At 65.3% G+C, this 57,671-nt stretch carries 47 protein-coding genes and 1 pseudogene (1 of these 48 running past the window's edge); 24 read left to right on the forward strand and 24 right to left on the reverse strand.

Features of this window, described 5'->3' with window-relative positions; translation table 11 throughout:
* Nucleotides 1-49 precede the first annotated feature (49 nt).
* Nucleotides 50-1,300: a muropeptide transporter gene (locus ACE04A_RS28895; RefSeq protein WP_259252912.1), complete on the forward strand. Its 1,251-nt coding sequence runs from the start codon at nt 50-52 to the stop codon at nt 1,298-1,300.
* A 56-nt stretch (nt 1,301-1,356) separates the two neighbouring features.
* Here the strand turns inward: ACE04A_RS28895 and ACE04A_RS28900 are convergent, their stop codons facing one another.
* A complete protein-coding gene (locus ACE04A_RS28900) occupies nt 1,357-2,226 on the reverse strand; it encodes a universal stress protein (RefSeq protein WP_259252870.1) in 870 nt (289 codons plus the stop codon).
* Between the two features lie 291 nt (nt 2,227-2,517).
* Here ACE04A_RS28900 and ACE04A_RS28905 point away from each other — a divergent pair, with 291 nt between their 5' ends.
* Both ACE04A_RS28905 and ACE04A_RS28910 read left to right on the forward strand, forming a co-directional pair.
* Entirely contained in the window at nt 2,518-3,156 is a 639-nt protein-coding gene (locus ACE04A_RS28905) for a trimeric intracellular cation channel family protein (RefSeq protein ID WP_050449121.1), read from the forward strand.
* A gap of 141 nt (nt 3,157-3,297) precedes the next feature.
* Complete coding sequence (locus ACE04A_RS28910) at nt 3,298-4,011, forward strand: GntR family transcriptional regulator (protein ID WP_259252871.1); 714 nt, start codon at nt 3,298-3,300, stop codon at nt 4,009-4,011.
* A gap of 13 nt (nt 4,012-4,024) precedes the next feature.
* Here the strand turns inward: ACE04A_RS28910 and ACE04A_RS28915 are convergent, their stop codons facing one another.
* The 3 genes from ACE04A_RS28915 to ACE04A_RS28925 are packed head-to-tail and all read right to left on the reverse strand — an operon-like array spanning nt 4,025 to nt 6,209.
* A complete protein-coding gene (locus ACE04A_RS28915) occupies nt 4,025-5,023 on the reverse strand; it encodes a 5-oxoprolinase subunit C family protein (RefSeq protein WP_448716988.1) in 999 nt (332 codons plus the stop codon).
* A complete protein-coding gene (gene pxpB / locus ACE04A_RS28920; RefSeq protein ID WP_438860054.1) occupies nt 5,020-5,754 on the reverse strand; it encodes a 5-oxoprolinase subunit PxpB in 735 nt (244 codons plus the stop codon). The genes ACE04A_RS28915 and pxpB overlap by 4 nt, the downstream gene beginning before the upstream one ends.
* Before the next feature lie 23 nt (nt 5,755-5,777).
* Nucleotides 5,778-6,209: a VOC family protein gene (locus ACE04A_RS28925; RefSeq protein WP_100853321.1), complete on the reverse strand. Its 432-nt coding sequence runs from the start codon at nt 6,207-6,209 to the stop codon at nt 5,778-5,780.
* Nucleotides 6,210-6,355: 146 nt separating this feature from the next.
* Here ACE04A_RS28925 and ACE04A_RS28930 point away from each other — a divergent pair, with 146 nt between their 5' ends.
* On the forward strand, nt 6,356-7,219 hold the full coding sequence (locus tag ACE04A_RS28930) for a LysR family transcriptional regulator (protein WP_438860055.1): 864 nt from the start codon (nt 6,356-6,358) through the stop codon (nt 7,217-7,219).
* A 574-nt stretch (nt 7,220-7,793) separates the two neighbouring features.
* Here the strand turns inward: ACE04A_RS28930 and serA are convergent.
* The 8 genes from serA to phoB form a co-directional block, all read right to left on the reverse strand.
* Nucleotides 7,794-8,990 (reverse strand): phosphoglycerate dehydrogenase, encoded by a 1,197-nt coding sequence (serA, locus tag ACE04A_RS28935; RefSeq protein WP_259252874.1) that lies wholly within the window; start codon nt 8,988-8,990, stop codon nt 7,794-7,796.
* A gap of 96 nt (nt 8,991-9,086) precedes the next feature.
* Nucleotides 9,087-9,542, reverse strand: a complete 456-nt coding sequence (locus ACE04A_RS28940; protein WP_259252875.1) for a DUF411 domain-containing protein — start codon at nt 9,540-9,542, stop codon at nt 9,087-9,089.
* Between the two features lie 39 nt (nt 9,543-9,581).
* Nucleotides 9,582-10,556, reverse strand: a complete 975-nt coding sequence (locus tag ACE04A_RS28945) for a copper resistance protein B (protein WP_448716990.1) — start codon at nt 10,554-10,556, stop codon at nt 9,582-9,584.
* Nucleotides 10,557-10,583: 27 nt separating this feature from the next.
* Nucleotides 10,584-12,362, reverse strand: coding sequence for a copper resistance system multicopper oxidase (locus ACE04A_RS28950; RefSeq protein WP_485820768.1), 1,779 nt, complete (start codon nt 12,360-12,362; stop codon nt 10,584-10,586).
* 112 nt (nt 12,363-12,474) lie between these two features.
* Nucleotides 12,475-13,908, reverse strand: coding sequence for a heavy metal sensor histidine kinase (locus ACE04A_RS28955; RefSeq protein WP_448716993.1), 1,434 nt, complete (start codon nt 13,906-13,908; stop codon nt 12,475-12,477).
* 39 nt (nt 13,909-13,947) lie between these two features.
* Nucleotides 13,948-14,634, reverse strand: a complete 687-nt coding sequence (locus ACE04A_RS28960) for a heavy metal response regulator transcription factor (RefSeq protein WP_485820769.1) — start codon at nt 14,632-14,634, stop codon at nt 13,948-13,950.
* Nucleotides 14,635-14,718: 84 nt separating this feature from the next.
* Nucleotides 14,719-16,026, reverse strand: coding sequence for a phosphate regulon sensor histidine kinase PhoR (gene phoR, locus ACE04A_RS28965; protein WP_259252880.1), 1,308 nt, complete (start codon nt 16,024-16,026; stop codon nt 14,719-14,721).
* Between the two features lie 12 nt (nt 16,027-16,038).
* Entirely contained in the window at nt 16,039-16,737 is a 699-nt protein-coding gene (phoB, locus tag ACE04A_RS28970) for a phosphate regulon transcriptional regulator PhoB (protein ID WP_006227196.1), read from the reverse strand.
* Nucleotides 16,738-16,899: 162 nt separating this feature from the next.
* On the opposite strand from phoB, the gene ubiE reads away from it, so the two are divergent.
* The 6 genes from ubiE to rfaE2 all read left to right on the forward strand — a co-directional run bounded on the left by ubiE (nt 16,900) and on the right by rfaE2 (nt 22,959).
* Nucleotides 16,900-17,676 (forward strand): bifunctional demethylmenaquinone methyltransferase/2-methoxy-6-polyprenyl-1,4-benzoquinol methylase UbiE, encoded by a 777-nt coding sequence (gene ubiE, locus ACE04A_RS28975; protein WP_259252881.1) that lies wholly within the window; start codon nt 16,900-16,902, stop codon nt 17,674-17,676.
* A 176-nt stretch (nt 17,677-17,852) separates the two neighbouring features.
* Nucleotides 17,853-18,857 (forward strand): Tim44 domain-containing protein, encoded by a 1,005-nt coding sequence (locus tag ACE04A_RS28980; protein ID WP_279995120.1) that lies wholly within the window; start codon nt 17,853-17,855, stop codon nt 18,855-18,857.
* Nucleotides 18,858-19,045: 188 nt separating this feature from the next.
* Nucleotides 19,046-19,693, forward strand: coding sequence for a ubiquinone biosynthesis accessory factor UbiJ (locus ACE04A_RS28985; RefSeq protein WP_259252883.1), 648 nt, complete (start codon nt 19,046-19,048; stop codon nt 19,691-19,693).
* Between the two features lie 3 nt (nt 19,694-19,696).
* Nucleotides 19,697-21,250 (forward strand): ubiquinone biosynthesis regulatory protein kinase UbiB, encoded by a 1,554-nt coding sequence (gene ubiB, locus ACE04A_RS28990; RefSeq protein WP_279995118.1) that lies wholly within the window; start codon nt 19,697-19,699, stop codon nt 21,248-21,250.
* A 180-nt stretch (nt 21,251-21,430) separates the two neighbouring features.
* Nucleotides 21,431-22,309, forward strand: a complete 879-nt coding sequence (locus tag ACE04A_RS28995) for a ferritin-like domain-containing protein (protein WP_279995117.1) — start codon at nt 21,431-21,433, stop codon at nt 22,307-22,309.
* Nucleotides 22,310-22,470: 161 nt separating this feature from the next.
* Complete coding sequence (gene rfaE2 / locus ACE04A_RS29000) at nt 22,471-22,959, forward strand: D-glycero-beta-D-manno-heptose 1-phosphate adenylyltransferase (protein WP_447987847.1); 489 nt, start codon at nt 22,471-22,473, stop codon at nt 22,957-22,959.
* An 899-nt stretch (nt 22,960-23,858) separates the two neighbouring features.
* On the opposite strand, the gene ACE04A_RS29005 is transcribed toward rfaE2, so the two are convergent.
* The 6 genes from ACE04A_RS29005 to ACE04A_RS29030 form a co-directional block, all read right to left on the reverse strand.
* Nucleotides 23,859-25,190 (reverse strand): TolC family outer membrane protein, encoded by a 1,332-nt coding sequence (locus ACE04A_RS29005; protein WP_485820770.1) that lies wholly within the window; start codon nt 25,188-25,190, stop codon nt 23,859-23,861.
* Between the two features lie 79 nt (nt 25,191-25,269).
* Nucleotides 25,270-25,950, reverse strand: a complete 681-nt coding sequence (locus ACE04A_RS29010) for a protein-L-isoaspartate O-methyltransferase family protein (RefSeq protein WP_050449103.1) — start codon at nt 25,948-25,950, stop codon at nt 25,270-25,272.
* Nucleotides 25,951-26,135: 185 nt separating this feature from the next.
* Nucleotides 26,136-26,978, reverse strand: coding sequence for a bifunctional hydroxymethylpyrimidine kinase/phosphomethylpyrimidine kinase (gene thiD, locus ACE04A_RS29015; RefSeq protein ID WP_100853306.1), 843 nt, complete (start codon nt 26,976-26,978; stop codon nt 26,136-26,138).
* A complete protein-coding gene (locus ACE04A_RS29020; RefSeq protein WP_259252887.1) occupies nt 26,975-27,784 on the reverse strand; it encodes a thiazole synthase in 810 nt (269 codons plus the stop codon). Before ACE04A_RS29020 ends, thiD begins: the two co-directional genes overlap by 4 nt.
* Nucleotides 27,785-28,009: 225 nt before the next feature.
* The gene (locus tag ACE04A_RS29025; RefSeq protein WP_485820771.1) at nt 28,010-28,948 is read right to left on the reverse strand and encodes a cobalamin-binding protein; all 939 of its coding nucleotides are present in this window, start codon (nt 28,946-28,948) and stop codon (nt 28,010-28,012) included.
* 52 nt (nt 28,949-29,000) lie between these two features.
* On the reverse strand, nt 29,001-31,046 hold the full coding sequence (locus ACE04A_RS29030; protein WP_485820772.1) for a TonB-dependent receptor: 2,046 nt from the start codon (nt 31,044-31,046) through the stop codon (nt 29,001-29,003).
* A 454-nt stretch (nt 31,047-31,500) separates the two neighbouring features.
* On the opposite strand from ACE04A_RS29030, the gene metH reads away from it, so the two are divergent.
* Nucleotides 31,501-35,274 (forward strand): methionine synthase, encoded by a 3,774-nt coding sequence (gene metH / locus ACE04A_RS29035; protein ID WP_279995115.1) that lies wholly within the window; start codon nt 31,501-31,503, stop codon nt 35,272-35,274.
* Nucleotides 35,275-35,358: 84 nt separating this feature from the next.
* On the opposite strand, the gene iaaH is transcribed toward metH, so the two are convergent.
* The gene (gene iaaH, locus ACE04A_RS29040; RefSeq protein WP_448717007.1) at nt 35,359-36,837 is read right to left on the reverse strand and encodes an indoleacetamide hydrolase; all 1,479 of its coding nucleotides are present in this window, start codon (nt 36,835-36,837) and stop codon (nt 35,359-35,361) included.
* 183 nt (nt 36,838-37,020) lie between these two features.
* Between iaaH and ACE04A_RS29045 the strand changes: the two genes are divergently transcribed.
* The 4 genes and pseudogenes from ACE04A_RS29045 (at nt 37,021) to ACE04A_RS29060 (ending at nt 41,651) form a co-directional block, all read left to right on the forward strand.
* Nucleotides 37,021-37,749 (forward strand): FadR/GntR family transcriptional regulator, encoded by a 729-nt coding sequence (locus ACE04A_RS29045; protein WP_259252892.1) that lies wholly within the window; start codon nt 37,021-37,023, stop codon nt 37,747-37,749.
* 30 nt (nt 37,750-37,779) lie between these two features.
* Nucleotides 37,780-38,818 (forward strand): annotated as a pseudogene (locus ACE04A_RS29050) (L-idonate 5-dehydrogenase).
* 62 nt (nt 38,819-38,880) lie between these two features.
* On the forward strand, nt 38,881-40,092 hold the full coding sequence (gene manD, locus ACE04A_RS29055) for a D-mannonate dehydratase ManD (protein WP_448717011.1): 1,212 nt from the start codon (nt 38,881-38,883) through the stop codon (nt 40,090-40,092).
* The gene (locus ACE04A_RS29060) at nt 40,080-41,651 is read left to right on the forward strand and encodes a mannitol dehydrogenase family protein (RefSeq protein ID WP_485820773.1); all 1,572 of its coding nucleotides are present in this window, start codon (nt 40,080-40,082) and stop codon (nt 41,649-41,651) included. Before manD ends, ACE04A_RS29060 begins: the two co-directional genes overlap by 13 nt.
* Before the next feature lie 75 nt (nt 41,652-41,726).
* Here ACE04A_RS29060 and ACE04A_RS29065 read toward each other — a convergent pair whose 3' ends face one another.
* Nucleotides 41,727-42,497 carry a class I SAM-dependent methyltransferase gene (locus ACE04A_RS29065; RefSeq protein WP_485820774.1) on the reverse strand — a complete coding sequence of 257 codons (771 nt, stop codon included), beginning with the start codon at nt 42,495-42,497 and terminating at the stop codon, nt 41,727-41,729.
* A gap of 93 nt (nt 42,498-42,590) precedes the next feature.
* Between ACE04A_RS29065 and ACE04A_RS29070 the strand changes: the two genes are divergently transcribed.
* Complete coding sequence (locus ACE04A_RS29070; protein ID WP_259252897.1) at nt 42,591-43,421, forward strand: helix-turn-helix transcriptional regulator; 831 nt, start codon at nt 42,591-42,593, stop codon at nt 43,419-43,421.
* A 56-nt stretch (nt 43,422-43,477) separates the two neighbouring features.
* Here ACE04A_RS29070 and mutY read toward each other — a convergent pair whose 3' ends face one another.
* Nucleotides 43,478-44,557 (reverse strand): A/G-specific adenine glycosylase, encoded by a 1,080-nt coding sequence (gene mutY / locus ACE04A_RS29075; RefSeq protein WP_485820775.1) that lies wholly within the window; start codon nt 44,555-44,557, stop codon nt 43,478-43,480.
* A 172-nt stretch (nt 44,558-44,729) separates the two neighbouring features.
* On the opposite strand from mutY, the gene ACE04A_RS29080 reads away from it, so the two are divergent.
* Entirely contained in the window at nt 44,730-48,341 is a 3,612-nt protein-coding gene (locus ACE04A_RS29080) for an indolepyruvate ferredoxin oxidoreductase family protein (RefSeq protein WP_485820776.1), read from the forward strand.
* A gap of 917 nt (nt 48,342-49,258) precedes the next feature.
* On the opposite strand, the gene glpK is transcribed toward ACE04A_RS29080, so the two are convergent.
* Together glpK and ACE04A_RS29090 are read right to left on the reverse strand one after the other, a co-directional pair.
* Nucleotides 49,259-50,779, reverse strand: coding sequence for a glycerol kinase GlpK (glpK, locus tag ACE04A_RS29085; RefSeq protein WP_279995106.1), 1,521 nt, complete (start codon nt 50,777-50,779; stop codon nt 49,259-49,261).
* On the reverse strand, nt 50,766-52,220 hold the full coding sequence (locus ACE04A_RS29090) for a DHA2 family efflux MFS transporter permease subunit (RefSeq protein WP_279995105.1): 1,455 nt from the start codon (nt 52,218-52,220) through the stop codon (nt 50,766-50,768). The genes glpK and ACE04A_RS29090 overlap by 14 nt, the downstream gene beginning before the upstream one ends.
* A 98-nt stretch (nt 52,221-52,318) precedes the next feature.
* Here ACE04A_RS29090 and ACE04A_RS29095 point away from each other — a divergent pair, with 98 nt between their 5' ends.
* The 4 genes from ACE04A_RS29095 to ACE04A_RS29110 all read left to right on the forward strand — a co-directional run bounded on the left by ACE04A_RS29095 (nt 52,319) and on the right by ACE04A_RS29110 (nt 54,893).
* The gene (locus tag ACE04A_RS29095; protein ID WP_100853287.1) at nt 52,319-52,507 is read left to right on the forward strand and encodes a DUF3460 family protein; all 189 of its coding nucleotides are present in this window, start codon (nt 52,319-52,321) and stop codon (nt 52,505-52,507) included.
* Nucleotides 52,508-52,524: 17 nt separating this feature from the next.
* Complete coding sequence (locus ACE04A_RS29100; protein WP_050447028.1) at nt 52,525-53,415, forward strand: segregation and condensation protein A; 891 nt, start codon at nt 52,525-52,527, stop codon at nt 53,413-53,415.
* 36 nt (nt 53,416-53,451) lie between these two features.
* Entirely contained in the window at nt 53,452-54,306 is an 855-nt protein-coding gene (gene panC / locus ACE04A_RS29105; protein WP_448717016.1) for a pantoate--beta-alanine ligase, read from the forward strand.
* A 137-nt stretch (nt 54,307-54,443) separates the two neighbouring features.
* A complete protein-coding gene (locus tag ACE04A_RS29110) occupies nt 54,444-54,893 on the forward strand; it encodes a response regulator transcription factor (RefSeq protein ID WP_448717018.1) in 450 nt (149 codons plus the stop codon).
* 134 nt (nt 54,894-55,027) lie between these two features.
* Here ACE04A_RS29110 and ACE04A_RS29115 read toward each other — a convergent pair whose 3' ends face one another.
* On the reverse strand, nt 55,028-55,789 hold the full coding sequence (locus ACE04A_RS29115) for a copper resistance protein NlpE N-terminal domain-containing protein (protein ID WP_259252903.1): 762 nt from the start codon (nt 55,787-55,789) through the stop codon (nt 55,028-55,030).
* 193 nt (nt 55,790-55,982) lie between these two features.
* Between ACE04A_RS29115 and ACE04A_RS29120 the strand changes: the two genes are divergently transcribed.
* The 3 genes from ACE04A_RS29120 to zapD all read left to right on the forward strand — a co-directional run.
* Nucleotides 55,983-56,840, forward strand: coding sequence for a prepilin peptidase (locus ACE04A_RS29120; RefSeq protein ID WP_448717019.1), 858 nt, complete (start codon nt 55,983-55,985; stop codon nt 56,838-56,840).
* A gap of 40 nt (nt 56,841-56,880) precedes the next feature.
* Nucleotides 56,881-57,498: a dephospho-CoA kinase gene (gene coaE, locus ACE04A_RS29125; RefSeq protein WP_448717020.1), complete on the forward strand. Its 618-nt coding sequence runs from the start codon at nt 56,881-56,883 to the stop codon at nt 57,496-57,498.
* 68 nt (nt 57,499-57,566) lie between these two features.
* Nucleotides 57,567-57,671, forward strand: partial view of a cell division protein ZapD gene (gene zapD / locus ACE04A_RS29130; RefSeq protein WP_259252906.1) — the beginning only. The gene runs 648 nt beyond the window's last position; only the first 105 of its 753 coding nucleotides appear in the window; it begins with the start codon at nt 57,567-57,569; its stop codon lies off the right edge, out of view.

The following is a 57,671-nucleotide window of genomic DNA, read 5'->3' on the forward strand; positions in this document are numbered from 1 at the left end:
CCCCCCCCCCCCCCCCCCCCCCCCCCCCGCCGCGTTTCAGGAGACCGTCATTACCGCTGTATCCAACGTCTATACCAGCCCCCGCGTGGCCCCCTTGCTGGTCCTGGGCTTTGCCAGCGGACTGCCCTTGGCGCTAACCGGCGGTACCTTGCAGGCCTGGGCCACCGTCGAAGGGGTGCCGCTTCAGGAAATCGGGTTTCTTACGCTGGTGGGCACTGCCTACACCATCAAGTTTCTTTGGGCTCCCTTTGTTGACCGCTATGTGCCGCCCCTGTTGGGCCGGCGCCGGGGCTGGATGCTGCTGACGCAACTACTGCTGGCCGTGGCGATCATGGTGATGGGCGCGCTGTCGCCGTCCACCGCGCTGATGCCGCTGGCCATGCTGGCGGTGCTGGTCGCATTCCTGTCCGCCACGCAGGACATCGCGTTCGACGCCTATTGCACGGACGTGTTGCGCAAGGAGGAACGCGGCGCCGGCGCGGCGGTCAAGGTCATGGGCTACCGGCTGGCGATGATTGCGTCCGGCGGCTTGGCGCTGATCATGGCGGACCAGTGGATCGGCTGGGGCTATACCTATGTGCTGATGGGCGGCCTGATGCTGCTGTGCGCGATCGCCACGCTGCTGGCGCCCGAGCCCGAGCACGTCGCGCGCGCGCCGCGCAACCTGGGTGAGGCAATCGGCGAGCCGTTGCACGAATTCTTCACCCGTCGCGGCGCGCTGTCGATATTGGCGCTGATCGTGCTGTACAAGCTGGGCGACGCCTTCGCGGGCGCCTTGTCCACCACCTTCCTGATACGTGGCGCGGGCTTCTCGCCCACCGAGGTCGGTACCGTCAACAAGGTGCTTGGCCTGGCCGCCACCATCGTGGGCGCGCTGGCCGGCGGGTCCTTGATGTCGCGCTGGGGCTTGTACCGCTCGCTGATGGCCTTCGGCCTGTTGCAGGCGGTGTCGAACCTGGCATATTGGCTGATCGCCATCAGCCCGAAAACGCTGTGGCTGATGGCCACCGGCGTGGGTATTGAAAACCTGTGCGGCGGGCTGGGCACGGCGTCTTTCGTGGGCCTGTTGATGGCGCTGTGCCAACGGCGGTTTTCCGCGACACAGTTTGCGCTGCTGTCCGCGTTGTCGGCCGTGGGCCGCACCTATCTGGCCGGGCCGCTGACCCCGCCGCTGGTGGAGCATATGGGCTGGCCTGGCTTCTTCCTGTTGACGGTGGTGATCGCCTTGCCGGGGCTGGTGCTGTTGCAGGTCTTGCGCGGCACCATCGACACGATGGAAAAGCAGGGCGACCAGGCCTGACGCGACGGCGGGCAGGCTAAAAAAATGGCGGCGCTTTAAGCGCCGCCATTTTCAGACTAGCTTTCGTCTTGCAACCGGACGATCAGCACGTCGCTGGGCAGGGATTCCAGCAGGCGCTCGGCCACGCTGCCGATCGCGGTGCGCAGGATGCCGGTGCGGCCATGCGTGCCCGTCACCACCAGGTCTGAGCGATGGTGGAACGAATATTCCGACAGCACGGTCTCGGGCTGGCCGGGTTCCAGCACCACCTGGGGTGGCGTGCGGCCCGCCAATTCGGGCGTGTTGGCGGTGAATTCCCGCGCGCTCTGCTCCGCGCCCTTGTAGAAGCTGCGCGTGACGGCATCGTCGGGCGCGGCATTGCCCTTGAACGGCACGTCATAAGCGTGGAACAGCGTCAGGTTGGCGTTGGGCACCAGTTGCAGCGCGGCACGCAGGGCATGGCGCGATCCATCCGAAAAGTCGGTGGCGACCAGCACGTCGCGATACGGCTTGCGCGGACGGGTCTTCACCACCAGCACCGGCTGGCGCGCCTGGCGGGCGAGCTTTTCGACGGTGGTGCCCAGCAGCAGCCGGCCCAGGGTTTCGTCGCGCGCGGTCCCGGTAACGATCAGCGAGCAGCCATAGCTGTCGGCGGTTTCGATGATGCGCGTGAGGGGGTCGCCCGATACGACGACCACTTCGGTGGAGACGTCGGCTGCGGCCAGGTCTTCGGCCAGCTCGCGTTCGGCCAGCGCCTTGTGGTCGGTGGACAGCCGCCGCCAGACCGGGGTGGTCAGGCGCGCCGTTGTGGCGTGGCTTTCCATGACGTGCAGCACGATCAGCTGGGTGCCGAGTTCGCGGGCAAGCTGTAGCGCGCGGTCCAGGGCGCGGTCGCCGCGCGCGCTCAGGTCGGTCGCCAAAAGGATGGGGCCTGTTTGCTGTGTCATATCTTTATCTCCCGGTTGCAGCCAGGGTGACGAACCCCGCGTCCGCGCAGCCTGGCTTTCTGGCCCTTGAAGGGCATGTCCCGATTGTCTCGCCGCGATGCAAATCGGGAATTGATGGATATCAACGCACGGTCCAGCGTAGGGGATGACAGCACGGGTGGCAATCCCGCCTTGCGCCAGGTCAGTCTCAATACAATGGGGGCCAGCCTTGCCTTGCGGCTCAAGCTTTTGTCGCCGTTACTTGCCCGATTGCGGGCAGGGTCCGATCCCCGTCATTCCTGAATTTTCCCCATGCTCTCCGACATATCCCCCTTGTTGCTGCACACGCTGTACCTGGTCGCCATCGTGGCCGAAGCGATGACCGCGGCGCTGTCGGCCGGCCGGCGCGACATGGACTGGATGGGCGTGTGCATCATTGCTTGCGTGACCGCGCTGGGCGGCGGATCGCTGCGCGACGTGCTGCTGGGGCATTACCCGCTGACCTGGGTCATCCACCCCGAGTACCTGTGGATGACGGGGGGCGCGGCCATTCTGACGGCGTTGATCGCGCCGGTGATGCGGCGGCTGCGCAGCCTGTTCCTGCTGGCCGACGCGCTGGGCCTGGTGGCCTTTACCGTCATTGGCTGCCAGGTGGCGCAGATGATGCAGTTGCCCATTACCGTCGTGCTGATCAGCGGCATGATCACCGGCTGCGCGGGCGGGGTGCTGCGCGATGTGCTCTGCAACGAAGTGCCGCTGCTGTTTCGCAAGGAACTCTACGCCAGCGTGTCGGTGGTGACCGGGGCGCTGTACCTGGGCGGCCAATCGCTTGGCCTGTCGGCCAACGCGGCCGTGCCGCTTGCGCTGGTGGCGGGCCTGGCGCTGCGGCTGTTGGCGTTGCGTTTCAACTGGCAGATGCCGAAATTCGTGTATCGGGACGATTGGCACTGATCGGCGGTCACTGAGCGCCTGCCGGCGTCGCCTGTGGCCCGAATTCGGCTCTGCAACAATTTTCTTATTTGTGTTTCAATAGATTTCTAGTATCTTCTCGCTGTCTCATACCATGCCTCGCGCAGTACAAAGGGGAGCCGATTGGACGTCAAAGCGCCCGCCACGATTCCGTATTTTCTGCAGGAACAAATCCGCGCGTTGATCGTGGATGGCACGATCCGGCCAGGCCAGCCCTTGCGGGAGCAAGAACTGGAGCAGCGTTTCGGCACCAGCCGCAGCCCGATCCGGGAGGCGCTGCGCCTGCTGGAACTGAGTGGCCTGGTCACGCATATCCAACGCAAGGGCTTTCGGGCCACGCTCTATACCGAAGCGCAGATCCGCCACCTGTACATGCTGCGCGCCGAACTGGAGGCGTATTGCATGCGCCAGTTGGCCGACATGCAAGACTTGGCGCCGCTGGTGGTCGAACTGCGCAGCTACGATCAGGCGATCGCGTCCGCCATGGCCCAGCGCGACGCGCGGGCCTGCATCGCGGCGGCGCGCGAGTTCTATCTGGCCTGCGCCCGCTACACGGGCAACACCCCGCTGACCAGCATGCTGAGCAAGCTCTATGAACAGGTGGAGCCGCTGCGCTTTCTGCTGGCCAAGCGGTCGGTGCAAACGCATGTGATCCAGTCGTACACCAACAGCATCACGCTGGCGTTGACGGCACGCGACGTTGACCGCGCTGCTGAGTTGACGCGCACGTATGTGCTGGAAGTGCTGCCAAGCATCCTGGAGGCTTACCGCGAGGCCGCCGGGCAGACGGCGGTGCCGGACACGGCGGACACGCCCGCCCGCTACGCCCGGGGCTGATCCGCCCGGTTCGTCAAACTGGTGCCAGCACTGCGCGCAGTGGCGCCAAGGCGTCCTGCAATTGCACAAAAGCGCGTTCCCGGTCACTGTCTAGGCGCTGCGCGTCTTCCATCGTTATCTGCTGAAAACGCAAGGTTTGGCCGGGCGCGGCCTGCGCCAGCGCCGGCAGGTCCACCGTGGCGATCTGCGCAATCTTGGGATAACCGCCCGTGGTCTGCCGGTCGGCCATCAGGATGATGGCCTCGCCGCCCGCGGGCACCTGCACCGTACCGAAACAGGCGGCCTCAGACAGCATCTGGCGCGGCGCGTCCATGTTCAATGCCGGGCCGAGCAGGCGATAGCCCATGCGATCCGACTGCGGGCTGATGCGGAATTCGGCCGTGGTGAAGGCTAGTCGCGAGGCCTCCGAAAACGCTTCCCAGTGCATGCCGGGCAGAAAGCGGATGGACTCGCGCAGTTTATTGGCCACCATGCCGGGCAGATAGATGCGCAGATCCCACAGCGCCTGATGCAGGGCGTCCAGGTCGCGGCCCTCCGCCAGCGGTGTGCGCAGCGCAATCTGGTCGCCCTTGGCCAGCGCGCGTCCCTTGAAACCGCCGAAGCCGCTGCGCAAATATGTGCTTTCGCTACCCATCACCGACGGCAACGCAAAGCCGCCGTGTACCGCCAGGTAAGCGCGCACGCCTGTTGCGGCACGGGCGCCGAAGGCCAGCGTGTCGCCCGCACGGGCCACCAGCGGGCGATGCACGGGAATGTCCTGGCCATTCAGCGTGGCGCCCAGGTCGGCGCCAGCCAAGGCAAAACAGGCCGGCAAGTCAAAACGCAGGGTGGGGCCTGTCAGCGTGATTTCCAGCGTGGCGGGGTCGCCCGTGTTACCGGCCAGCGCATTGGCAAGCCGGTGCGCGCGCTCGTCCATCGCGCCCGCGGCGGGAATGCCCTGGTGCTGGTAGCCCTCGCGGCCCCGGTCCTGAAAGCTGGACAGCATGCCGGGTTTGATGACGGTCACGCTCATGGCTGGCCTTTGCGGATGCGGTCGAATTCCTCGGGCGCAATCGGCACGAAGCGGACGGAATCACCAGGTTGCAGCAGCGATGCGGGTTCGCGGGCAGGGTCGAACAGGGTCAGTGGGGTGGCGCCGATGATGTTCCAGCCGCCCGGCAGGCGGCTCGGGTAGATCACCGTCTGGCGGTTGGCGACCGCGACGGCGCCTGCGGGGACGGCGGTGCGCGGCGAGGCCCGGCGTGGAATGTTCAGCGGTTCATCATGCACGCCCAGATAGGCATGGCCCGGCGCGAATCCCAGCATGAAGACCATGCTGCGGCGCTGGCTGTGCAGGGCGATGATGGCGTCGGGCGACAGGCCCGCGGCCTGCGCCACGTCGGCCAGGTCGGGCCCATGTTCGCCGCCATAGCAAACGGGAATGTCGATGTCGCGTCCGCCCACGGCGTCGGCGGGTATGCCTTCGGCCAGTAAGGCGTTGATGCGGTCGGTCAGGTTGGCGCAGGTGGGGCCGTTGCCCAGGCCGTCGGGCCGGTAATGCACCGCGACGGCGGCAAACGACGGCACCACGTCGGTGACGCCCGCCCAGCGCGCGTCGCGCAGTTTGCGCGCGGCGGCCAGGCAGGTGCGGCCAAGGTCGGCGTCGATGCGGTCGCCGAACGAGACGACGATGCAGCGGTCACCCTGAGGCAGGATGCGCCAGCGGGGACGGGCCGAGGAAGGAGGTTCGGAAGAATCGTTCAACGGCGCGGCACCTGTTGGGCGGATTACTTGGCGAAGAGCGAATCCATGTTCTTGAATGCCTTGAATTCCAGGGCGTTGCCCGACGGATCCAGGAAGAACATCGTGGCTTGTTCGCCCACTTCGCCCTTGAAGCGGATGTACGGTTCGATGACGAATTCCGTGCCGGCGTCGATCAGGCGCTTGGACATGGCTTCCCATTGTTCCATGGAAAGCACGGCGCCGAAATGGCGCACGGGCACGTTGTGCGAGTCAACGGCGCTGGTGGCGTTGTGGCCGCATTCGCTGGGAGCCAGGTGGGCAACGATCTGGTGGCCGTAGAAGTTGAAGTCGATCCATTCGTTCGAGCTACGGCCTTCGGGACAGCCCAGCGTTTCGCCGTAGAAGGCGCGGGCTTCGGCCAGGTCGCGGACCGGGAAGGCCAAATGGAACGGCGGCAGGTTGGTTTGGGCGGTCATGAAAAACTCCGGATCATTCAAAGTGTGATGGTGATGCGGATGCTTGCTTGGGTGTTGCTGATCACAAGCTCCAGGGCATAGTTTAGGTATTGTTTTTTTGATTGAAAAACGATATTTTTTGTGTCTTAGCATCGAAAAAATTGATCGTGATCAAAGAGTTCAAAACATTCATCGCTGTGGCGCGGGATGGCACCTTCACAGGAGCCGGCACGCATCTGGGCCTGACGCAGTCGGCGGTCAGCGCCCAGATCAAGCGCCTGGAGGAATACCTGGGCGTGGCGCTGTTTGATCGCAGCGCGCGCGCGGCTGTCTTGAACGCCCATGGCCGCGAGATGCTGCCGCAGGCGGAAGAATTGGTGGCCATGGCCGAACGCATGGTCACGACGGCCGGCGCCGGGCAGGTCAGCGGGTCTTTGCGTATCGGGGCGATTGCTTCGGTGCAGCAAGACTTGCTGGTCGGCGCGCTGGGCCGGTTTCGAGCCGTGTATCCCGACGTGCGGGTGCGCGTGGTGCCGGGCGTGTCGCTGTCGCTGTTGGGGCAGGTGGACGCGGGCGAGGTGGACATGGCGGTGCTGATCCGCCCGCCTTTTGCGCTGCCGCCGGAACTGGGCTGGCAGCGTTTGCTGAGTGAGCCGGTGGTTCTGGCCATGCCGGAATCCATGCCCGTGGCACCCTGGCGTGAGTTGCTGGCCACGCAACCGTTCATCCGTTACGACCGTGCATCGTTTGGTGGGCGCGTGGTGGATATCTTCCTGAAGAAACATCGCATCAACGTGCACGAGGCCGTGGAGCTTGATGAGATTGAGGCGATTGCCAGCATGGTGCGGCACGGCGTGGGCGTGGCGCTGCTGCCGCAATTGCGCGGGCTGGACGTGACGGGGTTACGCCTGCTGCCGCTAGGAGACCATGCCTTTCAGCGCGAAATCGGCATCATCGGCCGCCTGCCTTTCGATGCCGGCAGCGTGCGCGAAAAAATGGCGGAATGTTTAGCCGAGGCAGCAAGCTCGTAGGATGGGTGAAGCGCGGCAGGCGCGTCAGAAAAAAGCGGCCGTAAAACGCGCGCAACCCATCAAGCAGCGGTAAACCCAAAACGGCAGCAGCCATATAGGCAACGCCGCATGATGGGTTTCGCGCGAAATCCGGCGGTGTTCTTGCCAAGGGTCTCGCGCGCTGCACCCATCCTACAGTCGCAGTGTGTGGTTCGTAGGATGGGTGAAGCGCGGCAGGCGCGTAAGAAAAAAGCAGCCGTAAATCGCGCGCAACCCATCAAGCAGCGGTAAACCCAAAACGGCAGTAGCCATATAGGCAACGCCGCATGATGGGTTTCGCGCGAAACCCGGCGGTGTTCTTGCCAAAGGTCTCGCGCGCTGCACCCATCCTACAGTCGCAGTGTGTGGTTCGTAGGATGGGTGAAGCGCGGCAGGCGCGTCAGAAAAAAGCAGCCGTAAACCGCGCGCAACCCATCAAGCAGCGGTAAACCCAAAACGGCAGCAGCCATATAGGCAGCGCCGCATGATGGGTTTCGCGCGAAACCCGGCGGTGTTCTTGCCAAAGGTCTCGCGCGCTGCACCCATCCTACCCACCCTACAGTTTGTCGCAGCGGACGGTGATGGGGTGGCTGCGCAGGGTGGTCATGACGATGTCGTCGACCTGGCCTTCTACGTCGGTGATGACGTAGCCGATTTGCCCCTTGGTTTGCAGTGTCTGGCTGACGATGTTCAAACCATGTTGCGCCATCAGGTTGTCCAGCGTGCCCAGCGCGCCCGGCGCGTTGCGGTGGACGTGCAGGATGCGGGTGGCGCCGGCTGGTTCCAGGTAGGGCAACTCGGGGAAATTGACTGCGCCCTTGGTGGTGCCCGCCTGCATGAAACGCACCAGCTTCTCGGCCACTTCACGGCCGATGTTCTCTTGCGATTCCTGCGTGCTGCCGCCGATGTGGGGCGTCAGAATCACGTTGGGCATGCCGATCAAGGGGCTGGCCAAGGGTTCGTCGGCGCTCTTGGGCTCGGTCGGGAAAACGTCCAGCGCCGCGCCGGCCAGGTGGCCGGACTTCAGCGCCGCGTGCAGCGCGTCGATGTCCACCACCGTGCCGCGCGAGGCGTTGATGAGGATGGCCCCGCGCTGCATGCGCGCAATGGTCTCCGCATTCATGATGTTCTCGGTCGACTTGCCGCCCGGCACGTGCAGCGTGACCACGTCGGCTTGCTCCAGCAACTCGTTGAGCGTGCCGGCGGGGCGTGCATTGCCTAGCGGCAGCTTGGCTTCGACGTCGTGGTAAATGACGCGCATGCCCAGGCTTTCGGCCAGCGTGCTGATCTGCGAGCCGATGTTGCCGTAGCCCACGATGCCCAGCGTCTTGCCCCGGGTTTCAAACGCGCCCGCGGCGCTTTTGTCCCAATGGCCCAAATGCACGCGGGCGTTCTTTTCCGGAATACGGCGCAGCAGCAGAATTGCTTCGCCCAGCACCAGTTCGGCAACCGAGCGGGTGTTGGAGAACGGTGCGTTGAATACCGGGATGCCGCGCTGCATGGCCGCGTCCAGGTCGACCTGGTTGGTGCCGATGCAAAAGCAGCCCACCACGCGCAGGTCGGGGCTGGACAGCAAGGCGGCGTCCAGGTGCGTGCGAGAACGGATCCCCGCCACCTGCGCGCCGCGCAGGGCGTCGTGCATCTGCGACGGCGGCAAGGCCGCTGCGTGCGTGACGATATCGGTGTAGCCGGCGGCTTCGAAGACCGCGCGGGCGCTCGGGTGGATGTTCTCGAACAGGACGATTTTTGCCATGACTGCCAGGGGGTGGTGAGAAAGCTTGTTATTTATTGTGGCGCATTTTTGCTGCAGTGCAAGGAGTAGCCATTGAGCCGGTGTGGATGAATTGTTTCAACGATAGGCCTGAAACACCTGGGCGTCGCCTTGCTTGCCGACCAGCAGCACGTCGTGCGGCGTCTTTCTGCCGCCGTACTCGGGGCCGTCCATGCCCGGCGAACCCAGCGGCATGCCGGGGGCGGCCAGGCCGGCGGCGTCGGGCTTTTCCAGCAGCAGGCGGCGTACGTCGCTGGCGGGCACGTGGCCTTCGACCGCGTAGCCGTCGACCATCGCGGTGTGGCAAGAGCCGTAGTCCGCCATGCCCGCGTTGCGGCGGATGGGGCCGGTGTCTTGCACATCGTGGGTGGTGACGATGAAGCCGTTGTCCCGCATGTGCTTGACCCAGTCTTCGCAGCAGCCACAGGTGGGCGTTTTCCAGACCTCGACCTTGATGGGGCCTTGGGCGGTGGCGAACGCCGGCGCGCAGAGCGCGGCGGCAAGAACCAGGCGAGTCAGTCGGGATACGTTCATGATGCTCCGATCAGGGTGATGGACAAGGGCAAGTGTGCGTCAGAACCAGAATCGCACGCCGGCCATGACGGCGGTCTGCGATCGGCTGGCGCCGGCGTCCGACGCGTAGCGCGCCGTCTGGCCGAACTTTCGTTCAAAGGATACGCCGATATACGGCGCGAATTCGCGCGTGACTTCATAGCGCAAGCGCAAGGACAGCGAGCCCGTGGACAGGCCCGACCCGATGCCGCGTTCGGCATCGGACTTGCCATACAGGCTGGCTTCCAGCTCGGGCGTGAAGATCAGCCGTTGCGTCAGCAGCAGGTCGTATTCGGCCTTCAGCGCCAGCGCCGTGCGGCCCGACGCGCCCACATACGCGGTGGTTTCCAGTTCTACGTTGTAAGGCAGCACGCCTTCAATGCCGAAGGCGGCCCAGTTGCGCTTGGGGCCGGTGCCGATGTCGCGGCGCGCGCCCAGTTGCAGGTCCCAGAAGGGCGATACCGCGTGGCTCCAGAAGGCTTCGACCTTGCCGTCCGAGCCGCCACCGTTTTCGCGTTCGCCTTCGCTCTTCACGACCAGGCGGTCGGTGGCGGTGCCGAACCAGAAGCGGCCATCCCACTCCAGCGCGTTCTGGCCATCGCGGTTGCGCGATACGCCGAATTTGTCGAACAGCACCTGCCAAGTAGGCGCGTTGTCCATCATGTGTGGGTGGATGCCATAGCTGTCGTAGCCGCGTTCCCCCGCGCCGTCGCTGGACGGCAGGCTGCCCAGGGGCGGCGAAACTGAAGCGGGGGCGTCATGGTTCATGTCCGCGTGATCCATCGCGGCCGGAGCAGTTGGCGGCGTCGCGCCGTGGTCCATGCTGGAGTGGTCTGTCGCGGCCGGCTCGGGTGAGGGCGTCGCGCCGTGGTCCATGCTGGAATGGTCCATCGTGCCATGATCCGCGGCGGGGGACTGCGCCTGCGCGCCTGCCGCGGCCAGCGTCATTGCCATTGCCACGGCGCACAGCTTCAGTTGCCGTGTGCTCGATGTCATTGAGGGTTTCATCGAAAGCGTCATTGATTACTCCACCACGACCGCTCTGAACATACCGGCCTCCATGTGATACAGCAGGTGGCAGTGGTATGCCCAGAGCCCGCGCGCGTCGGCGCTGACCCGGTAGCTGAGCCGCTGCGCGGGGTTGAGCGTGATGGTGTGCTTGCGGACCTGGAAAGCGCCGTCGGGCGACTCCAGGTCGCTCCACAGGCCATGCAGGTGGATGGGGTGCGTCATCATCGTGTCGTTGACCAGCACAAAGCGCACGCGCTCGCCGTAGCGCAGCACGATGGGCTTGGCGTCCGAAAACTTCACGCCGTTGAACGACCACATGTAGCGTTCCATGTTGCCCGTCAGATGCAGTTCGATCTCGCGCGATGGCGCGCGCTTGTCGTCGGGTTCGCGCAGTGAATGCAGGTCCGCATAGGTGAGCACGCGGCGGCCGTTGTTGCGCAGGCCCACGCCCGGGTCGTCCAGGCGCGTCGACACCTGGTCCGGCAACATGGAATTGCCCACGCCGCGTTCCGTGGCGTAGGGGTGTTGGACTTGAACCATGCCGCCTTCGCCAGCCCCTGAACCGTGCGCGTCGCCGTGTTCCAGGCCGGGCACGGCGCCGTGGTTCATCGCGCCATGGTCCGTGCCGCCGGCATCGTCCATGGGGGCTTCCTTGCTTGCGCCCATGTCATGCGACATCCCCATATCCATCATGCCCAGCAGTTGCACGCGGTCCAGCGCGGGGAGGTCCGCCTGCATGCCGGCGCGCGGCGCCAGCGTGGCGCGGGCGTACCCCGAACGGTCCATGGCTTGCGAGAAGATGGTGTAGGCACGCTCGTCTTTGGGTTCGACGATGACGTCATAGGTTTCCGCCACGCCAATGCGGAATTCCTCTATCTCCACCGGCCGCACGTCCTGTCCGTCGGCGGCCACCACCGTCATCTTCAGGCCGGGAATGCGCACATCGAAGTAGGTCATCGCCGAGCCGTTGATGAAGCGCAGCCGGATGCGTTCGCCCGGTTTGAACAGCCCCGTCCAGTTGCCGGCGGGCGTGGCGCCGTTGGTCAGGAAGGTGTAGGTGGCGCCGGACACGTCCGCCAGGTCCGACGGGTTCATGCGCATCTGCTCCCACATCAGCCGTTCGGACAGCGCGGCGCGCCAGCCGTGCTCGCGCGCGTCGGCCGACAGGCTCTGGACGCTGGGCTGGATGCCGTTGTAGTAATCGGGCATCACCTTGAGCTTGTTGAACAGCCGCATGGGATCTTCGTCCGTCCAGTCGGACAACAGCACCGTGTGCTCGCGGTCGAAGGCGACGGGGTCGTGATGGCGTGGGTCGATGACGATGGCACCGTACAGGCCGGTCTGTTCCTGAAAGCCCGAATGGCTGTGATACCAGTACGTGCCGCTTTGACGCACCGGAAAGCGGTAGGTAAACGTCTGGCCGGGGTCGATGCCGCCAAAGCTCATGCCTGGCACGCCGTCCATGTTGGAAGGCAGAAGAATGCCGTGCCAATGAATCGACGTTTGTTCGCGCAGCCGGTTCGTGACGTGCAGCGTGACCGTGTCGCCTTCTCGCCAGCGCAGTATGGGCGCGGGTAACTGGCCGTTGACCGTGGTGGCGATGCGGGCCGCGCCGGTGTAGTTCACGGGTGTTTCACCGATCTCCAGATGGAATTCGGTGCCGCGTAGTTCGGCGGTGAGGGCGGGTGCGGGCGCGGCCCCGGCGGCGCGCCAGCCGCCCAGCGCCGCCAACGCGCCGCCCGTGGCCAGGCCTTGCACAAAGCGGCGGCGGGCAAGAGATGAGGTGCCCATGGGCTTCGCGGCGGGGCGGAAGCGGGGCAGAGCGTCTTTCACGAAAGTCCTTGAAGGAGTGACCGTGATGACACTTTAGGAAAGCCGGGGTGACCTGATTCTGTCGCCTAGATTACGGTTTTGTAATGTTCGCCGGCGCGTTGGTCAGGGACCGGTTCTGGGTCGAGTGAGAACCCTTCAGTGTGATGCCCACCACCGTGCCGTTCGCGTCGGACGCCGCATCGACATCGCCGCCATGCATGCGGGCGATGGCGCGCACGATGGCCAGCCCCAGGCCGTGGCCTTCGCTGCGCGGCGCGCGCGATGCGCCCGACCGGAAGAAGCGGTCAAAGATGCGGGGCAGGTCCGCCGCCGGAATCGGCGTGCCGGGGTTGCGCACTTCCACGCGCGCGCCCGCCGTTTGCGCGGAGCAGGTCAGCACGATTTCGCTTCCGGCTGGCGTGGCCTTGATGGCGTTGGCGATCAGGTTGGCCAGTGCCCGGCGCACCAGGCCGGGGTTGGCCGCCACCGTCGCATCGCCCTCGCAGCGCAGGCGCACGCCTTGTGCCTCCAGCATGGCCTCGTAGTAGTCAGCCACCCGCCGCGCTTCGGCGGCCAATGACACGGGCGCCAGGTCGGCCGCCTGTTCGCCCCGATCGGCGCGGGCCAGGAACAGCATGTCGTTGACCAGCGTCTTCAGGTCTTCAAGTTCTTCCAGGTTGGATTCCAGCGCGTCGCGCAGTTCGGCGGCATCGCGCGGCGACGACAGCATGACCTGGGCGCCGTTGATCAGCGTGGCCAGCGGCGTGCGCAGCTCATGCGCCACGTCGGCGTTGAACCCTTCCATTTGCTGATAGGCCGCTTGCAGGCGTTCCAGCGTGCGGTTGAACGAGCGCACCAGGTCATGCAGTTCGCGGTCGGTGTCTTCAAGCGGCAAACGGTGCGCCAGGTTGTCGGGCTGGATGCGCGCGGCCTGTTCCGACAGGCGCCGAGTGGGGGCCATGCTGCGTCGCACGGCCCAGGCGGCCAGCACCACGGTCGCGCCCACCCACAGCGCGCAGATCAGCACCAGCGCCGTGCCATAGGCGTAAAGGAATTGCGAGCTGGTGCGGGTACTGACCGCCACGGTCAATTGCGCGCCGGGCAGGATGCGGTCGTTCATGGCGACGCGCAAACCGCGCATGCGGCCGCCGTCGGCGGTTTGCAGCACCACCTGCCGGCCGTTGACCGTGTCCAGCGTTTCAGGCGGCGGTCCGCCATAGACGGCGTGGCCTTGCGCGTCCACGATCCAGATGCCCAACTGGCCTTGTCCCGCGCGCATCTGGTCAAAGGTGGCGGCCAGGTCTTGCAGGCCGCTGGCGCTGTTCTGCATGTCGATCAAGTGGTCGATCAGTTCCAGCTTGCCGCTGACCTCGGTGATTTCCTGGCGCTCGACTTCGCGCTTGAGCGCCCAGAACAAGGTCGCGCCCGCCAGGCTGGACACCAGCAGCGCAATGGCGCCCAGCAACAGCGTCAGCCGGGCTTGCATCGAGCGCATGCGGGGCGGCTTGGGGCGGGGCGGTGTCATCGGAGTGACCTCATGGGCGCGGCCATTCGTCAGCCGGCGTCATGGCGGCAGCGGCTGGCTGCGCGACTCCAGCACATAGCCCATGCCGCGCACGGTATGCAGCAGCTTGGCTTCGTAGGGGTCGTCCAGTTTGCTGCGCAGGCGGCGCACCGCCACGTCGATGACATTGGTATCGCTGTCGAAATTCATGTCCCACACCTGTTCGGCCAGCGTGGTGCGCGACAGCACCTGGCCCTGGCGGCGCAGCAGCAGCGCAAGCAGGCTGAATTCCTTGGCGGGCAGGTCCAGCCGGCGCCCGCCGCGCTGGGCGCGACGGCTGGCCAGATCCAGTTCCAGGTCGGCCAGCCGCAGCAGCGTGGGTTCCTGCGCGCGGCCACGGCGCAACAGCGCCTGCACTCGCGCCAGGAATTCCGAAAAGGCAAAGGGCTTGACCAGGTAGTCGTCGGCGCCGCCTTCCAGGCCGCGCACGCGGTCTTCCACCGCGTCGCGCGCGGTCAGCATCAGGATGGGAGTGTCTTTGCGCGCCCGCACGGCGGCCAGAATGCCGAAGCCGTCCACGCCGGGCAGCATCACGTCCAGCACGATCAGGTCGTACGCGCCTTCCAGCGCCAGATGCAGGCCGTCCACGCCGTCGCGCGCCACGTCCACGACATGGCTCTGTTCCGACAGGCCCTTATTCAGGTAGTCGGCCAGCTTGGGTTCGTCTTCGATGACCAGGATGCGCATGGCCCGGAATTTACCACCCGCGTCGCGAGCGCGGTGCGGGCGAGGGGCGGGGGCAGCCGGGATTGCGGCCGAAGCCGCAGCCCCTTATTCAGCTTCGTCCACGGCGATGCGTTCGGGCGGAAAACGCAGGGTGAAAACGCTGCCCTTGCCGGGTTCGCTGGTGATCAGCAGTTCGGCGTCGTGGCGCATGGCGATGTGCTTGGTGATCGCCAGCCCCAGGCCAGTGCCGCCGACCGCACGCGAGCGCCCGCGATCCACGCGGTAGAAGCGTTCGGTCAGGCGCGGCAGGTGGCGCGCGGGGATGCCGATGCCGGTGTCCTGCACGCTATAGCGCGCGCCGCCATCGGGCTCGCGTGCCCAGCGCACAGTGATCGTGCCGCCATCGGGCGTATAGCGCACCGCGTTGGTCAGCAGGTTGGACAAGGCAGAGGTCAGTTCCGTCTCGGCGCCCAGCACGTCCAGCGCTTCGTCTATATGCCATTCGAGCACATGGCGTCCGCCCGACAGCGCTTCGATCTGCTGGCGCGCCTTTTGCAGCAGCGCGCCCATGTTGATGGCGCGCGGGTCGCTGCCCGGCGACGATTCCAGCGTGGACAAGGTCAGCAGATCTTCCACGATGGCCTGCATGCGCTGGGCTTGCTCGTGCATCATGTCGATGTACTGCGCGCGCTGTTCTTCGGGCAGCGCGTCGGCGGGCATGTCGCGCAGCGTTTCCAGAAAGCCCGCCAGCACCGTCAGCGGCGTGCGCAGTTCGTGCGACACGTTGGCGACGAAGTCGCGACGCGTCGTTTCCAAGCGTTCGATCTGCGTCACGTCGCGGGTGATGAGCAGGCGCTGGTTGCTGGCGTAGGACGTCAGCTGCATCATCATCAAGCGTTCCTGCCCCTGTTGGCCCAGGCGCACCAGGATGGGCTCGGGCCACGCGGGCCGATGCGCGTATTCCACGAACTCCGGGGCGCGCAGCAGGTTCAGCAGATTGTGACCACGGTCGGCCGGCAGGCGCAGGCCCAGATGCTGGCGCGCCATGCGGTTGCACCAGTCAATCTGAAAATCTTCATTCAGCGTGACCGCGCCGTCCGGCAAGGCCTGGGCGGCGGCCAGCATGCCTTGCATGGTGTCGCGGGTTTCGGTCAGCTCACGGGCACGCGCGCGGGTGTAGCGGTAAAGGGGGGCAAGGATGTCGTCCCAGGGGCCGACGGAAGCGGGGGGCGAGGTGTCGGGCTGATTGGCCCAACGGGAAACCAGCGTCAGGCGCCAACTGCGCCAAAGCAGCATGGTGGCCTGTGCGGCTGAAAATACAATCCAGCCCGCGGGGTCTCCTATGAGCCATTGCGCCAGTAAGGCAATCACCGCCCACAGGGCGACCAGGAAAAGTGTGCGCAGCCAGATCATCGTGCGGGAGTTTTACCGCGTCGGAAGCTGTGCCGTAAACCGGTAACCGCTACCACGGACCGTTTCCACGTGCGCGTCGTGGCCGCTGGGTTCCAGCGCCTTGCGCAAGCGACGGATATGCACGTCCACGGTGCGTTCTTCAACGAACACGTGGTCGCCCCAGACCTGGTCCAGCAGTTGCGAGCGCGAGAACACGCGCTCGGGGTGGGTCATGAAGAAGTGCAGCAGGCGGAATTCGGTGGGGCCGATCTGCAGCGACTGGCTGTTGCCCGACAGGCGATGCGTCACCGGATCCAGCTTCAGGCCGCCCACGTCGATGACGTCGTCGGTCAGCTGGGGCGCGCGGCGGCGCAGCACGGCCTTGATGCGGGCCATCAACTCTTTGGGCGAGAAGGGCTTGGTGATGTAGTCGTCGGCGCCGGCTTCCAGGCCGTCAACCTTGTCTTGTTCGGAACCCTTGGCGGTCAGCATGATGACCGGCACGGCGCGGGTGCGCTCGTCATTGCGCAGCTTGCGTGCCATGGCCAGGCCGGAGGTGCCGGGCAGCATCCAGTCCAGCAGGATCAGGTCGGGCAATTCGGCGCGGATAAGGGTCTGGGCTTGGTCGGCGTCGAAGGCGCGCAGCACTTTGTGCCCCGCGAAGGACAGGTTGACGGCGATCAGTTCCTGGATTGCGGGTTCGTCTTCGACGACGAGGATGGTGCTGGACATGGCGAATTTGGCACGCTTCTGAGCGCCGGCGCGGCGCGAACATTGCGATAGTATGGCCGCAATATTTCAGGTATGTGACCGCCAGGCGCTTTCAGGGCGGGTTTTCGAGCCGCCGCCGCATGCCCGATAGGCTACCATTGCCCGATATATCGGGAATTCACTATGCAAAACCCCTCCGAATCGCAACATTCCGCGCAATCCAACGACTCATCCACGCATTTCGGCTTCCAAACGGTGCCGGAAGGCGAAAAGGCCCGTAAGGTCGCTGAAGTTTTCCATTCGGTCGCCCAGCGCTACGACGTCATGAACGACTTCATGTCGGCGGGCCTGCACCGCATCTGGAAGGCCTTCACCATTGGCCGCGCCGCCATCCGCCCCGGCATGAAGGTGCTGGACATTGCCGGCGGCACGGGCGATCTGGCCAAGGCGTTCGCCAAGCGCGCCGGCCCCACGGGCGAGGTCTGGCTGACCGACATCAACGATTCCATGCTGCGCGTAGGCCGCGACCGCATGACCGACGCCGGCTTACTGCTGCCCACCACCGTGTGCGACGCCGAGCGCCTGCCGTTCCCCACCGGGTATTTCGACCGTGTCAGCGTGGCCTTCGGCCTGCGCAACATGACCCACAAGGACCGTGCGCTGGCTGAAATGGCGCGGGTGCTCAAGCCGGGGGGCAAGCTGCTGGTGCTGGAATTTTCGCGCGTGGCCAAGCCCTTGTCGCCCGCCTACGACTGGTATTCCTTCAACGTATTGCCTTGGCTGGGCAAGAAAATTGCTAACGACGAGGCCAGCTACCGCTATCTGGCTGAATCCATCCGCATGCATCCCGACCAGGAAACCCTGGCCGACATGCTGCGTACCGCCGGCCTGGAACGGGTGCAGTACTTCAACCTGACCGCCGGCATCGCCGCCCTGCATGAAGGCGTGCGCCTGGGCTGAACCCGGCATGTTCATCGGATGATTCGTCCCCCACGGGGAACTTGTGGGGCGGCCGCTTGTCCGTTATTCTTACGGCGTTCAGATTACTGTAAGAAAAGTCGCGAATAGGTCCCGCTGTCCGTGGGACTCCTTGCTGCTCGGGGCAGCGGGGGCGCGAGTACGAGGGAGCAAACTCTATGTCCAAATTCTGTTTTTCGCGGTTTGTCGCCGCGGCGCTCATCGCCGTTTCCGGCGCGGCGTTGGTCACGGCATCGTTTGATGCCGAAGCCCGTCGCGCGGGTGGTGGCAGCAGCGTCGGCCGTCAATCCTCCAATGTGACCCAGCAGCGCCAGGCCACCACGCCGCCGGCCGCCGCCAACAACACGGCCGGCGCCACTGCGGCTCCGGCCGCCGCAGGCGCTGCCACGGCAGGTGCCGCGGGCGCCGCCGCCAAGAGCGGCGCGTCGCGCTGGCTTGGCCCCATCGCCGGCATCGCCGCTGGCCTGGGTATCGCCGCCCTGTTGTCCAGCATGGGCTTGTCGGGCGCGTTCGCCGAATTCCTCGGTTCCGCGCTGCTGATCGCCGCTGTCGTGTTCGCTGTCATGTTCATCATCCGTCGCCTGCGTGGCGCCGGTCCGCGTACGGCAACGCAAGGCGCGTTCAATGGCGCCAACAACGCACCGGGCCAGCAACAGCAGCCCATGTGGCGTGAAGCGCTGAAGCCGACCGCCGCTGCCGCTCCGGCCGCTGCTGCTGCCGCCGCGCCTGTGGCGCCTCCGGCTGTGCTGCCCCAGGCGGGCGCGGACAACAACTGGTTCGTGCCGGGCGACTTCGACACGCCCGCCTTCCTGAAGCAGGCCAAGGAGCAGTTTGTCCGCATCCAGGCCGTTTGGGACAGCGGCAGCACCGACGGTCTGCGCGACTTCCTGACCGATGACCTGATCACCGAGCTCAAGCCGCAATTGGCCGAGCGCGGCGCGGCGCCCAACAAGACCGAAGTGGTCCTGCTGAACGCTGAAATGCTGGGTATCGAGACCGTATCCGACGGCCACCTGGCCAGCGTGCGCTTCTCCGGCATGCTGCGCGAGGCCCCGGGTACCGAGGCCTTCCGCTTCGAAGAAGTCTGGAACCTGTTCAAGCCCGCCAATGGCGGCTGGCTGTTGGCCGGCATTCAACAGATCCCCGTGGATCTGGCCAGCTAAACGCTGTTTGGCCGGGGTTGACCCTGTCCACTGCTGAAGGATGCCACCCGGCATCCGATAGAACCGGCCCTAGATGGGCCGGTTTTTCCTTGTCCCGCTGCCTGAAACGCGCTCGCATCTAACCCGTTACACTCCCGATTTAGCCACTAATTTCGGCAACCCCGGCCACCGGGTCGTTGCAGACCGTCATGCTGCCTTTTTCGTTCCTGCCCACCCCCTCGCGAATGGCTGTCAGCGCGCTCAACGCCTTGTTGCGGCGCGAGGACTGGGCGCGCGAGCGCCTGGCGAAGCACGCGGGCAAGACCGTGCGATTTGCGCTGGGCGCCTTTACGCTGGCCCTGACGATCGACAGCGAAGGCCTGGCCGCGCAAGCCGACCCGGCCGTGGTGCCCGACGTGACCTTGACGGTCGCCCCTGAAAAACTGCCCCTGCCGCGTCTCGGAGGCTTGGGCGATGATCGCGAAGCGCCTGATTTCGCCGAAGCCACGCACATCTCGGGTGATGCCGCCCTGGCGCAGGTGGTGGCTGATCTGTCCAAGCAGTTGCGCTGGGATCCCGAAGACGCGCTGGCCCGCGTGGTGGGCGATATCGCCGCCCTGCGCATCGTGGGCGGCGCGCGCGCGGCGGCCGACGGCGCACGCACGGCCAGCAAGCGGCTGGCCGAAAACGTGTCTGAATACCTGGCCGAAGAAAGCGGCGTGCTGGTGGGCCGCCCCGCACTGGAGCAATGGCGCCTGGACCTGGCCGAGCTGAACACGCGCGCGGACGCGCTGGCGCGTTCGGCCGGTGCGCTGCAAACCCGTCTGGCTTCCGCCAGTGCAAAGCGGGGTGCCTGATCCATGTTTCCCCTGCTGCGCCTGCTTCGCATCATCGTTGTATCCCTGCGCTATGGCCTGGACGAGCTCGTCCTGTCCAGCCTGAACCACCCGCTGGCCACCTGCCTGTTGCGCGTCATCCGCCTGGGCACACGCCCGCGCCAGCCCCGTGGGCAGCGCCTGCGCCTGGCGCTGGAGTCGCTGGGCCCCATCTTTGTGAAGTTCGGCCAGGTGCTGTCCACCCGGCGCGACCTGATCCCCGCTGATATCGCTGACGAACTTGCCTTGCTGCAAGACCGCGTGCCCCCGTTCCCGTCGGCACAGGCGGCGGCCTGCATCGAGGCCGCGCTGGGCGCGCCGCCCGAAAAGCTGTTTGCACAGTTCGATGTAGACCCGGTGGCGTCGGCGTCGATCGCGCAGGTGCACTTTGCCGTGCTGCACGACGGCCGCGAGGTCGCCGTGAAAGTGTTGCGGCCCGGCATGTTGGGCATCATCGAAAAAGACCTGTCGCTGCTGAAGATCGTGGCGCGCATCATCGAGCGCCTGGGCGCCGACGGCCGCCGCCTGAAGCCGCGCGAAGTCGTGGCCGAATTCGACAAATACCTGCACGACGAACTCGACCTGGTGCGCGAAGCGTCCAACTGCAGCCAGTTGCGCCGCAATTTCGGCCCGGAATCCGGCCGGGGCGACATGCTGATCGTGCCCGAGGTGATCTGGGAATACACGGCATCCACCGTGTTCACGATGCAACGCATGTACGGCATGCCGGTGGGCCAGGTGCAGCGCATGCGCGAGGCGGGCATCGACATCCCGACGCTGGCGCGCACCGGGGTGGAGATCTTCTTCACGCAGGTGTTCACCGACGGCTTCTTCCACGCCGACATGCACCCCGGCAACATCTATGTGTCGGACCGCCCTGACACGCTTGGCAGCTACATCGCGCTGGACTTCGGCATCGTGGGCTCGCTGTCCGAGTTCGACAAAAATTATCTGGCGCAGAATTTCCTGGCCTTCTTCCACCGCGATTACCGGCGTGTGGCGCAACTGCATATCGAATCGGGCTGGGTACCCGCCGACACGCGCGAAGAAGAACTGGAGGGCGCCGTGCGCGCCGTCTGCGAACCGTACTTTGACCGGCCGCTGTCCGAGATCTCGCTGGGGCAGGTCCTGCTCCGCCTGTTCCAGACGTCGCGCCGGTTCAATGTAGAGATCCAGCCGCAACTGGTCTTGCTGCAAAAGACCTTGCTGAACGTCGAGGGATTGGGCCGTCAGCTCGACCCAGACCTGGATCTCTGGAAGACGGCCAAGCCTTATCTGGAACGCTGGATGCGCCAGCGTGTCGGGTTCAAGGGCTTGCGCCAAAGCCTGGAAAAAGAAGCCGCGCAGTGGTCGCAAATGCTGCCCGCTTTGCCCAGGCTGGTCCATGACCACCTGAGCCGCCCGAACGTCTCGCCGGCGCTGCTGGCCGAGATGGTTCACCTGCGGCGCGCCCAGGAACAGAACAACCGGCTGGTTGCAGCGCTGGTTGGGGTAGTGGCTCTTGCGATCGGGGTCGCAATATGGGCCTTGACCCGGTAGGCGGCGCAATGATCTAGACGAACGCTGTCATGTTTCATTCATGAAACGGTCATCATAGCTTCGCGGGAAACGGCGAAAAATAGCGCTGCGGTGGATGAATGCAGCGTCACGCCGACAAGACGCGCGCGCCATTCATTAATTTCTATCGCCCCACAAGCGGGACGAATACAAGGGCAGACCATGCTTTATCCTGAACTCTTCAAGACCATGGAAGCGGTGCGCTGGAACATGGCTCACGATATCCCCTGGGGGGATTTCGATCGCAGCAAGCTCTCTGACGAGCAGGCGCAAACCATCAAGATGAACGCCATCACCGAATGGGCGGCACTGCCGGCCACGGAGATGTTCCTGCGCGACAATCGCGGCGACAGTGACTTCTGCGCATTCATGTCGGTGTGGTTCTTTGAAGAGCAGAAGCATTCGCTGGTGCTGATCGAATACCTGCGCCGCTTCCGTCCGGACCTGGTTCCCACTGAAGAAGAGCTGCACAACGTGCGCTTCGAATTCGACGCCGCACCGGAACTTGAAACGTTGATGCTGCACTTCTGCGGCGAAATCCGCCTGAACCACTGGTATCGCCGTGCCGCCGAATGGCACACGGAACCGGTCATCAAGGCCATCTACAAGACCGTGGCGCAAGACGAAGCCCGCCATGCCGGCGCGTATCTGCAATACATGCGCCGCGCGCTGCATGACCGTGGCCAGGACACCAGCGAGCAGGCCCGCCTGGCGTTCTCGAAGATCGGCGTGCTGATGGCCTCGGCCGGCCGGACGCAGCAGGCGCTGCACCCGACCAACCTGCACGTGAACAAAGACCTGTTCCCCAACGACACCGTGCAATCGCGCCTGCCCGAGCCGGGCTGGCTGGAGCACTGGCTGGACACGCAGATCCGCTTTGACGGCATCTGGGAACAAAAGGTCGCCAGCCGCATCCTGCACATTTTGTCCAAGCTGATGGATCGCAGCTTCGAAACGGTGAAGGACCTGAACCGCTACCGCAAGGAAATGACGGCGCTGGTCGTACCCAAGGAAAAGAAGATCATCCTGGACGGCGCCTGATATTTCTCGGGCGGCGGGCTGCTCTGGGCCGCCTGCCGTGTTGCGGGGGATGCTGCTCGGGATGCTGCCGGGAATGATGCCGAGATGCTGCCCGGAAAGCTCGCCGGAGAGCCCCCGGGGATGCTGCTTCTTGGCGGCGGATGCGCGGATATAATCGCCGCATGTCCGCCGCCCGTTTTGAATCCAAAGTCCTGTCCCGCGACGAATGCGTCGCCGCCATCGCCGCTGGCCGCCTGCCGCGGCCGCTGGTATTCACCAACGGCGTCTTCGACATCCTGCATCGCGGCCACGCCACGTATCTGGACCAGGCCGCCCAGCTGGGCGCGACGCTGGTAGTGGCGGTGAACACCGACGAGTCGGTCCGCCGCCTGGGCAAAGGCGCCGAACGTCCGTTAAATCGCATGGAAGACCGCGCCGCGCTACTTGCCGCGCTGGGCTGCGTGACCGTGGTCACGTCGTTCCATGAAGACACACCCGAAGCCTTGATCGGCGAGATCAAGCCCGACCTGATCGTCAAGGGCGGCGACTACGACATGGAAACGCTGCCGGAAACGGCGCTGGTAAAAAGCTGGGGCGGCCGCGCGGTGGCGATCCCGTTCGAATTCGAACGCTCCACGACGGCGCTGGTGAAGAAGATCCAGGGCGGCTGACAAAAATGCGGCTTAAGGGCCGCATTTTTTTGCGCGGCAAGCTGATGGGTTCCGCGCGATCTTCGGCCGGGTTCTTGCGACGGGTATCGCGCGCTACACCCATCCTACGAGCGGGCGTCTTGTCCTTGATGCGTAGGATGGGTGGAGCGCGGCACCGCCGGCCCGCGAAAATTGGCGGCTGTCGCGCGTAACCCATCAGCAACGTCCGCGCGATGGGTTACGCGCGATCTTCGGCCGGGTTCTTGTGACGGGTATCGCGCGCTCCACCCATCCTACGAGCGGGGCGTCCTGTCCTTGATGCGTAGGATGGGTGAAGCGCGGCACCGCCGGCCCGCGAAAATTGGCGTCTGTCGCGCGCAACCCATCAGCAACGTCCGCGCGATGGGTTACGCGCGATCTTCGGCCGGGTTCTTGCGACGGGAATCGCGCGCTACACCCATCCTACGAGCGGGCGTCCTGTCCTTGATGCGTAGGATGGGTGGAGCGCGGCACCGCCGGCCCGCGAAAATTGGCGTCTGTCGCGCGCAACCCATCAGCAACGTCCGCGCGATGGGTTACGCGCGATCTTCGGCCGGGTTCTGGCGACGGGAATCGCGCGCTCCACCCATCCTACGAGCGGGGCATCCTGTCCTTGATGCGTAGGATGAGTGAAGCGCGGCACCGCCGGCCCGCAAAAATTGGCGTCTGTCGCGCGTAACCCATCAGCAACGTCCGCGCGATGGGTTACGCGCGATCTTCGGCCGGGTTCTTGCGACGGGTATCGCGCGCTACACCCATCCTACGAGCGGGGCATCCCGTCCTTGATGCGTAGGATGGGTGAAGCGCGGTACATCGGTCATGAACGACCAAGCGCCCATCGCGCGCAACCCATTACCCATCGCGCGCAACCCATCACCCCCTTACCGCGGTTCCCTCAACAATCGATTGATTGCTTCCAGATCCGTCTCGGCCAGAATCCCGCTGGTTGCCTTCAACCTCAACCCCGACAACACCGTGCTATACCTCGCCAGCGCCAGATCCCGTTGCGTCGCATAAAGCTGTTGCTGCGCGTTCAACACATCCAGGTTGATACGCACGCCCACTTCGTAGCCCGTGCGGTTGGCTTCCACCGCGGCCCGGCTGGACTTCTCGCCCGCTTCCAGCGCTTGGATACGTGCCAGCCCACTCGTCACACCGGTGTAATACTGCCGCGCAGCTTGAATTGCTTGCCGGCGCGCGGTTTCGAAATCGTGGCGGGCCTTCTGTTCCAACTGCACCTTTTCGGTCACTTGCGACGACACGCCGCCACCCGAATACAGCGGAATCGACAGCACCACGCCCACCGTGTTGTCGATCGGTTTGCCCGGCGCGGCATTGCGCATGACCGCGTCGCTGGCGCTGCCGCTGGTGGCGCGCAGGTTCAGGCTGGGGTAGTGGCCGCTCTTGGCGATCTGGATCTCTCGCCCCGCGATGCGGGTCAGCAACTGCGCGCGCAGCACTTCCAGGCTGGACGACTCGGCTTGTGTGCTCCAGTCGTTGACGCGGGCGGGCTGGGGCGCGGGCAATTGCACGCCGTAGGGCAGTTCGGCCAGCGCGCCAGGCGGTGAGCCGATGATCTTGGCGAGCTCGTCGCGGCGTACGTCCAGATCGTTCTGCAGGCGTAGTTCCTGCGCCACCACCAGGTCGTAGCGCGCCTGTGCTTCATACGTGTCGGTGACCGTGGAATTGCCTAACTCGAAATTGCGCTTCGCCGATTCCAGTTGACCGGCCACGGCGGCCTTCTCGGCCTCGGTGGCGGTCAGCGCGTCTTGCGCATACAGCACGTTGAAATACGCATCGGCAACACGCAGCAGCAAGTCTTGATAGGCCTGCTGTAGTTGCACCTCGACATCGGCAACGATCAGCTTGGACTGTTCGTAGTTCTGCCAGCGGCCCCAATCAAACAGAGGCTGGGTCAGCGCCAGATCCCAGACGCCGCGCCCGCCGCTATACGACACGCCCAGGCCGCGCGTGCTGCGCGTTTCCTGGTAGGCGCCACCGGCTTCCGCCGTGATCAGCGGCAGCAGTAGCGAACGGGCTTGGGGTTCTTTTTCCAGCCCGGCGCGATAGTTGGCGCGGGCGGCGGCGTAGGTCGGGTCATTGCCCAGCGCGGCTTGCCAGACCTGGATCAGGTTCTGCGCGAACGCGGGTGACGGCGCGACGCTTGCGGCGCAGGTAAATACCAGTAAAGCCGTAAGCAGTCGGACGCGCATGATTTTCAACGATACGCCGGGCCGCCCCGGAATGCGCTGGCCCCGATGCGGGGCGGGCGCGGGGCGGCAGGGAGGGGGTTTAGAACTTGAACTGCGACACCGCAACGCCGCGCAGCGGCTTGATCACGGTTTCGAACAGGTTCACCGTTTCGAAGCTGGCGGCGGTGGTGCGGGTAATGCGACAGGCCGTCATGACGGGAGCCTGGCCCACGATAACGACCAGACGGCCGCCCACGCGCAATTGATACTTGAGCGCGTCCGGCACGACCGGCACCGAACCCGTGACCAGGATGGCGTCGTATTCGGTGGAGCCCCAGCCGTTGCGGGCGTCGCCGGTTTCAACCTTCACGTTGGTGACGTTGTTCATTTGCAGGTTCTGCTGCGCGAACGTCACCAGGCGGCTGTCGATTTCAACCGAGGTCACCTGTTGGGCCAGATAGCCCAGCAGCGCGGCCTGGTAGCCGGAACCGGTGCCGATCTCCAGCACACAGTCGGACTTGGTCAATTGCAGTTCTTGCGCCAGACGGGCTTCAACCTTGGGGGCGAGCATGGTCTGGCGGGTGTTGACCGCATTGATTTCAAGCGGCAGTTCCAGGTCGGAAAACGCCAGGGCGCGCAGGGCCGGCGGAACGAATTGTTCGCGGCGCACATCGAACAGCGCTTGCAGCACGTTGGCGTCCAGGACGTCCCAAGGGCGGATCTGCTGTTCCACCATATTGAAGCGGGCTTGTTCTACGTCGGGCAGGGTCGAAGCGTTCATGACGGTCAGGAAAAAACAGAGGAATCAGCCGGCCATTGTACCGATTCGTAGCGTCCTGTGACGGCGCGCGCCGCAGGCACCTGTTTCAGGCCGGACCGCGCCCCGAATCCAGCCTCCGGAAATGCGCGCGGCGCTTCGAAAAGCGCCGCGAGGTCTCTGGCAAAAAGCAGGCTTGGTCTAGGCGCCTACCACCAGGCGTGGAAGTGATGCACCGGGCCATGGCCCGACCCCACCGACAGGCGCTCGGCGTGGCGGATGGCTTCGGTCAGATACGCCTTGGCGCGGCGAGCGGCCTCGGGTACGTCCCCAATTTGGGGCAACAAGGCCGCCAGCGCCGCCGACAAGGTGCAGCCGGTGCCGTGGGTATTGGCCGTTTCAATGCGGTGGCCGGGCAGTTCGATCATGCGGTCGCCGTCGTGCAGCAGGTCGATGGTTTCATTGCCGGGCAGATGCCCGCCCTTGACCAGCACCCAGCGTTCACCCGAATGCGCCAGCTTGTTGCGCAGGCGTTCGGCCACGCGCCGCATTTCCTTGACGGTTTCCACCGGCCGCTCTTCCAGCAGCACGCCGGCTTCGGGCAAGTTGGGCGTCAGCATCGTGCACTGCGGCAGCAGCGCCTCGCGCATGGCACCCACGGCGTCGTTCTCCAGCAGCAGGTCGCCGCTTTTGGCCACCATGACCGGGTCCAGCACCACATGCGCCGGGGTCCACTTGGCCAGCTTTTCGGCTACCACTTCAATCACCGGGTACTGGCCCAGCATGCCGATCTTGACCGCGTCGATGCGCACGTCGGCGAACAGCGTGTCGATCTGCAAGCCCACGAAAGCGGGCGGCACGGCCGAGATACCGGTGACGCCCTTGGTGTTCTGCGCCGTCAGCGCCGCGATGATGGCGCAACCATAGGCGCCCAGCGCGCTCATGGCCTTGACGTCGGCCAGGATGCCGGCGCCGCCGGACGGGTCGACGCCGGCGATGGTCAGCGCGTTGGGAATGGGACGGGCGTTGCCGTCCTGTTGGCGCGAACTCATTTCGCCGCGCCCGGGCCGCCGGTGATCAGCCCTTCGGTGGGCGAGCTGGGCGCGCCGCTGTACAGCTTCTTGGGCATGCGGCCGGCCAGGAAGGCCTCGCGGCCGGCTTCCACGCCCTTCTTCATGGCGCTGGCCATCAGGATCGGGTCTTGCGCGGCGGCGATGGCGGTGTTCATCAGCACGGCGTCGCAACCCAGTTCCATGGCGATGGCGGCGTCGGACGCGGTGCCCACGCCGGCGTCCACCACGACCGGCACGCGGGCCTGGTCGATGATCAGGCGCAGGTTCCACGGGTTCAGGATGCCCATGCCCGAGCCGATCAGGGACGCCAGCGGCATCACGGCCACGGCGCCCATGTCTTCCAGCATGCGGCACTGGATGGGGTCATCGGTGCAATAGACCATGACCTTGAAGCCTTCGTCGACCAGCGTCTTGGTGGCCTTCAAGGTTTCGGGCATGTTGGGGAACAGGGTGTGCGGGTCGCCCAGCACTTCCAGCTTGACGAGATCGTGGCCGTCCAGCAGTTCGCGCGCCAGGCGCAGCGTGCGCACGGCGTCATCGGCGCTGTAGCAGCCGGCGGTGTTGGGCAGTAGCGTGAATTTGGACGGCGGGACGTAGTCCAGCAGGTTCGGTTCGCCCGCGTTCTGGCCGATGTTGGTGCGGCGGATGGCGACGGTGACGATTTCCGTGCCGCTGGCGTCCAGCGCCGCGCGGGTCTGTTCAAAGTCCTTGTACTTGCCGGTGCCGACGAGCAGGCGCGACGAATAGGCGCGTCCGGCGATGGTGAGAGTGTCTTGTGTGGTCATGGCGGTGTTTCAAAGGGCGGGTGCGCACAGCGATGCCCGCGGAGGCTGACTGAGAGGCTTTTGCGAATGATAAAGCACGATGTCGCGCTGCACGCGGAAGTCCCTGGGAAGCCGCGTTCCGTTTTTCAAGGATTGTGGTAATTGCCAAGAACGGATCAGCAAGAAGGGATCGCCAGGAACGGAGCAGCAAAAAGGGATCGCCAAGAACGGATCAGCAAGAACGGATCAGCGCAGCCGGTCCAGGTCGGCGCAGATGGCCTCGGCCGCGTCGATCAGGCGCGGCCCCGGCCGATACAGTGCGTCGGCATCCACGCCGTACACGTGCCCCAGGCGGGCGGCGGGCAGCCCCAGCGCCTGCCACGCGGCCAGGTTGCGGGCGGTGTCTTCAGGCCGGCTCACGCCCGCCAGCACGGCCTCGGGCCGGGCCGCCAGCACGCCTTCCAGGCTGACCTGGGGGGCCACGATGGGCGCTTGGCCAAACACGTTCACCCCGCCGCAGATGCGCAGCGCGTCGCTGACGATGCTGCTGTCGTTCAAGGTGTAGATCGGGTCCAGCCCGGCCTGGATGAAGACGCGCACCGGCCGGCGGCCAGCGTAGCGCGCGGTCAGGGCGGCCAGGCGCGCGCGCAGTTGCGCGGCGGCCGGTTGGGCTTGTGCCTGGGTGCCGAACAACACACCCATGCGTTCCACGGCGTCGGGAATGGAGGCCAGCGTCAAGGGGTCGCTGTAGAACACCGGCACGCCCAGCTTGTCCATGACGCGCACGACAGGTTGCGCGGCGGTGGGTTGCCAGGCGATCAGCAGGTCGGGGCGGACGGCGGCCACGCGCTCGGCGTCGGGTTGCGTGCCGTCGCCGATCACGGGCACCTGGCGCGCGGCCGGGGGGTAGTCGCTGCCGCGGATGGTGGCGGCCAGATAGTCGCCCGCGCCGGCGGCGTAAACCAGTTCAGTCGCATGCGGGGCCAGCGTGATGGCGCGGCGCGCGGGCGCGGCCAGGGAAACCGGGCGGCCCTTGTCGTCCTGCGTGTGGATGGCGGTGCCGGCGGGCGTTGCGGCCATGGTCGCCGCCGAAGCCAGCAGGGCGCCCTGGGCCAGCAGAAGGCCCAGGGACCGCTTCAGGGACCGCCCCGGGCAGGGGCGGGTCAATGCGCGTGCGAACGTCATGCAAGAGCCGATAAGGTCAGCGAAGAACGCCGACTATATCGGATGTCCGCCATCAATAGCGCAGCGTGAGCGACGCGTAGAAATTGCGTCCCGGCGCCGGGTACAGGTTGTAGTTGGCAACCGGCCCCAGCATTTCGAACGATGCATTGCCGCCGCGTATGCCGTAGGTGGCGTACTGGCGATCGAAGATGTTGTTCACGCCGATGGCGCCTTCGATGTTGCGCGTGAACTTGTAGGCCACCTTCGTGTTGAACAGCACATAGGCGTCCAGTTCCTTGTCGAACTGGTTGGCTTGGTCGTTGTCCATGCGCGACTTGCCCACGTACTGCGCCGACACGTTCCACAGGAACGCATCGGTGGGGCGCCAGGTCACGCCGGCGTTGGCCAGCCACTTGGGCGCCAGCGGCACGGTCTTGCCGGCCAGGTCCACGCCCGCGTAGGTGCCCGAGCGGAATTGCGCTTCCATCCAGGTCAGGTTGGCATCCAGCGTGACGCTGCTGGACACGGCGGTGCGGCCTTCCAGTTCGATGCCTTGGCGGCGGGTCGGGTCAAGGTTGGTGTTGGCGCCGGTGCCCGGACCCCACATGCCGTCGGCCAGCGGGTTGTACTGGATTTCGTTGGTGAGGTCATAGCGGAAGTACGACAGGCGGGCGCTGCTGGCCTGCCCTTGCCACGTCACGCCGATTTCCTTGTCGATGGACGTTTGCGGGGCCAGCGGGCTTTGCACCGACAGCAGTTCGTCGGCGTTGGGCAGGCGGAAGCTGCGGCCGACCTTGCCGTACAGGCCGAAGCCGGCCGACAGTTCCTGGCGCACGCCCAACTGCCAGGCGGTCAGGTGGTTGCTGCGGTCGGACGCGGTGCCCGACCCGCTCAGCACTTCCAGATCGTCCGAGGCGTACTGGCGGCGCACGCCGGCCGTTACCGTGGTGCTGTCGGTGGCGCGGATCAGGCCTTCGGCGAACAGGCCGTACTGGTGCTGGCGCGACTGCCATTTCGACGGTTCGAAGTCGTAGTAGGCGTTCTGGTTGGCGGTGGTCTTGGATTCCTGCGCGTCGGCGCCAAAGACGATGCTGTGGCCGCCGTTGATCGGCAGGCGATAGCGCACGCTGGCGATGTTCTCTTCCAGCTTCTGGTCGCGCAAGGTGTCGCCAAAGCCGTCATACGTCAGGCCGTTCAGCTTCTTTTCGCGGGTGGACAGGTCGGCGTACAGCATGCCCACGCCAATGGCTTGCTCCACTTGCAGGCCGAAGGTGTTGGACGTGGTCTTGACGTAGTCCACATCGTTCTTCGCGCCGCGCGGGTCGTCCTGGAACTCGTTCACGCCGGTCGACGGGCTGATCAGGCGCGGGCCGGGCAGTTCCAGCTTTTGCGAGGTGGTGCGGCCATACAGGCGAATCGAGCCGTTGTCGTGGCGCAGCGTGATGCCGGCGCCGCCGCCCTCGCGACGCTCGCCGCTGTGGTCGCGGTAGCCGTCGCTGTGCAGCGACTGCATGTAGGCGTCTACGCCGACCTTCTCGTTGTTCATCGCGACCGCGGCGTCGTACTGGCGCAGGCCGTAGCTGCCGAACGTGGCGGTGGCCCGGGCCGTCACCGGCTCTTTCGAGAAGTCCGACTTGGTGATGATGTTGATCACGCCGCCGGTCGTGCCGCCGCCGTATTGCACCGAGCCGCTGCCGCGCACGATTTCAATGCGTTCCACCTGGTCCAGCGGCACCACGCCCAGGCTGGGGGCCGACAGGTCATTGGTGTTCTGTTTCACGCCGTCGATCAGGATCAGCGTGTTGCTGGCGCCCGTGATGCCGAAGCCGCGCAGGTCGACAATCGCGTTGTCGCTGGAGCTGCTGGTGTTGATCAGGTTGATGCCGGCCTGGGTCGACAGCAGGTCCTGCATGGTGCGGGCGCTGCTGGCGGCGATGTCTTCGGCGCTGATCACCGAAATGGACACCGGCAGCGTGCGGCCGTCGGTCGGCACGCGTTGGGCGGTGACGGTGACCGTGTCGAGTTCAGGGGGGGGGGAGGCAGCTTGCTGAGCGGCGGCGATGGCCGGAGCGGAACAGAGCAGGGCGCCGGCGTAACGCCGGATAGAGCGGGCTTTCATCTACGTAACCTCGATGCGACCCGCGACCCCGCAGGCCAATCACGATGGGAGGATGCCCCGCGCCACGGCAGACCAGGCTGGCCTGGGTGGCGGCGATGGACTTCCTGGCGATCGAACTGGCCGGTATCGGGCTGCCATGGGCGCAAAGCGCGCATGGGGACCGTTGCGGGGGCAGCACAGGCTGGACGCGGGGCCTGCCGGCAGCCTGCTGTGTGGCAAGGCGGCGGCGGCCCGTGGGGCGTCTTCCTGTTTCCCGTTTACCTTTCGCACGCGGACCGGCAAGTGTTGCGTTCTTGCCAGCCCAATGCGCCGAAAGCACCGGTTCGGGGCCGAAACTGTATCACCCGAGGCCGCGAGAGACCCCGTTTTGTTACGATCAGGGCTTGTTTTTCCGGCGTTTTTCGCTTTTTAGCCACATCCGCGCCGCCGTTGGCCACTTTATCCGGACTTGCCCGTGTCATATCCCCGCCTGCCGTACCCGCCCGAAGCCTATACCCAGGGCGGCGAATTCGCCCGTCTGCTGGGCAAGCGCATCCTGATCCTGGACGGCGCCATGGGCACCATGATCCAGCGCTACAAGCTGGGCGAGGCCGACTTCCGGGGCGAGCGTTTCGCCGACCACGGCAAGGACGTCAAGGGCAACAACGAACTGCTGTCGCTGGTGCGCCCCGACGTCATCTCCGAGATCCACCGCCAATATCTGGAAGCGGGCGCCGACGTCATCGAGACCAACACCTTCGGCGCCACCACCATCGCGCAGGGCGACTACGACCTGCCCGAACTGGCCTACGAACTGAATCTGGTTTCCGCGCAATTGGCGCGCGAAGCCTGTGACGCCTACAGCACGCCGGACAAGCCGCGCTTTGTGGCCGGCGCCCTGGGCCCGCAGCCCAAGACCGCGTCGATCTCGCCCGACGTGAACGACCCCGGCGCCCGCAACGTCACCTTCGACGAATTGCGCGTGGCTTATATCGAGCAGTTGAACGGTCTGCTGGACGGCGGCATCGACATCGTCCTGATCGAAACCATTTTCGACACGCTGAACGCCAAGGCCGCCATCTTCGCCACCGAAGAAGTGTTCGAAGCGCGCGGCATCCGCCTGCCCGTGATGATCTCGGGCACCGTCACCGACGCTTCCGGCCGCATCCTGTCGGGCCAGACGGTCGAAGCGTTCTGGAATTCCGTGCGCCATGCGCGCCCCGTCACCATCGGCCTGAACTGCGCGCTGGGCGCGGCGCTGATGCGGCCCTACGTGGCCGAGCTGTCCAAGATCTGCGACACCTACGTCTGCGTGTACCCCAACGCCGGCCTGCCCAACCCCATGGCCGAAACCGGCTTTGACGAAACGCCCGCCGACACGTCCGCGCTGCTGGAAGAATTTGCCCGCGCCGGGCTGGTGAACATGTCGGGCGGCTGTTGCGGCACCACGCCCGACCACATCCGCGCCATTGCCGACAAGGTCGCGTCGCTGACGCCGCGCGTCGTGCCCGACATTCCGGTCAAGACGCGCCTGTCGGGCCTGGAAGCGCTGAACATCGACGAAGACACGCTGTACGTCAACGTGGGCGAACGCACCAACGTGACCGGCAGCAAGATGTTCGCCCGCCTGATCCGCGAGGAAAAGTACGACGAGGCGCTGGCCGTGGCCCGCCAGCAGGTTGAGAACGGCGCGCAGATCATCGACATCAACATGGACGAGGCCATGCTGGATTCGGTGGCCTGCATGCACCGCTTCCTGAACCTGATTGCGTCCGAGCCCGACATCGCGCGCGTGCCGGTCATGATCGACAGCTCGAAGTGGGAAGTCATCGAGACCGGCCTGAAGTGCGTGCAGGGCAAGGCGGTGGTGAACTCCATTTCCATGAAGGAAGGGATCGAGCCCTTCCGCCATCACGCGCGCCTGTGCCGCCGCTACGGCGCGGCCGTGGTCGTCATGGCCTTTGACGAACTGGGCCAGGCCGACACGCTGGAACGTCGCAAGGAAATCTGCGGCCGCGCGTACAAGATCCTGGTCGACGAAGAAGGCTTTCCGCCGGAAGACATCATTTTCGACCCGAACGTTTTCGCGGTCGCCACCGGCATCGACGAACACAACCACTACGCGGTGGACTTCATTGAAGGCACCCGCTGGATCCGCGACAACCTGCCGCACGCCCGCATCTCGGGCGGCGTGTCCAACGTCAGCTTCTCGTTCCGTGGCAACGAGCCCATGCGCGAAGCCATCCACACCGTGTTCCTGTATTACGCGGTCAAGGAAGGCATGACGATGGGCATCGTCAACGCCGGTCAGTTGGGCGTGTACGCCGACCTGGATCCGAAACTGCGCGACCTGGTTGAAGACGTGGTGCTGGACCGCCCCAACCCCGTCGGCAAGACAGAGCCCGACGACGAGCGCACGCCCACCGAACGCCTGGTGCAGTTTGCCGACAGCGTGAAGGGCTCTGGCGCCAAGCGCGAAGAAGACCTGACCTGGCGCAAGGCGGACGTTGAGCAGCGCCTGTCGCACGCGCTGGTGCACGGCATCACCACGTTCATCGTGGAAGACACCGAAGAAGTACGCCAGAAGATCTTTGACCGGGGCGGGCGCCCCATCGAGGTCATCGAAGGCCCGCTGATGGACGGCATGAACGTCGTGGGCGACCTGTTCGGCGAAGGCAAGATGTTCCTGCCGCAGGTGGTGAAATCCGCGCGCGTCATGAAGCAGGCCGTGGCCCATTTGATTCCCTTCATCGAAGAAGAAAAGCGCCAGATCGCGGCCGCTGGCGGCGACGTGCGCGCCAAGGGCAAGATCGTCATCGCCACCGTCAAGGGTGACGTGCACGACATCGGCAAGAACATCGTGTCGGTGGTCTTGCAGTGCAATAACTTCGAAGTCGTGAACATGGGCGTGATGGTGCCCTGCGCGCAGATCCTGGAAAAAGCCAAGGAAGAAAACGCCGACATCGTCGGCCTGTCCGGCCTGATCACGCCCAGCCTGGAAGAAATGGCCTACGTCGCCAGCGAAATGCAGCGCGACGAATACTTCCGCAGCCGCAAGCTGCCGCTGATGATCGGCGGCGCCACCACCAGCCGCGTGCACACCGCCGTGAAGATTGCGCCCAACTACGACGGCCCGGTCATCTATGTGCCCGACGCCAGCCGTTCGGTGGGCGTGGCTACGAATCTGATGTCGGACCAATCCGAAACCTACCTGGCCGACCTGGCCCAGGAATATGAGGACGTGCGCCGCCGCCACGCCAACCGCAAGGCCACGCCGATTCTGCCGCTGGCGGACGCGCGCGCCTCGCGTCCCGTGATCGATTGGGACAACTACACGCCGCCGCGCCCGAAGTTCATTGGCCGCCGCACGTTCAAGAGCTATGACCTGGCCGAGATCGTGAAGTATGTGGATTGGGGCCCGTTCTTCCAGACGTGGAGCCTGTTCGGCCCGTTCCCCGCCATTCTTGACGACAAGGTCGTGGGCGAGCAGGCGCGCAAGGTCTACGCCGACGGCCTGGCCATGATGAAGCGCATCGTCGAAGGCCGCTGGCTGACCGCCAACGGCGTGGTGGGCTTCTACCCGGCCAACAGCGTCAACGACGAAGACATCGAAATCTACAAGGACGAAACGCGCAGCGAAGTGCTGTTCACGTATCGCAACCTGCGCCAGCAGGGCGCCAAGCGTGAAGGCGTCAGCAACAAGTCGTTGTCGGACTACATCGCGCCCAAGTCGTCGGGCAAGATGGACTACATCGGCATGTTCGCCGTGACGGCGGGCATTGGCATCGAGAAAAAGGAAGCGGAATTCGAGAAGGCGCTGGATGACTATTCCAGCATCATGTTGAAGTCCTTGGCCGACCGCCTGGCCGAGGGCTTCGCCGAATGCCTGCATGCCCGCGTGCGCCAGGACCTGTGGGGCTACGCACCCGACGAGGCCCTGTCCAACGAAGACATGATTGCCGAGAAATACGTGGGCATCCGCCCCGCGCCCGGCTACCCGGCCTGCCCGGAACACGTGGTCAAGACCGACATGTTCCGCGTGCTGGACGGCAGCGACATCGGCATGATGTTGACCGACAGCTACGCCATGTACCCGGCGTCCAGCGTGTCCGGCTTTTACTTCAGCCACCCCGACTCGCAATACTTCAACGTGGGCGTGATCGGCGAAGACCAGCTAGAGGACTACGCCAAGCGCAGCGGTCGCAGCATCGAAGACCTGAAGCGCACGCTGGCGCCCAACCTGGGCTAAGTCGCTGGCCCTTCGGGGCTGAGCGCCGGCCCTGGCAAGTGGCGCCCTTGGCGCCTGGTCCCAACCATCGCCGCCTATTCCTGCCTATGGCTTCGGCGGGGCGATGCGGCCCAGGATGCGTTCAACGGTCAGCCCGATAGCCAGCACCGTCCGGTCTTCGCCCGGCAGTCCGTCGATTTCCAAGCCCACCGGCAAGCCTTCTTTCGACAACCCGGCCGGCACGCTCAAGCCCGGCAGGCCGGCATTGCTGCCGGGGTCCACGTTGCGGGCCAATTCGCTGAACGCCTCGAAGCTGCTGGCTTCCGGCGTGGCGGCCGGCGGCAGGATCGGCACCGTCGGAAAGAGCAGGCCGTCAAGCTCGTGTTCCTGGAACGCGCGGCGGTAAACGTCGATGAGCTCATCGCGTTGTTCCGCGATAACGCGCTCGTACAGCGGTTGCAGCGCCAGCACCTGGCCGTCCGGCGTGGGCAGCACGCCTGGCACGATCAAGCCTTCGAAGATGCCTTTGACGTCGGGGCTGGATATCTGCGCCACCACCTCGTCAAAGCTCACGCCCGTGCCGTAGCGTTGCAGGTAGGCGGTCAGGTCGGGCTTTTGTTCGTACAGGCATAGCGGCATGCCCACCGCCGCGTTCGCGCCCGGCAGCTCGGGCATGTCGATCTCTACCAATTGCACGCCGGCGTCGCGCAGCTTTTGCAGCGCGGCGTACGTGACGTCGCGCACCTGGGGGGCCAGGTCGGTCCAGAAATAGCTGGCCAGACCCAGGCGGATGTTCTCCGAACGCAGGGGGGCAAGCGGTGTGGCGTCATCGGCCAGCACCGCATCCAGCAGCACGATGTCTTCCATGCTGTTGGCGATGGGCCCCGGGGTGTCGCGGGTGTGCGAAATGGGTGTGATGCCCGTGCCGTCGTAGCGCCCGACCGACGGCCGGAACCCGACGGCGCCGTTCACCGAAGCCGGTAGCCGCACCGAAGCGCCCGTGTCGGTGCCCATGGCGGCGGGCGTCAGGCGCGCGCCCACCGCCGCGCCGCTGCCGGACGACGAGCCCCCGGCGATGCGGCTGTGGTCGTAGGCGTTGCGGGTGCCATCGCCCAACGGGCCGGGAAACGCGGTGTTGTAGCCCGATACGCCAAAGGCCAGTTCATGCATGTTGGTCTTGCCCACGATGACCGCGCCCGCCGCGCGCAGCCGTTGCACCACCGGCGCGTCTTCGGCGGGGCGAAACGATTTCAGGGCGGGCGTGCCGGCCGTGTTGGGCAAGCCGGCCACGTGGATGTTGTCCTTGATGGCGATGGGCACGCCGCCCAACGGCCCTTTGTTCGGCCTGGCGTCATAGGCGCGGGCTTGTTCCAGCGCGCCGTCGCGGTCCACGGTGATGAAGGCGTTCAGCGCCGCATGGGCGTCGATGCGGTCCAGGCTGGCCTGGGTCAGCGCGACGCTGGACAAGCTCCCTTCGCGGATCAGGGCGGCGGCCTGGCCGACGGTCAGGTTGGCCAGGGTATCGTCGCCGGCCGGGTGTGACAGGGGTTTGGCGGACACGGGCTGTGATGATGATTCGGACATGGCGCTTTCCTTACCGGCACGGATTTTGTGGAACCGCCATCTATACCGCGTGGGCGCGGGGTGTGTCGAGCAGGCTTCGCTTTTCCAGCTTGCTTCGACGGTTTACCACTTTGATACTGGTAAACCATGATGTTGAAAATTGGTAAACCAATTTAGATTTGGTCGAACCACTTTTCAAATGCCATGACGCTGCAACTGCTCCCCAAACTCGAAGAACCCGCCAACAAGCCGGTGGCGGACCGCGCCTATGTGCGGCTGGCCGCGCAAATCCAGGCCCTGGTCGCTCAAGGCGAATTCGCCGTCGGCAAGCGGCTGCCGGCCGAACGCGCGCTGGCCGAACGTTTCGACGTCAGCCGCACCGCGCTGCGCGAAGCGATCATCGCGCTGGAACTGCAAGGGGTGGTGGAAGTGCGGGGCGGATCGGGCATCTACGTTTGTGAACCCAAGCCCGGCGTTGCTCGCCTGCCGCCCGCGCAGGAAGCGGGGGCAGGGCCGTTCGAATTGCTGCGTGCACGCTGCCTGATTGAATCCGAAATCGCCGCGTTGGCGGCCACCACCCGTAACGACGCCGACCTGGACCGCATCTTTGAAGCGCTGACGACCATGCGCGAACACATGACGGACAAGGCGGCCAACGAAGCGGCTGACCGCCGCTTTCATCTGTATATCGCGCAGGCCACCGGCAATAGCGTGCTGCTGGCGACGGTGACGTCGATGTGGGATCAGGCCCAAGGGCCTATCTGGAAAAAGATAGAACAGCATTTCCATACGAAGGAATTACGCCAGGCATCGCAAGAAGACCATCAGCGCATTTTCAGCGCCTTGGTCGCTGGCGATGCGCAGGCGGCCAGGCAAGCCATGCGCGCTCACCTTGAGCGCGTCATCGGCGAGTTCGCACAGGGGTGGCGATAGGGCATCCCGCCATGCAGTGAGCACACAAGCATGTTGAATTGCGCAATTCATGGCGCCCAGGATCTGCGCCTGGACGAACAGGCGCCCGAGCCGCTGGCGCCGACGCAGGTGCGCGTGGGCATCAAGGCCGTGGGTATCTGCGGGTCGGACCTGCATTACTACCGGCATGGCAGGGTGGGCGACTTCGTCATCCGCGAGCCGCTGACGCCGGGCCACGAGGCCTCGGGTCAGGTGCTTGAAGTGGGCGCCGCCGTCACCACCGTGAAGCGGGGCGACCGCGTGGCGCTGGACCCGGCGCGCACTTGCGGCATGTGCCGCTACTGCCGCCAAGGCGATTCCAATCATTGCGAAGCCGTGCACTTTTTCGGCAGCGCCAGCCGGTATCCGCACATGCAGGGCGCGATGCGCGAACAGGTGGTGGTGCAGGAAAAGCAGTGCCTGCCCGTGCCGGATAGTTTGTCGTTCGAACTCGCCGCCTTCGGCGAGCCCCTGGCCGTGGGGGTGCACGCGGTACGCAGCGCCGGCAGCCTGCTGGGCAAGTCGGTGATGGTGGTGGGCGCCGGACCCATCGGCGCGCTGACCTTGATGGCGGCGCGGGGGGGGGGGCGCCAGCCAGGTGACGGTGGTGGACATCGTGGACGAAACGCTGGCCACTTGCTCCCGGGTGGGCGCCACGCGCACCCTCAACGCCGCGACCGACCCGGGCGCCATCGACGCGCTGGCCGAGGGCAAGGGCACCATCGACGTGTGCTTCGAAGCCTCTGGCAATTACGCGGGGCTGGCCAACTGCATTCGCGCCACGCGCCCGCGCGGCGTGATCGTCACTGTGGGCACCTTGAACGGCAGCAGCGAGCAATGCCCCTTCAACCAGATCATGGTGAAGAGCTTGTCCGTGATCGGCAGCTTTCGCTTTGTCGATGAATACGCCTGGGCCGTGGATTATCTAAGCCGGGGCGTGCTGGACGTGTCGCCCCTGCTGACGGCGGCGGTGCCAGTGCGCAACGTGCATGACGCCTTCGCGCTGGCGGCTGACCGGCATCAGGCGATGAAAGTGATGGTGACGTTCTGACGCGGCATCCAGCCGGTTCGCCCCAGTTTTCTATCCCCCTTCCGCCTACCCGGAAAACCAAAATGAAAATTACGAATGCTCGCGTGATCGTTTGTTCGCCGGGACGCAATTTCGTCACCTTGAAAATCGAAACCGACCAGGGCCTGACCGGCATCGGCGACGCCACCTTGAACGGGCGCGAACTGGCGGTGTCGGCCTATCTGACTGAACACGTCATTCCCTGCCTGATCGGGCGCGACGCGCATCAGATTGAGGACATCTGGCAGTACCTGTACAAAGGCGCTTACTGGCGGCGCGGGCCGGTCACCATGACAGCGATTGCCGCCGTGGACACTGCGCTGTGGGACCTGAAGGCCAAGGCGGCCGGCATGCCGCTGTATCAGTTGCTGGGCGGCAAGAGCCGCAGCGGCGTCATGGTCTACGGCCACGCCAATGGCTCGGACATCGAGCACACCGTGGATGAAGTGCTGCGCTATGCCGACATGGGCTACCGCGCCATCCGTGCGCAAAGCGGCGTGCCGGGGCTGGACAAGGTGTATGGCGTGGGGCGCGGCAACCTGTTCTACGAGCCCGCCGACGCCGACCTGCCCAGCGAGCACGACTGGTCTACCGAAAAGTACCTGCGCCACACGCCCCAGCTATTCGACCGCATCCGCGACAAGCTGGGTTTCGAGCACCATCTGCTGCACGACGTGCATCACCGCCTGACGCCGACTGAAGCCGGGCGGCTGGGCAAGTCGCTGGAACCCTACAACCTGTTCTGGATGGAAGACGCCACGCCGGCAGAAAACCAGGATGCCTTCCGCCTGATCCGGCAGCACACGACCACGCCGCTGGCCGTGGGCGAGATCTTCAATTCCATCTGGGACTGCAAGGACCTGGTGCAGAACCAGTTGATCGACTACATCCGGACCACCGTGGTGCACGCTGGCGGCATCACGCATCTGCGACGCATCGCGGACCTGGCCTCGCTGTATCAGGTGCGCACCGGCTGCCACGGCGCCACCGACCTGTCGCCGGTTTGCATGGGGGCGGCGCTGCACTTTGATTTGTGGGTGCCCAACTTCGGCATCCAGGAATACATGCGCCACACGGAAGAGACCGACGCCGTGTTTCCGCACGCCTATACGTTCGACCAAGGCATGCTGTACCCCGGTGATGTGCCCGGCCACGGGGTCGACATCGACGAAAAGCTGGCCGCCAAGTATCCGTACAAGCGAGCCTACCTGCCGGTGAACCGCTTGCAGCAGGACGGCACGCTATGGAATTGGTAGCGGCTGGTGTGGAGCGCCTGACGCCCGTGCATCTTGCCGCGTTGCCCTTGGAGGTGGCGCGCCCCACGTACGACCGCAACGCCTTGCGCGTGGGCATCGTGCATCTGGGCCTGGGCGCGTTCGCGCGCGCGCACCTTGCCGCGGTGAACGAAGCCGCGCTGCATGCGGGCGGGAGCGGGGGCGGGGGCGCGGACCTGGCCTGGGGCATTTGCGGCGTGTCCTTGCGGCAGGCCGACACGCGCGATGCGCTGGCGCCGCAAGCGGGCCTGTACACCTTGGCCTTGCGCAGCGCCGACGCGACCGGTCGCGAGCAACAGCAGACGACGGTAATCGGCTGCCTGCTTGAAATGCTGGTCGCGCCGGAAGATCCGCAGGCCGTGCTGGCGCGCATTGCGCATGCGGACACGCGCATCGTCAGCGTTACCGTGACGGAAAAAGGCTATTGCCACGACCCGGCCAGCGGCCGTTTGAACCTGCAACACCCCGACATCGTGCATGACCTTGCACAAGCGCAGGCACCGCGCAGCACCATCGGCTTTCTGGTGCGGGGCTTGCAGCAACGGCGTGCGGCGGGGCAGGGCCCGATCACGCTGATGTCGCTGGATAACCTACCCAGCAACGGGCATTTGCTGCGCGGCATGGTGCTGGAGTTCGCGCGGCAGGTAGACCCGGCGCTGGCGACGTGGATCGAAACACTGTGCGCGTTCCCGTGCTCAATGGTGGACCGCATCGTGCCGCGCACGACCGATCAGGACCGGCGCGATGTGGCGCGAGCGCTGGGCATGCACGATGCCTGGCCGGTGCAGGGTGAGCCGTATCTGGAATGGGTGGTGGAAGATCAGTTCGCGGCCGGCCCCCCGGACTGGGGCGCGGGCGGTGCGCGCTTCGTGGCCGAGGCCGCGCCGTTTGAAACCTTGAAGCTGCGCACCGTCAACGGCGCGCATTCGGCGCTGGCGTATTTGTCGGTGATGGCGGGCTGGGCAACGGTGGACGAAGCCATGGCGCAGCCCGCGTTGAAAGCCTATCTGGCGGCGTTGATGCAGGACGAAATCGTGCCGACGCTGCCGCCCCTGCCGGGCCTGGATCTGGCGCGCTATCAGCAGAGGCTGTTGCAGCGCTTTGAGAACCCGGCGTTGAAGCACCAGACCCGGCAGATTGCGATGGACGGTTCGCAGAAGCTGCCGCAGCGCCTGCTGGACACCGTACGGGCGCGGTTGGCGGCGGACTTGCCGATCGGCAAGCTGGCGCTGGCGGTGGCCGCGTGGCTGCATTTCCTGCGCGGCGTTGACGAGGCTGGGCTGCGCTACGACATCCAGGACCCCATGGCCGCCGAGCTGGCGCAACGCTACGCGCAAGCAGAACTTGCCGCCGAACTTGCCGCTGAATGCAGCGGCCCTGGGCCGGCCGCCATGCTGGCCTGGACCGAAACGCTGACCGGCCTGGCCGCGGTGTTTGGTGACCTGGGTGCGGACCCGCGTTTTGTGCGGGCGGTGTCGCAAGCGGCGCACGCGCTGCGCAGTCAGGGCGTAGGCGGGGCGCTAAGCGATCTGCTGCCGTGAGCTGCCTTACCCGTCAGCCCGGCATCCACGCCGGACATGCCGGGCACCTCATGCATCGCATAGCGCGGGGGTGAATCAGCCCGGCTTCTTCACCACGATCGTGGCCGTATCGCTGGTGAACGAGCCGTCTTGCTGCACGTCGAAATGCGCGCGCACCACGTCAGGCGCGATGCTGAACATATGGCGCAGCGCCGCCACCAGCGTGTCCGGCGTGCGCATGCGCGTGACCCAGGTCTGGAATTCCAGCGGCAGGCGGCGCGGCGACAGGCCCTGCAACGTGAAGCCGGCCTCGGTCAGCATGCGCGTCCATTCGGCCACCGAATAGTCGCGCACGTGGGACGTATCACGCAGCACTTCTATCGTTTGCAGCCAGGTGTCCAGCAGCGGCTCGCCGGGCGACACCACATCGGCAAACACGGCTATGCCGCCGGGCTTGAGCACGCGAAACGCTTCGCGCAGGCCACGGCCGGCGTCTTGCCAGTGGTGCGTGGAATAGCGCGACATCACCAGGTCGAATTCGCCGTCGGCAAAGGGCAGGTATTCGGCCTTGCCCTGGCGCGTGGCCAAGTTGTTCAGGCCGCGCTTGGCGGCTTCGCCCGCCACCACGTCCAACATTTGCTGAGACAGGTCGTAGGCGGTCACGTCCTTGACCTCGGGCGCCACGTGAAAGCTCACGGGGCCGCCGCCACAGCCCAGGTCCAGCACGCGCGCCTGGGGGTGTTGGCGGGCGATGCCGGCCATTTGCAGCAGGTCTTCGCCCTGGGCGTGGACGGCGCTGGTCAGGTACGCCGTGGCGCGGGGGCTGAACTGGCGGTCGACGGCGGCGTCGTGGGTGCTGGCGGTCATGGAATTCCTTTGATGGCGTTGTGCGGGATGTCAGGTGCAGGCGCTAAGATAGGCCGGCCTTTATACACGTACAAGTCCATTGCTTATCCTGGTATGACTACTTCCCCCCAAGGCACGGCCCCCCAAGACGGATCACCCCTGCGCCGCCAGGCACTGGGTGAATTCGTGCGCAGCGCGCGGTCCCGCATCACCCCGCGCATGGCCGGCCTGCCCGAAGGCATGCGGCGGCGCACGCCTGGCCTGCGCCGCGAAGAGGTCGCGCAGTTGTGCGGCATCAGCGTCACTTGGTACACGTGGATCGAACAGGGGCGCGAGGTCTCGGTGTCGCCGTCCGTGTGGTCGCGCATTGCGGGCGTGCTGCAATTGGCGCGCGCGGAACGCGCCTACCTGTTCGACCTGGCCGACTGCGCCGACCCCCAACACGCGCGCGACGACGCAGGCGCGGCGCCCGGCCCCTTGCAGGAATGCGTGGACGCGATCAACGCGCCGGCCTATGTGCTGGACCGCGCCTGGAACGTGCTGGCCTGTAATGAGCCGCTGCGCGACCTGTTCGACAACTGGCCCACGCGCGACCCCGAACCCAACCTGCTGCGCTACATCTTCCTGGACCCGGCCGCCCGTGATCTGGTGGTGGACTGGGACCAGCGCGCGCGCCGCGTCGTGGCGGAATTTCGCGCCGACGCGGGTGCGCATCTGGACGAGTCCGCCGTGCTGGCCTTGCTGGACACGCTGAATCGCCAAAGCCCCGTCTTCGCCCATTGGTGGACGCGCCACGCCGTGGTGGAACGCGAAGGGGGCTTGCGCGAATTCCAGCATCCGCGCGACGGTAAGCTGGCGTTTCAGCAGATCACGTTCCGGCTGGCCACGCATCCGGACTTGAAGCTGGTGATGTTGTTGAGCGGGGCGGCGCCCGAAGACAGGTAGCGGTTCAGCGCGCCGTTGGTCGTCCGCTGGCGCTCGCCGCCCGCCGCGATCGCGGTTCAGGCCTTGGCCGTGGAGAACAAACTGTCTTGCATCCCCGCGTCGACCAGCCCCTGCAATAGCTTCTTGACCGGCGCGGGCAGCGCCATCGACGCCAGCTTGTCGGCCTGCACCCAGCGTTCGGGTAAGGGCGATTCGCGCAGGCTGGCCGCGCGCACCGGCACCAGCCAGGGGCGAATGTGCAGGCGGTAGTGCGTGAACGTGTGCGCGAAGGCGGCTAGTTCGAAGCGTTGTTCGGGTTCCAGGCCCAGCGCGCGGGAAGCGGCATCGGGGTCACCCGACACGTCGAATTCTGGCAGGCTCCAGAGCCCGCCCCAGATGCCCGGCTCGGGCCGCTGCTGCAACAGGAAAGCGCCCTGGTATTGCAGCACCAACATGCCCGTCTCGCGTTCGGGGATCGTCTTGCGTACCTTGGGCGTGGGCAGTTCGGCCTGGCGTCCTTCACGGCGGGCGACGCAGGTCTCTGCCATGGGACATCGTTCACAGGCGGGCTTGCCGCGCGTGCACAGCGTTGCGCCCAGATCCATCAAGCCTTGCGTGTAGGCGGCCATGTCCAGGCCGGGCGCGGCCTCGCCCTGTGCGTCGGCCAGCCCCCACAACCGGGTTTCGACCTCGCGCTTGGCGGGGTCGCCGGCGATGCCGAAGTGGCGGGTGAACACGCGCTTGACGTTGCCGTCCAGAATGGGGGAACGCTCGCCGTAGGCGAAGGCGGCAATGGCGGCGGCGGTGGACCGGCCGATGCCGGGCAGCGTGGCGATGGCTTCGGCCGAAGGCGGAAAGCTTCCGTTCCAGTTTTCAGCGATCTGCACCGCGCAGCGATGCAGGTTGCGGGCGCGGGCGTAGTAGCCCAGCCCCGCCCAATACGGCATCACGTCTTCCTGCGTGGCGGCGGCAAGCGCGGCCACGTCCGGAAAGCGTTGCAGGAAGCGCTCGTAATACGGAATCACCGTGGCCACTTGCGTTTGTTGCAGCATGATCTCGGACAGCCAGATCCGATACGGGTCACGTGTGTTTTGCCAGGGCAGATCGTGGCGGCCATGCTGGCGTTGCCAGGCAACGATTCGAGGGGCGAAGTCCATGGCGGCAATTATCGCATCGCCCTATTGCCGGGGTGGGGGTGACCGGTTACAACTATCGGCACTACAGCGCGTACGCGCCACGACTTCACTTTCACGGCCCTTGTTGGCCCGCGTGACCGTCAAGCGAGGCGGCTCGCGTTGCTGGAGGGGCATCCAGGATCTTGGAGTAGACATGAATGCCCCCCTGACTCCCGCCTTGCGCGCGGCGCTTGAATCCGTCCAGTTGGACGACAAGTACACCTTGGAATCCGGGCGCGCCTGGATGAGCGGCATCCATGCCCTGGTCCGGCTGCCCATGATGCAGCGCGTGCGCGATGCACAGGCCGGCTTGAACACGGCGGGCTTCGTGTCCGGCTACCGGGGGTCCCCGCTGGGTGGGGTGGACCAGAACATGTGGAAGGCGGCCAAGCACCTGAAGGCGCACCACGTTGAGTTCCAGCCTGGCATCAATGAAGACCTGGCGGCCACGGCGGTCTGGGGCTCGCAACAGGTCAACCTGTTTCCCGGCGCAAAATACGACGGCGTCTTTGGCATGTGGTACGGCAAGGGCCCCGGCGTGGACCGTTGCGGCGACGTCTTCAAGCATGCCAACGCAGCGGGCACGTCGCGCCATGGTGGTGTGCTGGTGGTGGCGGGCGACGACCATCCGGCCAAGTCATCCACCTTGCCGCACCAAAGCGACCACATCCTGAAAGCCTGCATGATTCCGGTGCTGTTTCCGTCCAGCGTCCAGGAAGTGCTGGACTACGGCCTGCACGGCTGGGCCATGAGCCGCTACGCGGGCGTGTGGGTGGGCATGAAGTGCATCACCGATATCGTCGAAGTGTCCGCGTCGGTGGACGTGGACCCGCAGCGCGTGCAGATCCAACTGCCCGAAGATTTCATCCTGCCGGCCGACGGCCTGAACATCCGCTTGGCGGATACGCCCTTGCAACAAGAGGCGCGGCTCTTGGACTACAAGCTGTACGCCGCGTTGGCCTACGCGCGCGCCAACAAGCTCAACCGCGAGCTCTGGCACGTGCCGCAACGCGATGCGCGCTTTGGCATCATGACGTCGGGCAAGGCGTATCTGGACACGCGCCAAGCGCTGTCGGACCTGGGCTTGACGGAAGCCGTGTGCCAGCGCATCGGCCTGCGCCTCTTCAAGGTGGGCATGGTGTGGCCGCTGGAATCCACTGGCACGCAGCAGTTTGCCGAAGGGCTGGACGAGATCCTGGTGGTTGAGGAAAAGCGCCAGGTGCTGGAATACCAACTGAAGGAAGAGCTGTTCAGTTGGATCGGCAGCGGCAAGAAGATTCCGCGCGTGGTTGGCAAGTTCGACGACAAGGATGGCGGGGAGTGGTCCGTGCCGCAGGGCAACTGGCTGCTGCCTGCGCACTATGAGTTTTCGCCCGCGATGGTGGCGCGCGCTATCGCTGCGCGGCTGCTGCGTTTTGATCTGCCGGAAGACGTGCGCGCGGGCATCGATGCGCGCCTGGCTTTCATCCGCGACCGCGAACAAGCGCTGGCGCGTCCGCGCGTGGTGGAAGAGCGCAAGCCATGGTTCTGTTCGGGCTGTCCGCACAATACCTCGACCCGCTTGCCGGAAGGCTCGCGCGGCATGGCGGGCATTGGTTGTCATTACATGGTCAGGTGGATGGACCGTAATACCGAGGTCTACACGCAGATGGGCGGGGAAGGGGTGCCCTGGGTGGGCCAGGCGCCGTTCACCGAAGAGAAGCACGTCTTCGCCAACCTGGGCGACGGCACGTATTTTCATTCGGGGTTGTTGGCGATACGCGCGGCCGTGGCGGCCAAGGTGCCCATCACGTACAAGATCCTGTTCAACGACGCGGTGGCAATGACGGGCGGGCAACCGGTGGACGGCCCCATCAACGTGCCGATGATCAGCCGGCAGGTGGCGGCCGAGGGCATCGACAAGATCGTGGTGGTGACGGACGACCCGGACAAATATAAGGACATCTCCGACTTGGCGCCGGGCGTGCCGGTGATGCATCGCGACGAACTGGACACGGTGATGCGCGATCTGCGCGAGCATCCCGGGGTATCGGTGCTGATCTACGACCAGACTTGCGCCACCGAAAAACGCCGCCGCCGCAAACGCAATGCCTATCCCGACCCCGCCCGCCGCGTGGTCATCAACGAGCGCGTGTGCGAAGGCTGTGGCGATTGCTCCAAGGCGTCGCATTGCTTGTCGGTGGAACCGCTGGAAACGGAGTTCGGCCGCAAGCGCAAGATCAACCAATCAAGCTGCAACAAGGACTTTTCCTGTTTGAAGGGCTTCTGCCCCAGCTTTGTGACGGTGGAAGGCGGCAAGCTGAAAAAGCCCAAGGCCTTGTCGCAAGAGGGCGTCGTGGACGAAGGCTTGCCGCATCCCACCGTGCCGTTGCTGGATCAACCGTATGGCGTCTTCATCGCCGGCGTGGGCGGCACGGGCGTGGTCACCATCGGGCAATTGCTGGGCATGGCCGCGCACCTGGAGGGCAGGGGCTGTTCGGTGCTGGATATGGCCGGCCTGGCGCAAAAGGGCGGCGCGGTGTATTCGCACGTGGTGCTGGCGGAATCGCCCGACCATTTGTTGAATACGCGGGTTGCCATGGGCGAGGCCGACTTGCTGCTAGCGGGCGACCTGGTGGTGGCGACCAGCGCGGACAGCATGGCGCGTGGGCGCCCCGGCCGCACGCGCGTGCTGCTGAACAGCGATACCGCGCCTACGGCTGCATTCGTGGCCAACCCCGACTGGACGCTGCCCGGCGCCAACCTGACGGCCGACCTGCAAGCCGCGTGCGGCAATGACAAGCTCTACGCGGTTGATGCCGCCGCGATGGCCGTGGCGCTGCTGGGTGACGCGATCTATTCCAATCCCTTGATGATGGGATACGCCTATCAAAAGGGCTGGATCCCGCTATCGCAAGCGGCGCTGCTGCGCGCGATTGAATTGAACGGTCAGCAGGTTGCCAATAACCTCACCGCCTTTGCCTGGGGCCGCCGCGCGGCGCATGACCCGGCCGACGTGGCGCGGCTGATGGCCAACGGCGGCGTGCCGCTGGCGCCGCCGGAAGACATCATCGAGCTCAAGCGGCCACGCACCACCACCCCGGTGGTCGAGCTGAAGAAGCCGTCGGGTGAACTGGCGCAAGTGGTGGCGCAGCGCAAGGCCTTCCTGACCGAATACCAGAACGCGGCCTACGCCAAGCAGTACACGGACTTGGTGGACAAGGTGGCGCGCGCAGAACAGGAAGCCACCGGCACCCAGCGGCTGGCGCTGGCGGTGGCGCGGTATTACTTCAAGCTGATGGCCTACAAGGACGAGTACGAAGTGGCGCGCTTGTATTCGGATGGCGAGTTCGTGAAGAAAGTCAGCGAGCAGTTTGAAGGAGACTGGAAACTGCATTTCCATCTTGCGCCGCCGCTGTTCTCGCGGCGCGATAAGAAGGGGCATCTGATCAAGCGCAGTTACGGGCCGGGGATGTTGGAGGTGTTTGGGGTGTTGGCGAAGCTGCGACGCTTGCGCGGAACTAGGCTGGATGTGTTCGGGTATACGGCGGAACGGCGCGCGGAGCGGGAGTTGATTCGGGAATATCGGGAAACGCTGACGGCAATCTTGTCGAAACTGAATCGCGGAAATCTGGATAAGGCTGTCGCGCTGGCTAGTGTGCCGGAAGAGATACGTGGGTACGGGCACGTGAAGGAAGAGGCGTTGGCGCGGGCGGAGCAGGTCAGGGAGGAGTTGCTGAAGGAATTTAGCGCGCGCGTGGTGGCGATTGGGGTGCGGGCGGCTTGATGTCAGTTTGCGGGGATCGGGTGTGGCGGATCATGGTAGGAATGCGGCGCTGCTTGATGGGTTTCGCGCGGTTGGGGGTGGGGTTCTTGCGTTGGATTTTGCGCGCTGCACCCATCCTACGCTGTGCGCTGCTTGATGGGTTTCGCGCGGTTGATGGTGGGGTTCTTGCGCTGGGTTTTGCGCGCTGCACCCATCCTACGGGTGTGGGTTGCTTGATGGGTTTCGCGCGGTTGGGGGTGGGGTTCTTGCGTTGGATTTTGCGCGCTGCACCCATCCTACGCTGTGCGCTGCTTGATGGGTTTCGCGCGGTTGATGGTGGGGTTCTTGCGCTGGGTTTTGCGCGCTGCACCCATCCTACGGGTGTGGGTTGCTTGATGGGTTTCGCGCGGTTGGGGGTGGGGTTCTTGCGTTGGATTTTGCGCGCTGCACCCATCCTACGCTGTGCGCTGCTTGATGGGTTTCGCGCGGTTGATGGTGGGGTTCTTGCGCTGGGTTTTGCGCGCTGCACCCATCCTACGGGTGTGGGTTGCTTGATGGGTTTCGCGCGGTTGGGGGTGGGGTTCTTGCGTTGGATTTTGCGCGCTGCACCCATCCTACGCTGTGCGCTGCTTGATGGGTTTCGCGCGGTTGATGGTGGGGTTCTTGCGCTGGGTTTTGCGCGCTGCACCCATCCTACGGGTGTGGGTTGCTTGATGGGTTTCGCGCGGTTGGGGGTGGGGTTCTTGCGTTGGGCTTTGCGCGCTGCACCCATCCTACGATGGGCGTTGTTCGATGGGTTTCGCGCGGCTGGCTACGGGGTTCTTGCATCGGGCATTGCGCGCTGCACCCATCCTACGGGTGTGATGCTGTGCCTTGTAGGATGGGTGAAGTGCGAGGCGGTCGGCCCGCGAACGCGGGTGCTCAGCGCACGTAACCCATCACTTCCCCGAACTCCACCCCTTCGATAATTCCACCGCCTGCCGCCACCGCTTCATCCGGGCTTCGCGCACGGCTTGTGGCCAGGCGGGTTCGAAGGTGCGTTCGGCTTGCCACTTGGAGGCGAATTCTTCCTGGCTGCCCCAGAATCCTACTGCCAGCCCCGCCAAACCCGCGGCGCCCAATGCCGTCGACTCCGGGACTCGCGGGCGCACTACCGGCACGCCGAGCAGGTCTGCCTGCATTTGCATCAGCAGGTCGTTGCGGGCGGCGCCGCCGTCTACCCGCAGTTCGGTCAGCGCGATGCCGCTGTCGCCGTTCATGCAAGTCAGCAACTCCGCGCTTTGCAGCGCGATGGATTCCAGCGTCGCTCGCGCAATGTGCGCGCGCGTCGTGCCACGGGTCAGGCCCACCAGGGTGCCGCGCGCATAAGGGTCCCAGTGCGGCGCGCCCAGGCCGGCGAAGGCCGGCACCATGAACACGTCGTCGGTATCCGACACGCTGGCGGCCAGGGATTCCACTTCTTCCGAGCGCTGGATGATGCCCAGCCCGTCACGCAGCCATTGCACCGCCGCGCCCGCCACGAACACGCCGCCTTCCAGCATATAGGTGGGCTTCCAGCCATCACCCCCCGCTTGCGGCAACCCCCAGCCCACCGTCGACAGCAGATGGTTCTTGGACTGCACCGGCTTGTCGCCCACGTTCATAAGCATGAAGCAGCCGGTGCCGTAGGTGTTCTTCGCCATGCCGGGGGTGAAGCAGGCCTGGCCGAAGGTGGCGGCCTGCTGGTCGCCGGCCACGCCCGCGATGGGGATTGAGCCGCCCAGCCATTCAGGCAGGGCTTCCCCCACGACCGCGCTGCTGGGCGCGATGCGGGGCAACACACTGCGCGGAATATTCAACAGCGCCAGGATCTCGTCGTTCCAATCCTGCGTGTGCAGATCGAACAACATCGTGCGCGACGCGTTGCTGCAGTCGGTGCTGTGCACCGCGCCGCCGGTCAATTGCCAGATCAGCCAGGTATCCACCGTGCCGAAAGCCAGTTCGCCGCGCTCGGCCATCTGGCGCGCGCCGGGCACGTGGTCCAGCAGCCACGCGAGCTTGGTGCCCGAAAAATAGGCGTCCAGCACCAGGCCCGTGCGCGATTGCAGGAAGTCGGCGTGCCCGTCGTTGCGCAGTTGGTCGCACATCGGCGCGGTGCGGCGGTCTTGCCAGACGATGGCGCGGGCAAGCGGGCGGCCGGTGGCGCGTTCCCAGATCAGCGTGGTTTCGCGTTGGTTGGTGATGCCGATGGCGGCGATGTCGGCGGCGGTGGCGCCGGCATTGCGCAGCGCTTCGCGGGCCACGTCCAATTGGCTGTGCCAGATCTCGCCGGCATCGTGTTCCACCCAGCCCGGCCGGGGATAGTGCTGGCGAAATTCACGCTGGCCGACGCCGCGCACCACGCCCGCGCGGTCGAACACGATGGCTCGCGAGCTGGTCGTGCCCTGGTCCAGGGCTAGGACAAATTCATTCGTCGTCACTTTGTTTGCCGCCGTTCAGGTGTGCCCCGGCCTGCGGCTCAAGGCGTCTAAAGGAAAGGACCGAGGCCATGCACATCAGCCCGATGACGAGGAAGCCGGCGATGACGTCGCTGACCGCAAGCGTCTCGGCGCCGCGCAGGGTCATGCTGACGTTCAGCGTTACCGCGGCCACCCCGACGCCCAACGTGATCCCCAGTTGTTGCGCCATGGCGGCGAAACTGCTGGCGTGGCTCATTTTGGACGGGGGTATGTCGGCATAGGTTAGCGTATTTACCCCGGTGAATTGCAGCGAACGGAAGAAGCCGCCGACCAGCAGAATGGCAATCATCAACCACACTGGCGTGGTGGGCGTGAAGGTGGCGCACACCATGATGAACACTCCGGTAAGCAGCCCATTCACGGTCAGTACGCGGCGGAAACCAAAGTGCCGGACGATGGGCGTGGCCACGAATTTCATCAGCAGCGCGCCGGCGGCGCTGGCAAAGGTGATCATGCCGGCCGCGAACGGCGTCAGGCCAAAGCCCACCTGCAGCAGCATGGCCAGCAGGAACGGGGTGGCGCCCACGGCAAAGCGGCACAGGTTGCCGCCCAGCGTGGAAATGGCGAAGGTGGGAATGCGCATCAACGACAGGTCGATGATGGGGTGCTCGATGCGCCGTGCGTGCCAGGCGTACAGGAATCCGCACGCCGCGCCCACCGCGATCAGCCCCAGCAACATGGGCAAGGGCATCACATCGCGGCCAATGGCTTCAAAGCCGCTGACCAGCGACGCCAGGCAGACCGCGCTAAGCAGAAACCCCAGCCAGTCCAGGCGCGGGGTGGATTCTTCCTTGATTTCAGCTACATAGCGCAGCACCAGCGCAATACCCAACACGCCAATAGGGATATTGATCAGGAAAATCCAGTGCCACGACATATACGTGACCATGAAGCCGCCCAGCGGCGGTCCGATCACCGGCCCAAGCAGCGCCGGGATGGACAAAAACGACATGGCTTTCAGCAGATCCTGCTTGGGCACCGTGCGCAGCAGGATGATGCGCCCCACGGGCACCATCATCGCGCCCGCCATTCCCTGGACGATCCGTGCCATGACCAACTGAGGCAGGTCCTGCGAGATGGCGCAGGCGACCGAACTGAGCGTAAACAGCCCGATGGCGGCCAGGAATACCCGGCGGGCGCCGTAGCGGTCAGCCGCCCAGCCGCTGATCGGCACGAACACGGCCACCGCCAGCAGGTAGGACGTAATCGCCACGTTCAGCCGCACCGGCGTAGACCCCAAGGCCCGCGCCATGGCGGGCAGGGCGGTGGCCACGACGGTGGCGTCCAGCATTTGCATGAACAGTGCACAGCCCACGATGAAGGGGATCATGCGTGCCGCACGCAGCGCGTCCGGGTTTGAGGGCGGAGCGGGATTGGCTGCGGCTGCGGATTCGGCTGACATGGCGGGCGGGGGCGTTGGAAGCCTGACGATTGTAACGCCGGGGATTTGCCCGGCGTGAAGTAAACTCGTCGGATCTGCAACCTACTGAAATTGGCGTCATGGCGACCAACTACGAATCCGAGATCACCCTTTTCCTGAAAGACTTCAAGCAGTCGCACCCTGGCACGGAAGAACGCCAGCGTGAAGGCCGCGCCCGTCTGTGGGACAAACAGCAAGATTCGGAGCTGCTTGAAGGCTTCCGCGCGGCCCGCGTGCCCCAAAAACCGTACGTGTACTCGGCAGACTGATCCCCGTTGCGGCAGACATGTCCCGTAACCCTTCAGTCCCTGGCGAGGCCCTGGACAAGCTAGTGGCGCCGCCTGTGGACAGCACGCCAGACACCGTCGATAGCGTGGCGTTCGCGCGCCTGTACGGCGAGCCGCTGTTCCAGATGCCGACGGATCTGTACATTCCGCCGGATGCGCTGGAAGTGTTTCTGGAGGCGTTCGAAGGGCCGCTGGATTTGCTGCTGTACCTGATCCGCAAGCAGAACTTCAACGTTCTGGACATCCCGATGGCGGATGTCACGCGGCAGTACCTGTCTTATGTGGACCAGATCCGCATCACCAATCTGGAGCTGGCCGCCGAATATCTGCTGATGGCGGCCATGCTGATTGAAATCAAATCGCGCATGCTGCTGCCGGTAAAGAAAACCGACACCGGCGAAGAGCCCGAGGATCCGCGCGCCGAGCTGGTGCGCCGCCTGCTTGAATATGAGCAGATGAAGCTGGCCGCGCAAAAGCTCGACAAGCTGCCCCAACTGGGCCGCGATTTCGTCAGCAGCCAGGCCGTGGCCGACCTCAGCGTTGAACGCATGATGCCCGAGGTCAGCGTGGACGACCTGCGCCAGGCCTGGGCCGACATCATGAAACGGGCCAAGCTGAACCAGCACCATCACATCACCCGCGAACAGTTGTCGGTGCGCGACCACATGACGCATATCCTGCGGCGCCTGAACGACGTGCGCTTCATGGAATTCGGCGACCTCTTCATGGAGCGCGTCCGCGAAGGCGCGCCCGCGGCGGTCGTTGTCGTGCATTTCATCGCCATGCTGGAGCTGGCCCGCGAATCCTTGCTTGAGATTACGCAGGCCGAGCCCTACGCGCCCATCTATGTCCGCCTGGCTTACACCAGCGTGGCGGCGGTCGCGGCCTGATCCTGACCGGGCTGCCCCCAACCCCGGAGAGTTCCCTTGAAAGTCGTACACACCATCCAGGAATTGCGCGATCACCTGCGCGGGCAAAACCGCGTGTCTTTCGTGCCCACGATGGGCAACCTGCACGAAGGCCACCTGTCCTTGATGAAGCTGGCGCGTCAGCACGGGGACCCCGTGGTGGCCAGTATTTTCGTGAACCGCCTGCAATTCGGCCCCAACGAAGACTTCGATCAATATCCCCGCACCCTGGCCGCCGATATCGAAAAGCTGGAGCAGGCGCGCGACGTTTACGTGCTGTTCGCGCCCAACGAGCGCGAGATGTACCCCGAACCGCAGAACTTCCGTGTGCAGCCGCCGAATGATCTGGGCGACATCCTGGAAGGCGAGTTCCGCCCGGGCTTTTTCGAGGGTGTCTGCACGGTGGTGCTGAAGCTGTTTTCCTGCGTGCAGCCGCGCGTGGCCGTGTTCGGCAAGAAGGACTATCAACAGTTGATGGTGGTGCGCAATATGTGCCGCCAGTTCCAACTGCCGGTGGAAGTGCTGGCGCATGAAACCGTGCGGGCGGATGACGGCCTGGCGCTGTCGTCGCGCAACCGCTATCTGACCGAGGGCGAACGTGCCGAGGCGCCCGCTCTCTATGCCGCCCTGCAGAACATGGGCCAGCGTCTGGCCCAAGGCGAGCGCGATGCCCAGGCTCTTGAGCGTGACGCCGCCAACCACCTGACCCAGCGCGGCTGGAAGGTGGACTACATCGCCTTGCGCCGTCAGCGTGACCTGAACCGCCCTGACGCGGCCGACCTGCAGGCCGGCGAACCCGTGGTGGTGCTGGCAGCCGCCAAGCTGGGCGCCACCCGTCTGATCGACAACCTGGAACTTGCCTACAAAGCCTGATCCTATGCGGGGGCGGGGCTCGCGTCGAGGGTGGCATCCCTGCGCCGCCCTGACCCCTGACAGAATTGCCAGCTATCGCCGTTTTGGGCGGCCGGGCAGACTTCTTGTAATCCTACATTGCAAAAACGAGTCGCCCCATGCGTGTTTCCCGTCCCGATCTTGACACGGCGCTTTCCGCGTTGACGCCCCGCGAACGGCAAATCGTCGCCTATGTGGCGGCCGGCCGGCCGAACAAGGTCATCGCCATTGACCTGGGCATTTCATTGCGCACGGCCGAAGCCCATCGCGCCCGCATCTTCGCCAAGCTTGACGTTCGCAACGCCATGCAACTGGCTTGCCGTTTGTGCGCGCATGGCCGTTCCGGCGCGTCTCCCATCCTGGAAGCCGCGGCGCTGGGGGATTTGCCTGAAAGCTTGTCGATTGCCCCCGCGCATGTTCCGCCATTGCCATTGCCATCGCCATCGTTCCACGTGCTGCACGAACCCACGCAGGAATATGGCGGCTACCCACCGGGCGCCGGTGATTCCCAACCCTCTATTCCTGAATCCCTCGCACCTGACCCCCGACCCGGCGAGCCCGAGTCATGACGCACCCGTGTACCGCCAGCTTGCGCCCAAAAAGAACCGGGCCTGGCGAACGTGGTGTTCGTCAGGCCCGATGGGCGTTGCGTCGTGAAGCAGGGCAGATTCAACCGGCCCGGCGTCGCATTGCCTTCATGGCATCAGGGGCACTTGGGCGCCGCGGCCTTGGCCAGCTCGTCAATCGGATCCAGGTCCGGCTGACGGGTCAGGTTGTAGTTCAGGTTGGGCGTTTGGCCGCCAATGGAACGCACACGCAGCACATTGTTGGCGGCCACCACGAATTCAACACGTACGTTGCCGTTGGCATCCATCAGGATGACGCGCGGCGGGCGTTCGTCGGTGGCATCCCAGCAGCCTTGCTCGGTGACGGCGGGGCCCTTTTTGGGGTCGTCTTCAAGGTAGGCCGTGCGGCCGCGCCAACGGCCGTTGGGAGCCAACGTCAGCGTGACGCGCTGCGCCGTGCATTGCATGGCGGGCGAGAAACACGGCAGAGTGCCCATATAGGTTTGTGGCTGCGGCACCAGGCTTTGCGACGCGGCATTGGGGGCCGGGGCCGGGGCGGGCGTGGAAGCGCCGCCTGCATTGCTGGCGCCTTCCGGCACGGCTTGGCCGTCTTCGGTGCTGGGAGCATCCCCCGAGGCTTGCGCGGCTTGGTTCTGCGGCTTGCGGGCATCGGGCTTGAGCGCGATCTGCACTTGCGACGGCGCGCGGATGACGCTGCGGTAGCCGGCGCCCGAACCCTGGTATTGGGCATCGGTCACCGTGCTTTCAACCGGGGGGTCGTAATAGCCTTCGGTTTTTTGTTGGGCGCAGCCTGCCGCGCCTAGGGCGGTTCCGGCCAGCAGCAGCCCCATGACGCTGAGTTTGCGGGATCGAGAAACGATGTCGACGCGGGCGGTCATGGCAGCTTATCCGTGAGTTGAGTCTGTCTCCGATTTTACGCACTTATGCGAAGATTCGATACGTTCCCTTAGCCACTCTTGGGTGTAGCCAGCACTTTATGAACAATAAACGACACGGCCGGTGTTTCGCCTTTTGCCTTCTGGCCGACAGATGGGGCGCGGGCCCGAGCGCGCGCGTGAGTCAGGCGGCGGCATGAACGTGGTGTGGCAGGTCTTCGATATTCCCTTGGGCGTGTTTATTGGCCTGGCCGCGTTGGCCGGGCTGTTCGTCGGTGGCTGGCTCACTGTGTTGACCTACCGGCTGCCCCGCATGATGGAACGCGAATGGCAGGCGCAGTGCCTGGATGCGGTGGGCCGCGCGCGGCCGGACAGCCCCGATGGCCTGTTCCGTCCTGCATCGCACTGCCCGGCCTGCAATGCCCCGGTACGCGGCTGGCGCAGGCTGCCGGTGCTGGGTTGGTTGCTGCTGCGTGGGCGCTGCGCCGCCTGCAACGCGGTCATCGCCTGGCGTTACCCTGCCATTGAATTGCTGACCTGTGCCTTGTTCGCCGCTTGTGCGTGGCGCTATGGCGCAACGCCGGTAGCCTTGTTCGCCATGGGCCTGTCGGCCATGCTGGTCGCCTTGGCCTGGATTGATTTTGAGACCACGCTGTTGCCGGATGTGCTGACGCAGCCGTTGGTGTGGGCGGGTCTGTTGGTCAACCTGTTCGGCACGTTCACCACGCTGCCCATGGCGGTGATCGGGGCCGTGGCCGGCTATGTTTTCCTGTGGCTGATCTTTCATCTGTTCCGCTTGCTGACCGGACGCGAAGGCATGGGCTATGGCGACTTCAAACTGCTGGCGGCATTAGGCGCATGGTTTGGCGCCGAGTCGCTGCCGATGCTGCTGCTGGCGGCGTCCCTGGTGGGCGTGGCGATCGGCGGTGCGCTGACTCTGAGCGGGCGCGCGAGCCGAGGGCAGCCTTTGCCCTTCGGGCCCTACCTGGCCCTGGCCGGTATCGTGATGTTGCTGCTGGGCGGCGATGCGGGCTTGTGGCAGTTAATGCACTAGGTGCACCAGGACGAAAGTCCGGCAAGAAAGGATAAACATCATGTTCAAGATCGGGCTGACGGGTGGCATCGGTTCGGGCAAGTCCCGCGTGGCCGACATGCTGGCGGAATGGGGCGCGACGCTGGTCGACACCGATGAAATCGCGCGTGCGTTGACGGCGGTGGGCGGCGCGGCCATGCCCGCCATTGAAGCCGAATTCGGCGCGCAGGCGCTGACGCCAGACGGCGCGCTCAACCGTGAATGGATGCGCGAGCGCGCCTTCTCGGACCCCAAGGCGCGGCTGCGATTGGAAGCCGTGCTGCACCCCATCATCAGCGAAGAAACGCGGCGCCAGGCCGCGGCCGCGACCGGATCGTATCTGGTGTTCGTTGTGCCGCTTTTGGTGGAGTCCCTGACGCGATGGCGCGGGCGCGTGGATCGCATCTGCGTGGTGGATTGCGACCCCGACACGCAAGTGGCTCGGGTGCAGGCGCGCAGCGGGCTGACGGAGCCAGCCATCAGGCGTATTATGGCGGCACAGGCTGCGCGCGAAACTCGCTTGGACATCGCGGACGACGTCATCACCAACGACGGCGCCACATCACCAGAGCAGTTGCGCGCGCAGGCAAGGATCTTGCATGACCGCTGGCTTGCGCTGGCGGCGACAACGGGCCGGTAAGCACAACTTGGCCGGCACTCTGAACATCTCGGCCGTTTGGCCGACTACTGATGGGCCTGTAAAAAAGCGTGATTGTTTACGAATATCCCTTCAATGAGCGCATCCGCGCTTACCTGCGATTGGAATACCTGTTGGACAGGTTGTTTTTCTTTTCGCGGGCTGGGGACTCACGC

The sequence above is a fragment of the Achromobacter colocynthidis genome, from assembly GCF_057334535.1.

Coding starts and splice junctions, on each gene's coding strand:
- ACE04A_RS29120 (WP_448717019.1), top strand. CDS start 55,983: ATGAACGTGGTGTGGCAGGTCTTCGATATTCCCTTGGGCGTGTTTATT.
- ACE04A_RS28905 (WP_050449121.1), top strand. CDS start 2,518: ATGCTCTCCGACATATCCCCCTTGTTGCTGCACACGCTGTACCTGGTC.
- ACE04A_RS28925 (WP_100853321.1), bottom strand. CDS start 6,209: ATGACCGCCCAAACCAACCTGCCGCCGTTCCATTTGGCCTTCCCGGTC.
- coaE (WP_448717020.1), top strand. CDS start 56,881: ATGTTCAAGATCGGGCTGACGGGTGGCATCGGTTCGGGCAAGTCCCGC.
- ACE04A_RS28945 (WP_448716990.1), bottom strand. CDS start 10,556: ATGACATCGAGCACACGGCAACTGAAGCTGTGCGCCGTGGCAATGGCA.
- iaaH (WP_448717007.1), bottom strand. CDS start 36,837: ATGTCCGAATCATCATCACAGCCCGTGTCCGCCAAACCCCTGTCACAC.
- ACE04A_RS29045 (WP_259252892.1), top strand. CDS start 37,021: ATGACGCTGCAACTGCTCCCCAAACTCGAAGAACCCGCCAACAAGCCG.
- ACE04A_RS29025 (WP_485820771.1), bottom strand. CDS start 28,948: ATGACGTTCGCACGCGCATTGACCCGCCCCTGCCCGGGGCGGTCCCTG.
- ACE04A_RS29070 (WP_259252897.1), top strand. CDS start 42,591: ATGACTACTTCCCCCCAAGGCACGGCCCCCCAAGACGGATCACCCCTG.
- serA (WP_259252874.1), bottom strand. CDS start 8,990: ATGGCAAAAATCGTCCTGTTCGAGAACATCCACCCGAGCGCCCGCGCG.
- ACE04A_RS29065 (WP_485820774.1), bottom strand. CDS start 42,497: ATGACCGCCAGCACCCACGACGCCGCCGTCGACCGCCAGTTCAGCCCC.
- ACE04A_RS28985 (WP_259252883.1), top strand. CDS start 19,046: ATGCTGCCTTTTTCGTTCCTGCCCACCCCCTCGCGAATGGCTGTCAGC.
- ACE04A_RS28995 (WP_279995117.1), top strand. CDS start 21,431: ATGCTTTATCCTGAACTCTTCAAGACCATGGAAGCGGTGCGCTGGAAC.
- ACE04A_RS29030 (WP_485820772.1), bottom strand. CDS start 31,046: ATGAAAGCCCGCTCTATCCGGCGTTACGCCGGCGCCCTGCTCTGTTCC.
- ACE04A_RS28950 (WP_485820768.1), bottom strand. CDS start 12,362: ATGGGCACCTCATCTCTTGCCCGCCGCCGCTTTGTGCAAGGCCTGGCC.
- ACE04A_RS28940 (WP_259252875.1), bottom strand. CDS start 9,542: ATGAACGTATCCCGACTGACTCGCCTGGTTCTTGCCGCCGCGCTCTGC.
- ACE04A_RS28980 (WP_279995120.1), top strand. CDS start 17,853: ATGTCCAAATTCTGTTTTTCGCGGTTTGTCGCCGCGGCGCTCATCGCC.
- ACE04A_RS28960 (WP_485820769.1), bottom strand. CDS start 14,634: ATGCGCATCCTGGTCATCGAAGACGAACCCAAGCTGGCCGACTACCTG.
- ACE04A_RS29100 (WP_050447028.1), top strand. CDS start 52,525: ATGTCCCGTAACCCTTCAGTCCCTGGCGAGGCCCTGGACAAGCTAGTG.
- ACE04A_RS28915 (WP_448716988.1), bottom strand. CDS start 5,023: ATGAGCGTGACCGTCATCAAACCCGGCATGCTGTCCAGCTTTCAGGAC.
- manD (WP_448717011.1), top strand. CDS start 38,881: ATGAAAATTACGAATGCTCGCGTGATCGTTTGTTCGCCGGGACGCAAT.
- ACE04A_RS29090 (WP_279995105.1), bottom strand. CDS start 52,220: ATGTCAGCCGAATCCGCAGCCGCAGCCAATCCCGCTCCGCCCTCAAAC.
- ACE04A_RS29080 (WP_485820776.1), top strand. CDS start 44,730: ATGAATGCCCCCCTGACTCCCGCCTTGCGCGCGGCGCTTGAATCCGTC.
- phoR (WP_259252880.1), bottom strand. CDS start 16,026: ATGATCTGGCTGCGCACACTTTTCCTGGTCGCCCTGTGGGCGGTGATT.
- thiD (WP_100853306.1), bottom strand. CDS start 26,978: ATGAGTTCGCGCCAACAGGACGGCAACGCCCGTCCCATTCCCAACGCG.
- ACE04A_RS29095 (WP_100853287.1), top strand. CDS start 52,319: ATGGCGACCAACTACGAATCCGAGATCACCCTTTTCCTGAAAGACTTC.
- ACE04A_RS29060 (WP_485820773.1), top strand. CDS start 40,080: ATGGAATTGGTAGCGGCTGGTGTGGAGCGCCTGACGCCCGTGCATCTT.
- ACE04A_RS29005 (WP_485820770.1), bottom strand. CDS start 25,190: ATGCGCGTCCGACTGCTTACGGCTTTACTGGTATTTACCTGCGCCGCA.
- ACE04A_RS29110 (WP_448717018.1), top strand. CDS start 54,444: ATGCGTGTTTCCCGTCCCGATCTTGACACGGCGCTTTCCGCGTTGACG.
- ACE04A_RS28955 (WP_448716993.1), bottom strand. CDS start 13,908: ATGACACCGCCCCGCCCCAAGCCGCCCCGCATGCGCTCGATGCAAGCC.
- rfaE2 (WP_447987847.1), top strand. CDS start 22,471: ATGTCCGCCGCCCGTTTTGAATCCAAAGTCCTGTCCCGCGACGAATGC.
- ubiE (WP_259252881.1), top strand. CDS start 16,900: ATGCAAAACCCCTCCGAATCGCAACATTCCGCGCAATCCAACGACTCA.
- ACE04A_RS29115 (WP_259252903.1), bottom strand. CDS start 55,789: ATGACCGCCCGCGTCGACATCGTTTCTCGATCCCGCAAACTCAGCGTC.
- ACE04A_RS28900 (WP_259252870.1), bottom strand. CDS start 2,226: ATGACACAGCAAACAGGCCCCATCCTTTTGGCGACCGACCTGAGCGCG.
- ACE04A_RS29010 (WP_050449103.1), bottom strand. CDS start 25,950: ATGAACGCTTCGACCCTGCCCGACGTAGAACAAGCCCGCTTCAATATG.
- phoB (WP_006227196.1), bottom strand. CDS start 16,737: ATGTCCAGCACCATCCTCGTCGTCGAAGACGAACCCGCAATCCAGGAA.
- ubiB (WP_279995118.1), top strand. CDS start 19,697: ATGTTTCCCCTGCTGCGCCTGCTTCGCATCATCGTTGTATCCCTGCGC.
- mutY (WP_485820775.1), bottom strand. CDS start 44,557: ATGGACTTCGCCCCTCGAATCGTTGCCTGGCAACGCCAGCATGGCCGC.
- ACE04A_RS29020 (WP_259252887.1), bottom strand. CDS start 27,784: ATGACCACACAAGACACTCTCACCATCGCCGGACGCGCCTATTCGTCG.